This window comes from Streptomyces camponoticapitis (assembly GCF_014646115.1).
Classification (GTDB): domain Bacteria; phylum Actinomycetota; class Actinomycetes; order Streptomycetales; family Streptomycetaceae; genus Streptomyces; species Streptomyces camponoticapitis.
Window position 1 is genome coordinate 1 of sequence record NZ_BMMV01000026.1, and the last position, 56,623, is coordinate 56,623.

Here is a 56,623-nt window from a genome sequence, read left to right on the forward strand (position 1 = left end):
ATCAGTCAACTCATGACGTCTCACCACGACTTACCAACGACCAACAGACTTTGCGGACACGCCCTAGGCTCCCACCTCATGGACATGGGGGAGCACCTGCTGAACGTGGTCGATGTCGAGGCGACGTGCTGGGAAGGACAACCGCCGCCCGGCCAGGTGAACGAGATCATCGAGATCGGGCTCACTGTGGTGGACCTGCGTGCGGGTGAGCGCCTCGCCAAGCACCGGCTGCTGGTACGCCCGGCCCGGTCGAAGGTGAGCCCGTTCTGTACGGAGCTGACAGGGCTGACGCAGTCCGAGGTGGACGGGGGCGTGTCTTTCGCCGAGGCGTGCCGGGCGCTGACCGCCCAGCACCGAACGGCCCTGCTGCCCTGGGCGAGTTGGGGTGACTACGACCGTAACCAGTTCACCCGTCAGTGCCGGCGGACGGGCACGGAGTACCCCTTCGGCCACCGTCACACCAACGCGAAGGTCCCTTTCACCGCCTCCTACGGTCTGAGGCGACGCCCCGGAATGGCCCGGGCGCTGGCGGTGGCCGGTCTCCCGCTGGAGGGCCGCCACCACCGGGGCGACGACGACGCGTGGAACATCGCGGCGCTGGTGCTTGATCTGGCCGGCCGCGGGGACTGGCCCGTCGACCAGGACTCGCACCGGTCCTGAGCGGGGATCACTTCTCCCGCATCCATACGAGGACGGTCCGCGACTCTCGCAGTCGCCAGCCCGCCGGCGTCCGTACGGCGGTGCAGGCCAGCCGCAGGCCGCTCGACACATGGGGCGCCCGGCCGTCGCGGAAGAAGTACACGAGCGAGTTGGCCGTGGCGACCGCCTCGTCGCCGTCGACGTCCACCAGCAGGTCGGTGGTCACGTGCTGGGTGTGCTCGCCCTCGACCTCGGCCTGTCGCATGAAGGCGACGAGCGCGTCGATACCGCGGATCTCCCCGCTGCGCGGCGAATGCCCCGTCACATCGTGCGTGAAGACGGTGTCCGCCTCGTCCCACCGCTTCTCGTCGAGCAGACGTGCGAAGCGGCTGAACAGGTCGGCGATCTCGATACGGTCGGAGACCGCGGCACTCGTGAGCATGGCGTCTCTTTTCGTTGGCGTACCCAATATTGGCGTCGCCAACTATACAGAGATCGGTTGGCGGCGCCAACGATGTAGGGTGACCCCGTGGAAGAGACCCCCGCACACTTGACCGCGAAGCCGAGCTGGCTGCTCACCCAGGTGGCGGTGCACGCCCACCGGCTGGCGTCCGAGGGCTTCGGTGAGGTGGGCGCACGCGGCTACCACTACCGGATCCTGGCCGCGCTGGACGAGTTCGGGGTGGCCAGCCAGGCGGAGCTCGGCCGCCGCTGCAACATGGACCGCAGCGATGTCGTCGCGGCGATCAACGAACTGGCCGAGCGGGATCACGTCGAGCGGACACCCGACCCGGACGACCGAAGGCGCAACAGGGTGACCCTCACCGCGGCGGGCCGTCGGCAACTGCGACGCATGGACCGAGCGCTTGACCGGGTGCAGGACGACCTGCTGGAACCGCTGTCGGCCGAGGACAGGCAGGCCCTGACCCGCCTGCTCACCCGACTGTTCACGCACCACCAAGGGGACTGAGGCCCCCGCCCAAAGGCCCTTGTAGGCCTCCGGCCAGACCTGTCGTGACCCGGCCGGAGACAGGGGCGGGCCCTAGGTCGTGTCTTCAAAGTCCCGCCTGGCCCGCGACGCCTGGCACGGCACCTCGCCGCGTTGTCGGACTCGTCCGAGTACGCCCAGTACGAGGACGATCCTCCGCCTTGCGATGCACCGCACCAGCCGCCGCGGGCCCCGCCCTGCGGGCGGACGGCGCTACTTTGAAGACACGCCCTAGTAGAGCTTGGCGACGGCGGTGCGGGTGCTGGCGCGGAAGGGGTCCAGTTCCTCGGAGAGCGTCCAGCCGAGGTGGCCGATCTCCAGGACGGTGACGGTGCGGCCGTCGCGGCCCACGGAGATCAACTGGGCGTCGGCGCTGCCGATCTCGGGGTGCGAGGTGTCCACGTTGTAGACGTCCGCGCCTTCCTCGACATCGATCCTGCCGTGGTAGAAGGCCTCCCCGATGATGCCGTCCTCGGCGAGCCGGTCGAGGCATCCGGCGATCCGCTGGTCGATCTTGGCCACCAGCGCCTTCGCCTTCGCGGTGGTGGCGGCGACCGTGGTGGTCTGACGGCCGGTGGTGTCCAGCTCGGTACGGAACTCCCGGTAGGAGGAACCGCTCGCGGGGACGACTCCGGCCGTGCACACGGAGCCGTACTCCGGGAGCCCCTTCCGTACGGGCTCGGCCGTCCACGGGGTGCCGGCGGCGGGCAGTTGCCCCGCGCTGAGGAACTTGGGCGCCGGCGCGGCGGCGGCCGTGGCGGTGGCGAGCGAGGCGAGGGTCAGGCCCGTCACCGCCGCGGTGAGGACGGTGGTGCGGATCGCGTTCATGTTCATTGGTCGGGCTCCCCGTTGATCGTGACTGGCTGAACGTCTCACCAGCATTGGCGGGCCCGGCCCGGCGCAACAAGAGACTCGGCGACGTGCGGAACGCCTGGGACTGTTCCACCCCCGCTGACGTGCCGTTACGTTCCGGTGGAGGAACGCCCGACGGAACGGTGGGGGGACGTCCCACAAATCGGTTCGCCCACGCCCCCGCCCCGGTGGGACGATCCGCGGGAGCGGCACGCCGGGACGGCGGTCCGTCCCCGCGTGCCGATGGCGCCGTTCCATCGGGCCCGTTCCATCCGAGAGGTGGCTGTCATGCCCGTTGCCGCGCCCCAGCCGTCCGGCTCCCCGTCCGATCCGGCGGTCCGCACGGCGGCCGGCGTGGTGCGCGGCACACGGGAGGGGAGCCTGGCCGTCTTCAGGGGGATCCCGTTCGCCGAACCACCCGTTGGTTCGTTGCGGTTCGCCGCGCCGCGGGCGGTGCGCGCGTGGGACGGGGAACGCCAGGCGTCGGCGTTCGGACCGCCGCCACCGCAGGCCGGGTTCTTCGGGATGGACGAGCGGGCGCGGGAGGCGGCGGGGCACGACTGGCTGACGGCCAATGTCTGGTCGCCCGACCCGGGTCCGGGCGCGGGCCTCCCGGTGATGGTGTGGATCCAGGGCGGCGCGTATGTGATCGGCATGTCCGGGCTGCCCGAGTACGACGGCGGCCGTCTCGCGCGGGAGGGCGGCGTCGTCCTGGTGACGTTCAACTACCGCGTGGGAATTGAAGGCTTCGCCCAGATCGAGGGGGCACCGGCCAACCGGGGACTGCTCGACCAGGTCGCCGCGCTGGAGTGGGTACGCGACAACATCCGTTCCTTCGGCGGGGACCCGGACCGGGTCACGGTCTTCGGCGAATCGGCGGGCGGAGGGTCGGTCGCCGCGCTGATGGCGATGGGGCGTGCGCGGGGGCTCTTCCACCGGGCCGTCGCACAGAGCGCGCCGGGCACGTTCTTCTCCCCGGAACTCGCCGCCGACATCGCCACCGCCTGCGCCTCCGAGCTGGGACTGCGGCCGACGACGGCCGACCTGTCGTCCGTGGACCCGATCCGGCTGTCCGGCGCGGGCGACGCCCTCACGGCCGAACTCGCGCAGCGGGTCGAGCGTTGGGGGCTGCCCGCGCACCGGCAGATCCCGTTCGCGCCCGTTGTCGACGGCGATGTCCTTCCCGTCACCCCGTGGCAGGCACTGGCCGACGGCGCCTGCCGGGACGTGGAACTCATCGCGGGCCACACACGCGACAAACACCGGCTGTTCGGTCTGATCGACGGCACACTCGGCCGGGCGACCGAGGAGCAGGCATCGGCCGCCCTGCGTGTGTACGCCCCTGGCCCTGACGGCCCACAACGCTACCGCGAGGCTTTCCCGTCGGCCGACCCGAACGAACTGTACGAACTGGTCCACGCGGACTGGCTGTTCCGCATGCCCTCCCTCCACCTCGCCCACGCTCAGCTCGCGGGTGGTGGCCGCGCCCACGTCTACGAACTGACCTGGCCCGCACCGGGCATGGGCGGCACGCTCGGTGCCTGCCACGGCCTGGACGTGCCGCTCGTCTTCGGCAACCTGGACGCCGGCCAGGCCGCCGGGCTGATCGGCGGCGCCCCCTCGCCGGAGGCGGAGGCGCTGTCGACGCACATGCGCGGCGCGTGGACGGCGTTCGCGACCCATGGCGACCCCGGCTGGCCCGCGTACGACACCACGGAACGTCTGACCCAACTCTTCGACACACAACCGGCTGTCCGCCCGTACCCGGAGGAGCCCTCTCGTCTGCTCTGGGAGGACCACGTGTTCCCGGCGCTGCCACTGATCGGCCAGGAGGTCTCGTTCGGGCACACGTAGAGCCGCTGTGTGTATCCGCTGCCGATGTGGACGGGCCTACCCCGACGGAGGCGTACGAGGACCTGCCGGCGGACATGGTGCGGGCGCCCGGCGCGGACGGCAGGTCCCACAGGCATGCCCGTCGATCGCCCCCGCCAGATCGATCGCCGCTGCCCGCACCGCGGGATCCTCGTCTCCGCTCAGCACGTCCACCAGGCTCCTTCCGCGCAGCACGGCGAGGTGAGCCGCGTGTTGCACTTCGATCTGCGGAGCGTTGCCGTGCTCAAGGACCGCTTGGAGCAGTTCGATCACCTCCGCCCGACAGGTGACGGAATCGGTCACCGCCAGGTCCCACAGGAACGGAACCGCCGCGACAGTCGCGTCGAAGACAGCGAGTTCACCGAGCCACAGACCGAGGTCACTCAGGGCGTCGCCACTCGTCCTGGCGTCACCCCACGCCACACGAGACAGCCGACCGGGGACTTCTTCCGCGGAACCGTACGCATGCTCCAACTCATGCCACGGAACGCGATGCACACCCTTGAGTATCGTCCCCAACGTGCCCCTCCTGTGTTCCCTGTCACTCACCCCACAGTCCCGAAGGGGCCCATGGGTAGAGTCCACACCCAACACCCAACCCGAGGAGCCCTCATGCGCACAACGGAGAACAACACAATCAAGACCCAGTACGCGGAGCAGGTCGCCGCGGATCTTGAGCGGAACACCGTGGAGCAGGAGCGTATCCGTGCCGAAGTCGCCGCTCTGCAAGCGCAGTTGAGCGGTCTGGAGCAGGACCACGAACTGCTCGAAGGTGTACGCGCGGCGCTCGGCGACACCGGCGCGGTCCAGGCGCCGACGCGTCGTAGCAGCAAGAAGGCGCCCACACCCTCGAAGAGTTCGTCGGCCAAGAAGACCGCCGGGAAGGAGACCGCCGGGAAGAAGACCGCCCCGCTCACCGAGCTGATCCACGCGTACCTGAGGGAGCAGTCGGAGCCGCGTACGGCCGGTGAGATCGCGAAGGCGCTCACCGCCGGGCGCCCGACCCGCAACATCAATGACAACCTCGTGCGCACCACGACGGAACGTCTGGTGGCGCGCAGCCGTGTGGAGCGGTCCAAGCAGGGCGCCACCGTCCACTACACGGCGTCCCCGCAGGACGGCTCCGCGAGCACCCCGGCCCCGGCCGACAAGGAACCCGCGTCGACCGAAGCCTGACCGGCCCCGGCCCCGGCACCTCGCCCAGGCGCCCTGACCTGCGCGTACCTCCCCCTCGTGCTGTACTGGCGAGATGAAGCCCAAGCACAAGCGGGCGTTCTCCACGCGCGCCGAGCGGTCCGGCAAGGCGGCTTCCCATGGCGCCGACGCCGAGCGGGCCGAACATGTACGCACCAGGGTGCGGCTCATGATCGAGATCACCGCGCGGGCCGGGTCGTACCGGAAAGGCCTGGTCAAGGCCGCCGAACGGCTCAGCCCCGAGGAAGCGATGATCCTCGCCGATCTGGAGGCGCACGGCCTCCAGGTGCCGCAGTTCCGGGACGTGCTGCGCGGCGGACACGTGCTGGTGGACGATCCGCAGCTGTACGAGAAGTGGCGGCACTCCAAGGGCAGCCACCCGCGGCTTTCCAGCCACCACCGCGACATCGACAAGAAGCTCTACCCCGACATCGGGATGCACGGCCAGGTCGTACGGGAGAAGCTGCACGGCCGCACGGCCCAGGGCACCTGGGTGCAGCTGGAGAAGACCCCGGCCGCCTTCGGAGGGCCCAAACTGCCGCGTCCGAGCGACCTGCGGCACCTGATGGACTACGTGGTGTACAAGCTCACCGACAGTAACGTCGGCCCCTGGGGGCTGTCGCGGATGACCGAGCGGCGCCCGCTCTATCTGGCGCCCGTCCTGGCGGTGCCCACGTCCCTGTCACCGCCGATCGCGCGGTCCCTCACCCAGGCGCTGCGCCGGATCGAGGCGAACGACGACGTCACGGCCGCGTCCCAGGAACTCGCCGCCCGGTTCCCGCCCCCCGACCGGCCGGATCTGGCCGGGGAACTGGGCCAGGCGCTGTCCGCCAGGGCGGGCCGGGGCCTGTTCGGCAACTCCGACGTCTGGGTGACGCAGACCCCGTCCCGTACCGCAGCCGCCGTGCTCCGGGAGAGCCGGGCGGCGCCCGCCGCGGACGGGTGGGCGACAGGAGGTTCGTCATGAGCGACGATCAGAACACCGCTTCTCCGGAGCCCGCGCCGGGGCCGGGCGAGGCGTCCGTCCCCCCGGGCCTGGTCACGGCCGTGGTGGATCTGGTGGACACCGGCCCGGTCCTGCTCGGCGCGTACACCATCGCCGAACTCACCGCCGTGGACGCGATCGTGGACTTCCTGGAGGCGCGGCCGTCGGACGACGAACTCACCGAGGCCGTAAGGTCGTTGGCCGCGCGCCAACTGCTCCTGGCCGGCTCCTCGGGCGAGGAGGTCCAGGTACGGGGAGACCTCGGCATCGCCGTCGCGTTCCAGCAGCGGGCCAGGAAGGTGCTCGACGCCCGTACGACCGGAACGGAGCCGGGCGAGCCGTGGCGGATCCTGCTGCTTCCCCAGCCCGAGAAGATCTGCCTGATGGTCAGCATCGACGCGCTGGGTGTCCACCAGATCGGCCTCTACAAGCTCGACGAGGCGCTCCGTACGCTCACCGAGTGGCTTCCCCGGGGCCCGTCGGCGGACACCGACCGATCGACGGACGCCGATGCCGTGCTCACCGGAGCGGAGCGTTCGGCGCTGGTCACGGTCACCGAGTACACGGCGGTGGGATCGGCCGAGACGGCGGGCACCAGCACGGACCTGATCCTGGCCCGGAACGACGGGCGGCTGCACGTCCTTTCCCGGGACCCGCAGCAGCGGGAGAGGCTGGTACCGGCCCCGGAGGACGGCAGGGACGGTGTCCGGGGCAGGCTGGCGGACCTCTTGGCGGCGTAACAGCGAAGCGCTCCTGGCCGCACCCTCGTCCGAGAAACACCGCCGCCTCGGCCGGACGGGTCAGAGCCGGCCGTTCTCGCGGGTCGGGGACGGCCCGGACGTGGGCTTCAGCGGCCGGTGGAGCCGTCGGCCTGCTCACGGAGGATGTCGGCGTGGCCCGCGTGCCGTCCGGTCTCCTCGATCATGTGCACCAGGACCCACCGCATCGTCGGTGTGGACGCCGGACGCGCGGGGTGGGGGACGGGAAGGCTCAGGTCGGGGCAGGCCGCGATCACCAGGTTCGCCTGTTCGACGGCGTCGCGGTAGCCGTCGAGCAGCTGCTCCGCGGTCTCATCGGGGGCGGGTCGCATGCTCGCGGCCCAGTCGGCCGTGTCCTCGCCCAGGAAATAGAACCGTTCGACGGCCGTGAGGTGCTTGACCAGTCCCAGGATGCTGGTGCCCGAAGGGACTCCGGGCGCACGGACCTGAGGCTCCGGCAACCCCGTCGCCTTGTCCGCGACCGCGCTCCGCAGATAGTCGAGAAAGCCGAGCAGAGTGGTCTTCTCGTCGGCGTCCGCGCGCGGGGGCTTGGTGTCGCTCATCCTGATCCCTCCTCGGCGGCATGGATCTACGATGCCCACGCCCCCTCATTCTCGGCGAATTTCCTTGCCGGAGCGGCCATCTCGATCGTGGCGGCTCCGGTGCCGCTCACCCGGTCAGGAGGGTTGGCGCAGCCCTGCGACGAGAAGCGCGACCAGGCGGCGCGCGTCGTAACCGGGATCGCTGTCGGCGCCGATGCAGAGATTGCCGATACCGCGCATGAGTTGGAGCGCTTCAAGACCGGAGCGGATCTCGCCGGAGGCGACGGCTGCGTCCAGCAGCTCGGTGCACACCGGCAGAAGCCGGTCGAGGAAGTAGGCGTGCAGGGTTTCGAAGCTGGCGTTGTCGGTCTGGAGCGCCGCCGCGAGACCGTGCTTGGTGACCAGGAAGTCGACAAAGAGATCGACCCACTGTTCAAGGGCGGCGTGTGGCGTCCGACTGCTCGCCAGCAGGACTGGCCCGGCCTCGGCGCAGGCGTCGACCTGATGCCGGTACACGGCGATGACGAGGTCCGCCCGGGTGGGGAAGTGGCGGTAGATCGTGCCCATTCCGACGCCGGCTCTGGCGGCGATGTCCCGGACCGGCGCCTCCACACCCGAGGTGACGAAGACGGCGGCGGCCGCTTCCAGCAGGGCCTGGTGGTTGCGCCGGGCGTCCTTGCGCTTGGACCCCACCGCGCTTCCCGCTCCCTGACCGCTGCTGCTCACGGCCGGCGCTCCTTCCACGTGACAGACCGGAACCATGGTCCGTAGCGATTCCGGAGTGAGGTTCCGTTTCGTCCATGATGGCAGACCGGATCAACGGCGACCAAGCCGTCCGGTGCGGGCGCGCTCGCGGGAGCGTGATCAGCCGGAGACTTCGCGGGTGAGGGGGATGGCTCGGGAGAGGTAGAACGTACTGATGACGATCACGGCCACGCCCGCGAGTTGGGGGAGGAACCACCAGCCCGTCCTGATGTGTTCGGAGAAGAGCGCGACGCCGAGGACAAGGCTCACCGTGGCGTCGCCAATGGTCAGTGCGGGCTGTGAGGCCGCGATGGGTCCGGCCTGGAGGGCGTTCTCCAGGAGGAACACCGCCGCGATGCCGCATGCGGCGAATCCGTAGGTCTGCCAGGTGGTGAGGAACGCGACGAAGCCGTCTTCCGACAGGGTGTTGGCCGCGGACTTGATCAGCGCGGCGGTCAGCGCGTTGCCGATGGCGGCCGCCGCTCCGAGGAGGGCGGCTCTGCGCGCGCCGGACGGAAGGCGCGTCGCGAGGAGCGCGGCGAGTCCCATCGCGCCCAGGCACAGAACGATGGCGATGATCCATGAGGCCATCGGGGCATGGGTCGTGCCCGGGCTGGGGTCCGCGGCGGCCACGGCCAGGGCGAGGCCGCCGACCAGGCAGGCGATCGCGTACCAGCCCGTCGCGGGCAGGGAGCGGTGCAGGACGGGCAGGGCGATGAGCAGCGCGAATGGCAGCTCAAGGATGAATACGGGCTGGGCGAGGGACAGCGGTCCTTCGATGAGCGCGAGGGCCTGGAAGAGCGCCGCGCAGGCGACCGCGCAGATACCGAGCAGCCATACGGGCTGGCGGACCATGTCCAGCAGAAGACGGAGCCGGAACGCGTCGCCGCGTGGCACCACGAGGGCGGCTTTCCGCTGCAGCACCGTGCCCGTGGCATTGCTCGCGGCTCCCAACAGCGCGAAGAGAATACAGAGAATCGTCAGATCGGGGCTCCCGGAGTAGGGCGGGCGGTCTTCGAGGACGGCGGCGCGTCGAGTAGCCCTCAGCATCACGGACGCACAGCGCCGGCGCCCGCTCCACCGACACGGACCCGTCCCTCGTTCACCCGAATGACGGGCAAGGAGTCGTTCACCCCTTGCCCGACCGGCAGGCGGTGGTCCCGGCCGGCCCTGGTGGCGGTCACGTGTCGGAGCCGGTCTTGTCGGACGGTGTCGGTCAGGGTTGCTGTGGGCGCCGCAGCCTCTCGGGAACTGCATGGGAGAGACACCGTTGATGCGAAGGACCTTGAGCGAGATCCGGGAGGTGCTGGTTCCCGACCTGTCCGGCCGGCATGGCCCGTTGCCACCCCTGCTGCTCGTACTGACGGTGGTCACGGGTCTGGTGGACGCGTTCAGCTATCTCGCTCTGGGCCGGGTCTTCGTGGCGAACATGACCGGCAACATCGTCTTTCTCGGGTTCGCTCTGGCCGGTGCCTCCGGTTTCTCGGTGGTGGCGTCGGTCCTCGCGTTGGCGGCGTTCGCCGCCGGCGCGGTGGCCGGGGGGCGGCTGGCCCACCGGGCGCCGTGGCACCGGGGCAGGCTGCTGCTGTCGGTCACGGTGGTGCAGACCGTGCTGCTGCTGGCGGCGTGGGTGGTCAGCCGCGTGGCGGATCCGCCGCTCGACGGCGGGGTCCGATGGGCGCTGATCGTGCTGCTCGCGGTGGCGTTGGGTGCGCAGAACGCAGTGGTGCGGTCCCTGGCCGTGCCTGATCTGACCACGACGGTTCTGACGATGACGGTCACCGGTATCGCGGCGGACGGCCGTCTGGGGGGCGGCGGCGGGGCCAGGCCGGGTGTGCGGGTCCTGACGGTGGTGGCCATGTTCCTGGGCGCCCTGGCCGGTGCGGCACTCATCGTCCACGGGAACACGGACGTTCCTCTGCTGTGCGCGGCATGTGTGGTGGCCGCTGTCGCGCTCGCCCTGGTGCCGCTACGGCGGGCGCGCGGGTCGTGGACCGGCTGAGGTGCCCGGTGTTCAGAGGGTTCGGTTCTCCGCGCTGACCATCCAGGCGTGCTTCTCGAGGTCGTCGATGATGCTGTGCAGGAGGTCGGCCGTCGAGGGGTCCTCACGGTCGACCCGGTCGTGGTGGGTACGCACGGTGTCGGCCGCGGCCCGCAGACGCACGGTGAAGAGGTCGACCACCGTGCTGACACTCTGCTCACCGGTCGGGTACTGGGGCAGGGTGGTCGTCGCCGCCACGGTGTCGGAGCGCCCGTCGGGGACCGTCCCGAGCGCCCTCATGCGTTCGGCGATGGTGTCGGCCGCCTCCCTGGCGTCGTCGACGATCTGGTCGAGCTGGAGGTGCAGGTCCCGGAAGTTGTGGCCGACCACGTTCCAGTGGGCCTGCTTGCCCTGAATGTTCAGCTCGATCAGATCGACCACGATCTGCTGCAGCGCCTGGGCGAACTGGGGGGACGCCTGGAACCCGGTGATGTCCTTCTCGGCTCGTCGGGAGGACCCGGGGGCGGCGGAAGCGGTCATGTCGGCTCTCCTTGGGGGGACTGGCGGCAGGCGAGTGGTGGCGGCTCCTACCGACATTACGAACAACCGCCCCCCGCGCCACTCGACCGCAGCCCGGAACAGCCGCGAATCCGCCCCATCGGCGTGGCTGGAACGATGTCGCCCGGAAGGCTCACACGTTCGGCCGCGTCCGTCCGGACCGTGCGGACCTCGGCGGGCGGCGGGACGGTCCCGGCCGAGAGGCGCGGAACTGTTGTCCAGAAGTGAACGTCGGTATGTAATGGCTGGCTTGGGCGATCGGGTGGGGGAGACGCTGTGCTTGCGGAGGAATACGGGTACTGGACCTCGGAGGGATCCGCCAAGGAGACTCCGGCGACGGTGCGCTGGATGCGCGACCAGGCCGTCAGGGATCTGCGGACCATGAAGAACCGGGGTCTGGGGCTGACTGCCCTCGGCGCGGTGTTGTGCGGGGCAGGGGGCTATCTCGTGCAGTCCAGCTCCTGGGGCGCGGCGCTCTTGGGCCTGGGGCCGCTTCCCCTGCTGACCGGGCTGCTGCTTCTGCTCTTTCGGACGCGCGTGTCGGGCCGGCTCCCAGCGCAACTCGCCGAGATGCGGTGGCAGGCCTGGCCGTGCCGGCTCGACGGCCCGGAGCCGCTGCTGAACCGGCCGGTTTCGGCGACCGTGACCTTGCTCAGCCCGCGGCGGGAGTCCGTCAGGAGCTACCAGGGCTCTGTGCCCGCCGCTACCTGGCGCCGTATGACGGACGGGTACGGAGTGCTCTGGGTGTGCGGTGACCTCCGTGCCGGTCTCTGGGTCGCCGACCCGGGCGGTACCCCTGTGTGGTTCATGCAGCCTGCCACTGAGGCAACCCCGGCGCCCGCTTCTCCCGCGACGCCGGGACTGGCGGCGGCGGCCGCGGACGCCGCCGTGCGGCAGGCCTCCTCCGCCGTCACACGCGGCTGGCTGGGCAGCATGGGCCTGTGACCGTGTGAGACCAACCGTCCCCGGGGCCCCCGGGGACGGAACAGCTGGTCAGCGTGCGGCCCCCACCCCGCTGGCGAAGGGGACCGGGACACCGCCCTGATCGTCCGCTCCCGCCTCGGGATGGCGCCACAGCCCGGCGGCGGCCAGCAACGGCAGCACACCCTCCCCGAACCAGTACGCCTCCTCGACATGCGGATGCCCGGAGAGGATGAACTCGTCGATACCGAGCCGGTGGTATTCGGTGATGCGTTCCGCGACCTCGGTGTGGCTGCCGACCAGTGCCGTCCCGGCGCCACCGCGGACCAGCCCGATGCCGGCCCAGAGGTTGGGGGAGATCTCCAGCCCGTAGTCGCTGCCGCCGTGCAGCGCGAGCATCCGCCGCTGGCCCTCCGACTCGCTGCGGGCGAGCCCGGCCTGCACGCTCCGTACGGCCTCGGGCGAGAACCCGGCCAGCAGCCTGCGGGTCTCGGCCCAGGCGGCGTCCGCGGTGTCCCGCGCGATGACGTGCAGCCGGATGCCGAAGCGCACCGTACGTCCCTGGGCCTCGGCCAGCCGCCTGATCCACGCGATCTTCTCGGCGACCTGCGCGGGCGGTTCGCCCCAGGTCAGATAGACGTCGCTGTGTCGGGCCGCGACCTCTCCCGCCGCGGGCGAGGAGCCGCCGAAGTACACCTCGGGCACGGGATCGGGCACCCGCGTCAGCCTGGCGTCCTCGACCCGCAGGTGCTCGCCCTCGAAGTCCACGGACCTGCCCTGCCACAACTCCCGCACGATGTGCAGGAATTCGCCGGTACGGGCGTAGCGGGCGTCCTTGTCGAGGAAGTCCCCGTACGCCCGCTGCTCGTGGCTCTCGCCGCCGGTCACCACGTTGAGCAGCAGCCTGCCGCCGGTGTGGCGCTGGTACGTGGCGGCCATCTGGGCGGCCAGGGTCGGTACGACGAAGCCGGGGCGGAAGGCCACCAGGAACTTCAGCCGTTCGGTCTCGCGGGCGAGCATGGCGGTGGTCAGCCAGGCGTCCTCGCACCAGGCCCCGGTGGGAGTCAGGGCGCCGGTGAAGCCCAACTGCTCCGCCGCGCGGGCGATTTGGGTCAGATAGCCGAGGGTGGCCGGCCGCCGGCCCCCGGCGGCGCCGACGGGGACGCCGTGCCCGCCGCCGACGACATCGCGGCTGTCCCCGTAGGTGGGGAGGAACCAGTGGAAGGTGAGGCTCATCGGTGTGGGTCTCCGATCGATCGGGCGGGTGGCGTGCGCGGGGCACGCGGGGTATGCGGAGTCGCGGGCGTTGCCGAGGTGGCCCCGGCCCCGTTCAGAGGAGGCCGTGGCGCGGCGGCCGGGTGCCGTTCAGGACGTAGCGCCCGACGTGCTGGACCTTCCAGCGGGCCGGGTCGTGCAGGGTGTGGGTGCGGGCGTCACGCCAGTGCCGGTTCAGATTGAGGGCGTCCAGCGCGGACCGGGTGCCGGACACCTCGAAGACGGCGCTGCCCGTGTCGACCGCGACGCCCGCGGCGAACGCCCGTACGGCGGCAACCGCCACCGACGCCTCGGCCGCGCTGTCGTCGGTGAGGTCGGCGGACGCCGCGTCGACCGACCGTCCGGCGGCCGACAACAGGGCCTCGGCCGCCCGTAGTTGGATCGCCAGTTCGCCGAACCGCTGGATGAGCAGAGGGTCTTGGTCGGCCCGCTCGAAGCCGCTCTCGAACCAGGGCCGGCTCTTCGTCCGTACGAACTCGACCGCCTCGGCGAGCGCGCCGCCCGCGATGCCGACGTCGATCGCCGCGTGCAGCAACTGGGCGACGGCGCCGTGCAGTTGGGGGCCCTCGAAGGTGAGGTGGTGCGGCACCACCCGGTCGGCGGGAACCGCCACCGCGTCGAGCCGGACCGTACCGCTGGCGGTGGTGCGCTGCCCCATGCCGTCCCAGTCGTCCACGACCGTCACCCCGGCGGCGTCGCGCGGAACGAACGCGACATGCAGGTCCTCGTTCGCGGCGCGGGCCAGCACCGGGATCCAGTGGGCGAACAGGGCCCCGGTGGCGTAGTGCTTGACACCGTCCAGCCGGTACGAGCCGTCGGGAAGCGGTTCGAGGCGGGTGCGGATGTCCTGGATGTGCCGGGTGCCCGCCTCCGACTGCGCGTTGCCGAACCGGCGTCCCGCGAGCAGTTCGCCGAAGAAGAACTTCCGCTGCTCCTCGGTGCCCTGCCTGCGGAGCACGTTGACGTACGCGAAGTGGCTCTGCGGGATCTGCGCGAGGCTGGGATCGGCGGTCGCCAGCAGCCGGAAGATCTCGGCGAGCGTCTCGGCGCGTACGTCGGCGCCGCCGTACGCGGCCGGGACGGTGACGGCCAGCAGCCCGGTGGCCGTGAGCCGGTCGAGTTCGGCGTGCGGCAGCGTACGGGAGGCGTCCCGCCCGGCGGCACCGGCCCGGAACTCCTCGGCGAGAGCGGCGGCGGTGCGCAGTGCTTCCGCGTCGTCGGCGATCACATGGGTGGTGACGGTCACAGTGGGTCTCCAGAGAAGAGAGGGCGGGGTGGCAGGGGCGGACAGCGGGAGACGGGGCTCAGCTCACGGCGCGCAGGAGCACATCGCCCCCGAGGGCGGTGGAGAACTGCGCGAGTACCTGGTCGAGTGCCCCAGCCGTGCTCTCCTCGATCTCTGTCGACCCGTCCGCGGCGGCCACTATGTGCCGGTCCAGGACGAACCATCCCGGCACGATGTGCGTCGCCCCCATTGCCGAGAGGACCGGGCGGAGCGCGTAGTCGATGGCCAGGACGTGCGCGACGGAGCCGCCGGTGGCGAGCGGCAGTACGACCTTGTCGGCCAGCGCGTACTGCGGCAGCAGGTCGAGCAGAGACTTCAGCAGTCCGGAGTACGCGGCCTTGTAGACCGGGGTGCCGATGACGACGCCGTCCGCGCGCGCGAACAGCTCGGTGGCGCGCTTGATGTCGGGGTGGGCGAAGTCGGCGCCCAGCAGGGCCTCGGCGGGGAGGGTACGGACGTCGAGCGGGACGACCTGGTGGCCTTGGGCGATCAGCGCCGCGTCGAGATGCCGCAGCAGACGGGCGGTGCGTGAGGTCGGGGACGGACTCCCCGAGACGGACAGAACGGTGGCCATGAGAGCTCGCTTCCGTGTTCGGGTGAATGGGTGAACGGACGGGGTCAGGACTGGAGGATCGCGGATCCGGGGCGACCCAACTCCCCCTCGGGGAAGAGGAGTTCGGCCTCCAGCTCCCGTACGAGGGGCAGGACCCGCTTGCCGAAGTACTCGACCTCCTCCAGGGGGTGCGGGAAGCCGGGCGGGAACAGACCGGCATGAGGTCTCCCGGTGGGCGTGGAGGGAGGGGGGACATGAATGTCCCTTCTCACGCGTGGTGAACGGGCACGGCGAATCACGGCGTTGGGGAGGGGAGGCCGGCGCCCGCCGTCCGACGGTCCGGGGAGAGGGGGCGGTACGCGCTACCTATCGCCGCGTACGACGCGGTCTACCGGCGGCGCGGCCGACGAATCCGGAAATGTCGAACTGACGTGCCGCGCGGGGAGGTTGCCCCTCAGGCCGCGCGACAACAGAAGGCACTGGAGACACGGGCGAGGTCGATATGACGTCGCCGCGTCAGGATCCGTTGCGCCGGGACCGGCGCCGACTGGGAATGGCCCACGTCATCGAGAGTACGCATGCAGGGCCGCCGGGTCGAGACGGCATTCACGAGGGACTGGTAGGGTTTCCCTTTCATTCAGCAGGCATGAGGCCATCGTGCGGATCGAACAGCTCACCTATCTGGAGGCGGTCACCCGCCTGGGATCGCTGCGCCGCGCGGCCGAGGAACTGCACATCTCCCAGCCCGCGTTGAGCGAGACCGTCCGCAATCTGGAGCGCGAGCTGGGTGTGGTCCTGCTGGACCGCAAGCGGTCCGGAGCCAAGATCAGCGAGGACGGAAGGGCGCTGCTGCCGCACATCATCGGCGTCCTGGACGCGGTCGACCGGCTGCGCCGGGCCGCGGACCACCAGCACCACACCACCCGGATGGTCAGGCTCGGTACGGTCAACGCGGCCACCGTGCCGCTGCTGGTGCCGGCCGTACGGGAATTCCGCGAGGCGCAGCCCGGCACCCAGGTCGAGGTGGTCGGCGCCCAGCAGGACGACATCCACCGCGCGCTCCTGGAGGGCAGTCTGGATCTCGGCCTGGTGAACTACCTCGCCGGCGACGACCGCCCGCCGGACCTGGAGACGACCGAACTGCTGCGCTGCCGCGCGGTGGTGTGCCTGCACCCCGACAGCCCGCTGGCCGCGATGCGTACGGTCCGGGTCGCCGACCTCCTCACCGAACCGCTGATCGTGATGCGCTCGGGCTATGTGATGCACCGATACGTCCACCGCCTGCTCCGTGGCCGGCCGCCCTCCTTCTCGTACTCCACCGACGGAGCGGAGATGGGGAAACTGATGGTCGCCGAGGGCCTGGGCTCCACGGTGCTGCCCGCCTTCAGCGTGCTCGGGGACCCGTTGGAGCGGCAGGGCGCCATCACATGCCGTCCGCTGGCGGACGACGACACGGAGGTGCTGATGGTGATCCAGCGCCGCCCGTCGTCCTCGATGCCCCGAGCGGTCCGCACGCTCCACGACATCTTCGTCACGCACGCGGCGTCCCACCCGGACGCCGTGCGGGGCCCGGCGACAGGGACGATGCCGGGGCCGGGGCCGCGGGCCTGAGGCGCGGGCGGAGGACTTCCCGCAGGTGCTGTCAGCCGGCGCTTGGGCGGCGGCCGAGGGCCGGTGCGAGGACGGTGGCGATATCTGTGAGGATCTGGACGTAGTCGTCGTGGTCGAAGGTGAACGGCAGCGCGAACGCGACCTCGTCGATCTCCTGGAACGCGGCGTGTTCGTGGAGCCGTTCGGCGATCTCCGCGGACGTGCCGACGAGGTCGGGCGCGAACATCAGACGGGCCGGACCCTGGGGTGTGGCGGTGCGGGGCAGACGCGTACGGGCGTACTCCTCGTACTTGGCGCGCTGAGCCGCCGTCGCGTTGTCCGTCGGGATCACGACCAGGCCCTGCGAGACCCGTGCGCGGTCGCCGTCGGGGTGGTGTGCGCGGAAGGCGCGGACATGGGAGAGCTGGATCGCGGCGAAGTCCGGGGCCGTGCTGTCCGACTCGTCGTTCTCCGCCTTGACCACGCTGCTGGTGAGGAAGTTCATCCCGTTCTCACCGGCCCACCGCGCGGATCGCAGGCTCGCGCCTCCGTACCACATACGGCTTCCCAGACCGGCCGCCTGGGGCTGTACGCGGTCCGAGAAGACCTCGAAGCCCTCAACTCCCGCCGAGGGCGTGGCGGGTTCACCGCGTACGTGGTCCAGCAGCCGCCGTACCCGCGTGTAACCGAAGTCCTCGCTGTCGGCGGTGTCGGGGTAGAGCGCCCCTTTGACCTGGTCGTAGTGCATCGGGGGGCCGACGCTGACTCCGGGGTTGAGCCGCCCTCCGGACAGGATGTCGACGGTCGCCAGGTCCTCGGCCAGCCGGAGCGGATTCTCCCAGCCGAGGGGGATCACCGCGGTGCCCAGCTCGATACGGTCGGTGCGCTGCGAGGCGGCGGCCAGAACGGCGACGGGGGAGGAGATGCCGTACTGGAGATGCCGGTGGCGCACCCACGCGCTGTCGAACCCCAGCCGTTCCCCCAGCTCGATGATCTCCAGGGTCGACTCGTGACCGCGGCGTGGGTCCGCCGGGTCGAACAGGCCGATGGTCAGGAAGCCCAGCTTCCGCAGCGGCTCCGAAGGCAGTGGCACGGGACGGCTCCTCCGTCGTCTGTGGCGTACCCCGCCGGTCGAAACCCGGCCGACGGGAAGGGGCCTTCGCGGCTCAACCGGACGGCGTGACCGGGCACCGCGCACCGAACCACTGCTCGGCGCCGTACTCCTCGAACCGCTCCACCTCAGTGAACCCCGGCTTCGCCGCCAGGCGCATCGAGCGGTCGTTGGCGGTCTGGGTGCAGAGCACCACCGGCTCGCCGGGAAGCGCGTCGGTGAACCAGCCGAGGGCCGCCGCGCACACCTCGGCGGCGTACCCGCGTCCCCACGCGTCCGGCAGGAACATATAGCCCAGTTCGGCATCCCCACCCAGGTGGGCGCGCACCTCTGGCGACGCGAAGAGCTCGATGAAGGCCGGGCGGTCCCGGGCCTCGGACCCGCGGAGCGTGAGCCGCTCGGTCCTTATCGGGGCGGACGGCCAGGCGACAGGTCCGAGCTCGGTCATGGCGGGCAACCTATCGCACGCCGGTGACAGTGATCCGAGCCGGCCTCGATGCCCCCGGCCCACCGCGTCAGTCCTCGACAGCCAGGGTGATCGGATTGCTCAGCGCCGCCATATGGCCTTCGGGATGGCGTACCTCGATTCGGACGAACACCGAATCCGCTGCCCGGAAGTGCCACTCCACGACACCCGATCCCGAGTCGGGAAGCCGCGCGCGGTGCACTTCTCCTCGCTCGGTGTGGAAGCTGACCATGCCGGACGGAACGCCGCTCATCTCCACCCTCGCCACGGCCGGCTGGTCGCCGGCCCGCAACCGTTCACCGATCCCGGCGCTCCGAGCACCCGCGGAGGCGGTGAACGACAACTCGACCGCGGCCGAATCGGTTGTCCAGCTCCGGCCCGCGCGGATCCCGGCGAGGATCTCGGCCGGCCTGAGATCCTCGGCCGGCACGACGGTGTGCGGGATGCCGATCTGATTCTTGAGGTGGGTGTCACTGTTACCGATCGCCGGCCGCCACCGCCCCTTTTGGACGTCCGCCGCCAGGCTCCGCCCCCATTCGGCCAGGGCCGCTTCGTTGTCCGCCTGCCACGGCACGTCCGAACTCCACGGCCCGTTCCACACCTCCACCGCGTCGAACCCTCGGTGCGGGTACATGAAGGTGCCCGTCGGGTACGGCGCGTGCGGATGGGCGACGACACAGAGCCCACCGGCGCGGCGTACCTCGTCCAGGTGCCGATCGATCATGTTGTCCCGCACGCCGTAGCGCCAGTCGACCACCTGCCCCGAGGGGATTCCCAAGGCGAGCCAGTGCCCGGTTCGGGTGGTGACCTCCTGCCCCAGGATCACCAGCAGATCCTCGTCGCCGTACCTACTCCAGGCGCCATGCGTCTCGGACGTGTTGTGCTCGGTGGCCGCGAGGAAGTCCAGCCCGGCCGCACGGGCATCTGCCACAAGCCGCTCCGGCGTCAGCTCGCCGCCACTCGACACCACCGAGTGCACATGGCAGTCGCCTCGGTACCAGCCGCGGCCCCGACCAGCCCTCGGCGGCGGTGAAGATTCCAGCTCCGACATCCATTCCCCCCGCCGACTCATTGAGTATCACCCGATCGGAGTAGCGCGCCGGACAGGAGACCTCGGAGCCTGGGATCCGTACAGCTATCGCGGCCTCGTGAGCAGCTCGGAGTCAGGGGCGGCCGGGCGGCGCGGTGGCAGTGGTTCACCCGAGCTTGTCGAGAGACCCTGGAGATGAAGGGCCGCGTCGGGGTCGCGCATGTGACCGCGGTCCATGAAAGCACCGGAAGGAAGGTGACGTGATGAGCTGGACCACACCTTCGCAGGCGGAAGGCGCTCGTGAGGAGGAAGACCTCACGGAGCCCTACCGGACCACTCCCTCTCAGGCGGAGGGGGAGAGGGACGAGGACGACGAGCAGGATTCGTCGCCCGGCGGGACGCCGTACCCACAGCGGGCGTAGGGCGTCCGGGGGCAGTCTCGCCCCCCTCCGCCTCGACCCCGCGTCGTGACAGCGCCGCCTCTACGAGCGGCCCTGTCCGCGGTAGACGTCGAGAGGCGCGTCGAGTTCCACGGCGAGGACCGTCGCGTGCTCGTCGAGATCCACCGTTCCCGGCGGATCGATCCACAGCACGCCGGGGACCTCGTGGAGCCCTCCGATGACCTGGTGACCGAGTTCCGCACCGGTGCCCAGCACCCTCACCCTGCGTACCGGGGTGCGCAGTCCGCGCACCCCGATGGGGCCGCGCGGGATGTCGAAGACCGTCAGATACAGGGTGCGGCGGTCGGCGGAGACGGTGCTCGGACCGTAGTGGTGACCGGCGGGCAGTCCCGCGACGGTGCCGTACACCGCGTCGGCGTGCTTGGCGATCCAGCCGCCGAGCCCTTCGAGGCGTTCGACCTGCTCGACCGGGATGGTGCCGTCCTCCTTCGGCCCCACCGAGAGCAGCAGATTGCCGCCGGCGCCGATGGTCTCGGTGAAGTAGCGGATCAGCTGGCCGGTCGACTTGTAGTTGTGATCGTGGTGCTTGTAGCCCCAGGAGTCGTTGAAGGTCAGGCACAACTCCCAGGGGCCTTCCGGGGCCACCACCGGCACGCCCTGCTCGGGGGTGGCGTAGTCGCCCTCACTGAGCATGCGGGCGTTGAGTACGCAGTCCGGGACCTCCGCGCGGATGAGCCGGGCCAGTTCCGGGATCCGCCACTGGTCCTCGGAGCGTTCCCATTCGCCGTCGAACCAGAGAAGGTCGGGCCGGAACCGGGTGACGAGCTCCCTCACCTGGCCGTCTCGGTAGTCCAGATAGCGTGCCCAGGCCCGCGGGTCCTCCTGACCCCGGGGGACTTCGGCGTACGGGTTGTCCTCCTCGTCGGGCGACCGGTCCGGGTGACGGGTGGAGGCGTAGTCGGGGTGGTTCCAGTCGCTGTGGGAGTAGTAGAGGCCGACCTTCAGGCCCTGCTCGCGCAGCGCGTCCGCGTACGGGGTGACCAGATCGCGTCCGGCGGGGGTGTGCCGGACGACGTCCAGGTCACCGAGGGCGGTGTCCCACAGAGCGACACCGTCGTGATGACGGCTGGTCAGCACCGCGTAGCGGGCGCCCGCCCGCGCGAAGAGCCGGGCCCACTCCCGGGGGTGGTACGCGGCGGCCGTGAAGCGGTCGAGTTGCGACATGTACTCGTCGTGCGGGACGTCGCCGTCGAAGAACGCCCAGGACTCCGGCACGCTGTCGACGGCGTAGATGCCCCAGTGGATGAAGATCCCCAGTTTGGCGTCGGGAAACCACGGCTGCATGGCCATGGATCAGCTCCTCTTCAGCCGCAGCGTGACCACCTGGAAGGGACGCAGGTCCACGGTGACGCCGCCGTCCTCGGAGACCTCGACCGGCGAGGCGCCGGCGAGCGGGCGTTCCAGCAGATCGACGACTTCCGCGCCGGTGTGGGTGAAGCCGGTGCGCAGCGTGGTGCGGGTACGTCCGCCGAGTGACTCGTAGAGGCGGACGACCACATCGCCGGAACGGTCGTCCGCCAGCTTGATCGCCTCGACGGCGGCGGCCGGCCCGTCGGTGGTGACCAGGGGATCGGGGGCGGTCGCGGTGTCGGCGACGCGCAGGGGCAGATTGAGCGCGTAGCCCTCCGCGATCGCGTCCTCGACGCTCGCGCCGGGCAGCAGCGCGTAGGTGAAACGGTGCGTGCCCTGGTCGGCCTCGGGGTCCGGGATCCGCGGCGCGCGGACCAGACTCAGTCGGACCGTGGTGGTCGTGCCGCCGTCCTCACGAGTGGTGCGCCCGACGTCGTGCCCGTAGGTGGAATCGTTGATGACCGCGACGCCGTAACCGGGCTCGGCGACGTGCACCCAGCGGTGGCCGGGCACCTCGAAGCGGGCTGCTTCCCAGCTGGTGTTGGTGTGGGTGGGGCGGTGTACGTGACCGAACTGGATCTCGGCGGACGACCGTTCGGCGTGGATGTCGATGGGGAAGACCGCCTTGAGGATCTTCTCCGACTCGTGCCAGTCGATCTCGGTCTCGATGTCGACGCGACGGCTGCCGGCCCGCACGGTGACCCGCTGGACGATGCGTGAACCCTTGCCGAAGCGGCGTTCGACCCGAAGGGCGCCCACCAGCGGGCCCCTCTCGATGACGGTGACCGATTCGGCGTCGAGGAGATCGGTGAAGCGCTGCTTGTAGTGCTTGTCGATGTCCCAGGCGTCCCAGTTGTTGGGCAGATCGCTGTGGAGACGGAGCACATTGCCGGCGGCGCCGGGGGCGAGGACCTCGCGGTCGGCGACCAGGTCGCGCACCGAGGAGAGGGTGCCGTCCGCCGCGAACTCGACGCGGACCAGGCCGTTGTCGAGTACCCGGCCCTCCGCGGTGACGGGTCGCGGGGGCGTCGCACCGGCGAGCGGGGCGCCGCCCGAGGCGGGGACCTCGGCGTAGACGGCGATCGTGCCGTCGGTGAGCCGCTGGCCCTTCGCCGTGTCGGCGGGAACGGTCACGACCTCGGCGCGGCGGCGCGGGGACGCGTTGAAGGCGTGGGGTGTTCCCGTGCCGAGCGCGCTGAGCGCGGTCGAGATGATCTCCGTCAGCTCGCCGGCGACCCGGGCGTACTCGGCCTCGGCCTCGCGGTGCACCCAGGCGATGGAGCTGCCCGGCAGGATGTCGTGGAACTGGTGCAGCAGCACCGTCTTCCAGAGTCGGTCCAAGTGCTCGTAGGGGTACTCGAAACCGGTGTGCAGCGCCGCGGCGGTGGCCCACAGCTCCGCCTCGCGCAGCAGGTGCTCGCTGCGGCGGTTGCCCTGCTTGGTGCGCGCCTGGGAGGTGTAGGTGGCGCGGTGCAGCTCCAGGTACAGCTCGCCCGACCACACCGGCGCGTCCGGGTACTCGGCCCGGGCGGCGGCGAAGAAGTCGTCCGGGTGCTCGACGACGACCTTCGCGGAGCCTTCCAGATTCGCCAGTCGGCGCGCGCGCTCCATCATCTCCCGGGTGGGGCCGCCGCCGCCGTCGCCGTGGCCGAACGGCGCCAGCGAACGTGTACCGCGCCCCTTGTCCTGGTAGTTGCGCACCGCGTGGGCCATCTCCTGTCCGGAGAATTCGGCGTTGTAGGTGTCCACCGGGGGGAAGTGGGTGAAGATCCGGGTGCCGTCGATGCCCTCCCACCAGAAGGTGTGGTGAGGCAGCTTGTTGGTCTGGTTCCAGGAGAGCTTCTGGGTCAGGAACCACTCGTTGCCGGCGAGTTTGGCCAGCTGCGGGTAGGCCGCCGTGTAACCGAAGGAGTCGGGCAGCCACACACCCTTGGTCTCGATCCCGAACTCGTCCATGAAGAACCGCTTGCCGTGTACGAGCTGGCGGGCCAGGGCCTCGCCGCCGGGCAGGTTGCCGTCGGCCTCCACCCACATGCCGCCGACCGGTGCCCACTGGGCGTTCCGCACGGTCTCGTGGATGCGGTCCCAGACCTTGGGGTAGTTGTCCCGCACCCACGCGTACTGCTGCGCCTGCGAGCAGGCGAAGACGAACTCCTCGTACTCCCCGGCCAGCGCGGTCACGTTGGAGAAGGTACGGGCGGTCTTGCGCTTGGTCTCGCGAATGGGCCAGAGCCAGGCGCTGTCGATATGGGCGTGACCGACGGCCGACAGGGTGTGGGCGCTGGCGTGCGCGGGGCGCTCCAGGACTCCCTTCAGCGCCTGCCGTACGGCGGTGGCGGTGCCGGGTACGTCATCCAGGTCGAGCTCGTCGAGGGCCCGGTCCAGGGCGTACATGATCTCGTAGCGACGCGGGTCCTGCTCGCCGAGCTCCAGCATCAGTTCGCGCAGCACCTGGAGGTCGAGGGAGAGGTGCCAGACGTTCTCGTCCAGCACGGCCAGGTCGGCGCGGGCGAAGGTGTAGAGCGGCTTCCGTCCGGCGGTGGCCTTGTCGCCCAGCGGCGTGGGCTCGCGGAAGTCGTTCGCGAGGATGTCCGGGTTGGAGGCGGCCTCGATGAGGAAGTCGACCCGCTCGCCGCCCGTGGCCGGATGGGCCACCGGTACGTACTGGTTCTGCGGGTTGACTGCCTTGACCGGGCTGCCGTCCGGGGTGTGGACGAGCGCTTCGGCCTGGTTGCCGGGCCAGTCGCCGACGAAGCCGAGGTCGAAGACGGCCTCGACGCGGCGCCCCGACCAGTCGGCGGGAACCTCACCGCGGACGGCGAACCAGGTGGTGCCCCACGGTGGCCCCCACGGGGTGCCCATCGCGAACGGCCGGTAGGTGGCCGTACGGGCCTCGGCGAACGGCACCGGCTCGTCCGGCACCTCCCACGCCTCGACCTCCAGGGGCACCGAAGCGGTGTAGACGGCCGGCTGTATGCGCTGGTGGAGGACGCGCTCGACGCGCTCCTCGATGCGACGGCGTTCGTCGTGCATGAAGCTTTCCTACTTACGGTTGAGGTAGGCGAGACCGGGATGCTCGCGGGTGTAGCCGTCGACGAGGCGCCCGGCGACGGACACGGAGTCGACGAGGGGGTGCAGGGCGAAAGCCTTGACGGCGGTGGCGCGTGAGCCGCTCTCGGCGGCGGCCAGGACCTCGCGTTCGACTGCCTTGACACCGCACACCAGCCCGGTGGCGTGGTCCGGCAGCGGGGCGACGGCGACGGGGTGAGCACCGGTGGCGTCGACGAGGCAGGGCACTTCGATGACGGCGTCACTGTCCAGGGCAGACAGGGCGGTGCGGTTGCGGACGTTGAGGATGAGCGTGGTGCGCTCGTTCCTGGCGATGGCCCGCATCAGGGAGAGGGCGACCTTCTCGTAGCCGCCGGACTCCTGGTCGCAGGTGTCCCGCTCGCCGGCGCCGGCCGCCTCGCGGTTCTCCGCCATGTACGTGGTCTCGCGCTCGGCGCGGGTACGGTCCCAGGTTTCCAGGGCCGGAGTGCCCGGCCGCTTCATCTCCTCGTAGAAGCGGGCCTGCTGGTCGTGGAGGAACGCGCCGCGAGTCTGCTTCGCCTGCTGGTAGGCGCGAACCGTTTCCCGATTGAAGTAGTAGTAGTGCAGATACTCGTTCGGGATCGCGCCGAGGGAGCGCAACCAGTCGGGGCCGAAGAGCCGGCCCTCCTCGAACGAGCCGAGCAGGGCGGAGTCGGCGAGCAGCCGGGGGAGTTCGTCGCGGCCGGAGACCCGCAGCCCCCGTACCCAGCCGAGGTGGTTGAGGCCGACGTAGTCGATCCACGCCTCGTCCGGGTCGGCGCCCAGCACACGGGCGACGCGGCGGCCGAGGCCGACCGGCGAGTCGCAGATGCCGATGACCCGGTCGCCGAGGTGGCGGGACATGGCCTCCGTGACCAGGCCGGCCGGGTTGGTGAAATTGATCACCCAGGCGTCGGGGGCGAGCCGTGCGACGCGTCGCGCGATATCGGTGGCCACCGGGACCGTGCGCAGCCCGTACGCGATACCGCCGGCGCCCACCGTCTCCTGACCGAGAACGCCCTCGGCGAGGGCCACCCGCTCGTCTGCCGCGCGGCCTTCGAGTCCGCCGACCCGGATGGCGGAGAAGACGAAGTCGGCGCCGGTGAGCGCTTCGTCGAGGTCGGTGGTGACGCTGACGGTCGGTGCGCCCCCGTCCTTGGGCGACGCGCCGCCGCCCGGGGCGGCCGCGGCCTGCTCGGCCAGGACCCGGGCGACGGCGGTGAGTCGGCCGGCGTCCAGGTCGTGGAGCGTGACGTGGGTGACACGCCCCTCCGCGTGGTCGCCGAGCAGCGCCCCGTACACCAGGGGCACCCGAAAGCCTCCGCCGCCGAGAATCGTGAGCCTCATACCCGAACCACCTCCACACCGGCCTCGTCGAGCGCGGCGCAGGTGGCCGGGTCCGAAGAGGCGTTGGTCACTACCACGTCGAGTTCCTCCGGGCCGCAGACCCTGGCTGTGCCGGTGCCCGGGAACTTGCCCGCGTCCGCGAGGAGCACCACCTTGTCGCCGGCCACGATCATCGCTCGCTTCACCGGTACCTCGACCACGGTGGTGTCCATGACCTGGCCTCCGGGGCGCACTCCACTGGTGCCCAGAAAGACCCAGTCCGTGTGCAGTTGCCGGAGATTGTCCTCGGTGAGGAATCCCACCAGTGAGCGGTACTCGCGTCTGACCATGCCCCCGAGGAGCACCAGCTCTATCCCGTGGTCGTCGGCCAGTTCCTCGTAGACCACGAGATTGCTGGTGATCACCGTCAGTCTGCGGCCGTGCAGCTGCCGGGCGAGGCGGAACGCGGTCGTGCCGATGTCCAGCAGCACCGATTGGCCGTCTTCGATCATGGCGGCCGCGCGGGCGGCTATCTCGTCCTTCTCGGACACCCGCATCTCGGCCACTTCGGCGAAGGGTTGGTCGCCCTCCTCGATGACGGCGCCGCCGTGGACGCGGGTGAGGAGGCCCTCCTCCTCCAGTCTGACCAGATCGCGCCGCACGGTGGCGGCGCTGACCTTCAGCTGCTCGGAGAGGTCGCCGACGGCCGCCGGGCCGCCGGATCGCAGGGCACGCAGGATCAGTTGGTGTCGTCTCTCAGCCAGCACGTAGTGAACAGTACTAGGCAATCTCAATCATCTCTACGCTCATGTTCGCTCAACTATTGCCAACTCGGCGCACAAAGCGCACGATCCTGTGCACGACCTTGCAGGGAAATGAACGAGAGGATCTGCTCGTGAGGGAGCCGCCCCCACATTCGGAACCGGTCACCGACGCCCGGCCCGACGTCCTGCTCACCGGGTTGCTCTTCTACGACCTGGTCCTCACCGGCCTGGGCAAGCCGCCCACCCCCGGCGAAGAGCTCTGGACCAGGGGTATGGGCTGCGGGCCCGGTGGCATCGCCAACCTCGCGGTGGCCGCCGCCCGCTTCGGGCTGTCCACGTCACTGGCGACCGTGTTCGGCGACGACTTCTACGGGGACTACTGCCGCGAGATCCTGGCCGGACAGGAGGGCGTCGACCTCACCCTGTCGCGTACGGCCCCCGGCTGGAACACCCCGGTGACCGTCTCACTCGCGCAGGGCCACGACCGGGCCCTGATCACCCACGGTCAGGAACCTCCCTGTTCGCAGGACGCGCTGATGGCCGGGGCACCGGATGCCAGGGCCGCGGTCGTGCACATCGGCGCCGAGCCGCAGGAGTGGATCGCGAAAGCCGCGGCCGCCGGTACGAGGATCTTCGCCGATGTCGGATGGGACGCGACCCGGCGATGGTCCATCGACGTACTGGGCCAACTGTCCCTGTGCCACGCGTTCATGCCCAACGAGGGCGAGGCCATGAGCTACACCCGCACCGACACACCCGCCGCCGCGCTGGACCGGCTGGCCGCCCTCGTGCCGGTCGTCGTGATCACCCGCGGCCGGGACGGCGCCCTCGCGGTGGACGGGACCACCGGCGAGCACGCCCAGGTCGACGCGCTGGACGTGGAGGTGCTGGACGCCACCGGCGCGGGTGACGTCTTCGGTGCGAGCTTTGTCACGGCCACCCTGGCGGACTGGCCGCTGGCGGACCGGCTTCGCTTCGCCGCGCTCGCGGCGGGCCTGTCCGTGGGACGGCACGGCGGGGCGCCGGCCGCGCCCGGCTGGTACGGCATCGACCAGTGGTGGCGCACGGTCGGAGCCAAGGATTCCGAACTCCGCCGCACCTACGGGTTCCTGGCCGACCGGATCCCCGCCGATCCCGGTCCCCCGGTGATTCACGCGGCTGTCACCCCCCATAACCTCGTCAAATAATTGAAACCCATAAAAAACACCCGGAAGGCGGTGGGGGCAGTGCACCTCTCGCGAAGAGGGCTGCTTCGAGCGGGGCTGGCCACGTCGGCCGCCGCCGCGCTGGGCGGCGCCACGGCGAGCTGCTCGGTACCCAGCGGCTCCACCGGCCGCACCATGACGCTCTGGTACTGGACCGGCGGGCTCAGCGACAAGACCGTGGCCGAGGCCCGGTCCCGCTACACGGACGTGGATCTGAAGCCGGTCCAGATCGGTGGCTACTTCCGCTCCAAACTCCTGACGACGATGGCGGGTCGCGCCCATGTGCCGGACATCACCGGCCTCAAGGGCGAGGACATGGCGTCCTACATGCCCAACGCCGACCAGTTCGTCGACCTGCGCACGCTCGGCGCGGACCGGCTCAAGGACCAGTACCTGCCGTGGAAGTGGGACCAGGGGACGGCGCCCGACGGGCGGATGATCGGCTTCCCGATAGACACCGGCCCGGTCGTCCAGTACTACCGCGCCGACGTCTTCGACCGGGCCGGTCTGCCGTCCGACCCCACCGAGGTCGGAGAGCGGCTGAACACCTGGGAGCACTTCTTCGACGCCGGTGAGCGGTTGAGGAAACGGCTCCCGGGCACCTACCTGCTCAGCGATCTGCTCTCGATCTTCCAGACCGTCGTCAACCAGAGCACCAAGAGGTTCGTCGACGAGGACCGGAACTTCATCGGAGACCAGAAGCATGTGACCGACGCCTGGGACCTGGCGATCGAGGCGCGTCGCCGCGGCATCGTCTCCAACCTCGTCAGCGGCACGCCGGACTTCAACTCCGCGACAGAGTCGGGCAAGGTGCCGAGCCAGCTGAACGCCTCGTGGGCCGCCGGCGACCTGAAGCTGGCCGTGCCGAAGAACAAGGGCAAGTGGCGGGTCGCGCTGCTGCCGGGCGGCGGCGCCAACAACGGCGGCTCGTTCCTGGCGATCACCAAGGCCTGCCGGGAGCCCGAGCAGGCGTTCGAGATCATCACCTGGCTGCTGAACCCGGACAACCAGACCCGCGGCTTCGTCGACGCCTCCCTCTTCCCCTCCACTCCGGCCTCCTTCGAGCGGAAGGCCATGCGCGACCCGGACCCGTTCTTCGGAGGACAGGTCACCATCGACGTCTTCGGCCCGGCGGCCGAGAAGATCCCGATCGCCTACAACAGCCCCTACGACATAGCCCTGCAGCAGCCCATCGTCGACGAGCTGACCAAGGTGAACAGTCTGGGCAAGGACCCGGACCAGGCATGGAAGGACGCCATGAGGAAGTGCCGGCGTATCGCCGACCACCTGGGGGTGAGCTGAGATGGCTACGGCACCCCCGATCGCGCCGCCGGCGCCCGTCCCCACCCGTAAGGCCAAGCCCGGCGGGTCCGGCCCCGTGCGCCGCCACTGGCGGCTCTATCTCGCGATATCCCCCTTCTACCTGCTGTTCCTCTGCTTCGGCCTGATCCCCGTCGGCTTCTCGCTCTACCTGTCCCTTCACCGCTGGGACGGCCTGGGGAAGATGGAGTGGGCGGGCCTGTCGCAGTACCGGTACCTGCTGGGGGACTCCCAGTTCTGGCACGCGATCGGCAACACGCTGATCATCTGGGCGATGGCGACCCTGCCGATGCTCTTCATCGCCATGGTCTGCGCCGTGATGCTCAACTCGGCGGTGCGCTTCAAGAACTTCTACCGCTTTGCCTACTTCCTGCCGAACGTCACCTCGGTCGTCGCCGTCGCCATCATCTTCGGGTCGGTCTTCAGCACCAACTTCGGTCTGGCCAACGCCGTACTGGAAGGGCTGGGCCTGGACCAGGTTGCCTGGCTGAACACTCCCTGGGGCATCAAGGTCGCCATCGCCTCACTCATGACCTGGCAGTGGACCGGCTACAACGCGATCATCTACCTCGCCGGCCTGCAGACCATCCCCACCGAGCTGTACGAGGCGGCCCGTGTCGACGGCGCGGGCCCCGTGCAGACCTTCTTCCGGATCACGGTGCCGCTGATGCGGCCGGTCATCCTGTTCACGCTCGTGGTGTCGACCATCACCGGTCTGCAGTCCTTCTCCGAGCCGCAGGTGCTGCTCCAGACCGCGTCCAACAGCTCCACCTTCGCCGGCGGTCCGGACAACGCCGGCCAGACGATGGTCCTCTACTTCTTCCAGCAGACCTTCGACAACAACGACTTCGGCTACGGCGCCGCGATCTCCTGGGGCATCTTCCTGATCGTCGCAGTCTTCGCGATCATCAACTGGCGCCTGGTCCAGCGCAAGGGAAAGTAGGGGAGCCCGCTCATGACCGTGAGAAGAACCAGGACCATGAAGGGCGTACGGTCCGGAGGCGTCGGCCTCCACGCGGGGCTGGTGCTCGGCGTCCTGCTCTCGCTCTTCCCGTTCTACTGGACCGTCGTGATGTCGACGCACACCTCGACGGAGATCTTCCAGTTCCCGCCGAAGCTGCTGCCCGGCTCGCACTTCGACGAGAACATCGGCAAACTCTTCGACAGCGTCGACTTCTTCGGCTCGATGCTCAACTCCGCGATCGTCGCGGGCTCCGTGACATTCCTGGTGCTGTTCTTCGACTCGCTGGCGGCTTTCGTCTTCGCGAAGTTCAAGTTCCCCGGCCGCAAGCTGCTCTTCCTGGTGATGATGGGCATCTTCATGGTGCCCGCCCAGCTCCAGGCCATCCCGCAGTTCGTGATCATGGCCAGGATCGGCTGGATCGGCTCGCTCACCGCGCTGATCGTGCCGGCCGCGGCGAACGCCTTCGGCATCTTCTGGATGCGCCAGTACATGTCGGGCGCGATCCACGACGAACTGCTGGACGCCTCCAAACTCGACGGTTGCGGCTTCCTGCGCCAGTACTGGCACGTGGCGCTGCCGGTCGTCCGGCCGGGCCTGGCGTTCCTCGGCATCTTCACCTTCATGGCCCAGTGGAACGACTACGCGTGGCCGCTGATCGCGCTGACCAACCCCGATCACGTCACGCTCCAGGTCGCGCTGTCGCAGCTCAACGGTGTGCACGGCACCACCGACTACGGGATGGTGATGACGGGTGCGCTGCTCGCACTGATCCCGCTGCTGGTCGTCTTCGCGATCGGCGCCCGCCAGATGATCGCGGACCTCGCCAGGGGAGCGATCCGTTGACCGGGACACGGCCGTGGGAATCGCCCGAGATCACCGGGTGGCGGCGGCTCCGGCGGAACGCGGTGGACCGCAGGGAGGGCAGCGTCCCGCTCGACGGCGACTGGCGATTCCAGCTTCTGCCCGCACCCGACGCGCCACTGGGCGAGGAGTGGTCGTCGCTGGTGGTGCCCGGCCCGTGGACGATGCAGGGCACATCGGATCTGCCGCACTACACCAACGCCCAGATGCCCTGGCCGGAGATTCCGCCGCTGTCCCCCGCCGCGAATCCGACCGGGGTGCACGAGCGGGACTTCGACGTACCGGCCGACTGGGCGGGCCGCCGGATCGTGCTTCAGGTCGGCGCCGCCGAGAGTGTGCTGATCGCGGAGGTCAACGGCCGGCGGATCGGCATCGGCAAGGACTCCCATCTGGCCAGTGAGTTCGACGTGACCGACACGGTCCGGGCGGGAGGGCGGAACACGCTGCGGCTGACCGTGGTGAAGTGGTCCGACGCCTCGCACATCGAGGACCAGGACCAGTGGTGGCACGGCGGGATCACCCGCTCCGTACTCCTGTACGCGACAGACCCCCTCCACCTCGCCGACGTCCACATCACCGCCGGCCACGACGGCTCGCTGCGGGTGGACTGCCAGGTACGCGGGCCGCTGCCACGGGGCTGGTACATCACCGGTGATCTGGACGGAACGGCGCTGGCCCAGGACACGGAGTTCGACCGCGTCAACCGCGAGGACGACCGGGTCTCGGAATTCCTGGGCGAGGCAAGGCTGTCCGCGCGTGTTCCGGACGTACGCCCCTGGTCCGCGGAGACACCTTTCCTGTACGGGCTGACGGTACGGCTGCACCGCGCCGACGGCAGTGTCGCCGACACCTCCCGGCATCGGATCGGGTTCCGTACGGTGCGGATACGCGGCCGGGATCTGCTGGTCAACGGCGAGCGGGTCTTCATCCGTGGGGTCAACCGGCACGACTTCGACCCGCTGACCGGCCGGACCGTCACCGAGGCCCAGATGCGGGCGGATCTGGAGACGATGAAGCGGTTCGGTTTCAACGCCGTACGCGCCGCGCACTACCCGAACGATCCCGCGCTGCTCGACCTCGCGGACGAACTCGGCCTGTACCTGGTGGACGAGGCGAACATCGAAAGTCACGACCACGCCCACGAGATCGCCGACGATCCCCGCTATCTGCCGGCCTTCCTCGACCGTGTCTCCGGCATGGTGCTGCGGGACAAGAACCACCCGTCCGTCATCATCTGGTCGCTGGGCAACGAGAGCGACTACGGTGCCAACCACGACGCCGCCTACGGCTGGGTCCGCCGGCACGATCCGACCCGGCCCATCCAGTACGAGGGTGCGGCCAAGACCGACTGGTTCTCCACCACGGTGGCCAGCGACATCGTCTGTCCGATGTACGCCTCCATGGAGGAGATCGTCGCGCACGCGACCTCCGGAAAGCAGACGAAGCCGCTGATCCTGTGCGAGTACTCGCACGCCATGGGCAACAGCAACGGCACGCTCTCCGACCACTGGGAGGCGATCGAGTCCACACCGGGTCTGCAGGGCGGTTTCGTGTGGGAGTTCTGGGACCACGGCATCCTGCAGAGGCTGTCCGACGGGCGCCCGGCCGGCCCCGGTACCACGGACGGCTTCACTGCCGGTGTCGCGGCGCCGGGCTACCGCTGGGCGTACGGGGGCGACTTCGGCGACACCCCGAACGACGGCGTCTACTGCGCGGACGGACTGGTCTTCCCCGACCGCACCCCGAAACCGGCGATGTACGAGCACCGCGAGATCGCCGCGCCCCTGCGCCTGACGTACGACGCGGGGCTGTTGCGGGTGGACAACCGGCAGCACTTCCGCGACCTGTCGTGGCTGGCGGGGGAGTGGGAGCTCAGCGCGGAGGCGGCCGGTACGCGGACCGCACCGGCCGAACTGCCGCACGTGCCGCCGGGCGGGCACGCGGACATCCCGTTCCCACGGGAACTGCTGGACGGCCTGCCCACGGACCACGGTGCGGTCTGGCTCACGCTCCGGTTGTCGACGGCCGTCGACGAGCCGTGGGCCCCGGCCGGCACCGAGGTGTGCACCCCGCAGGTCCTGGTACCCGAGGGACGACCGGCGCGCGGGACCGGAGCCACCCCCGTGAGGCGAATTCCCACCTCCGGTCCGGGTACCAGTGCCGGGGTGGTCCTCGACGCGGAGGGACGCCTGGTGTCCCCGCTGCTGACGGCCCCGCCCGTACTGAGCCTGTGGCGGGCACCGACCGACAACGACCTGCTGGGCGGCGTGGCCGAACACTGGCATCGACTGGGACTCGACGATCTCGTACGCGAACACGTCTCGACGGACCGTCACGAGGACCGGGTCACGGTGCGCTGCGTGTACCGGACAGCGGGCGGCGTGGTCGAGCACCAGCAGGCCGTCAGCAGGCTCCCCGACGGGGGCCTTCTCATCGAGGAGACAGCTGTCCTGCCCGAGGGGGTGACCGATGTCGCGAGGGTCGGCACGGTCTTCGAGACGGTGGGCGGCCCGGAGCGAATGGAGTGGTTCGGCCAGGGGCCTTGGGAGACCTATCCGGACCGGCGGGCCGGCGGCCCCGTCGGGCATCACCGCGCCCGGATCACGGAGTTGTTCACCCCCTACCTGCGACCACAGGAGAGCGGCGGACGGTCGGGGGTGCACGCACTCTCACTGCTGTCCGATACCGGCGGGGGGTTGTCGGTGCGGCTCGACGCTCCCCGACAGGTGTCGGTGACCCACCACCGGGCGGCCGATCTCGCCGCGGCGGCGCATCACGACGAACTCGTGCCACGACGGGGCTGTGTGGTCCACATCGACGCCATGCACCGCGGCCTCGGCACGGCCTCCTGCGGTCCGGACACGCTGCCGCGTTATCGATCGGGCCCGGGCACCTACCACTGGTCGTGGCTCTTGCGCGCGGTGTGACGAGCGCCGGGATTTCCGGGCGGTGGCTTCCGGTCCGGTGCGGAAGTCTTCACATCCACGAGGCCAACTACGCGGTCGAGTTGGACGTCTCCTCTGGGAGTATCGGCTACCAGAGGAGACAAGAGTGACGACGAACCCGGGAACGGCCAAGCGGAGAGCACGCCCCAGGGAGGTGGAGACCGCATTCCTGCTGTTGCTCGCGGCGATTTCCGTGGACGCCCTCGTATGGGTGCTGGACACGTTCGTCCTCTCTCCGTCCGGGCTCGACGAAATGCGTGACGAGATGGGTGAGAGCCAAGCGATCCAGCAAGCCGCCATGTCCGGCGGATTCTTGGTTCTCACCAGCTCCCTGTTCCTTTTCCTCGTTTTCCAGATGCGTCAGGGCCGGAAGTGGGCGCGGAACGCCGTCGCCGCTGTCGCCGCTCTTGTCATGTTCTTCCTTTTCAACAGCATGAGCATGAGTGAATTCGACAAGAAGACCTCAACTGACGTCATCTACGACCTTTTCATCAGCGTCAGTCCGGTCTTCCTGGTGGCCGGTGCCGTCCTGTTGATGTTCCTGCCGACGGCGAACAGATACTTCTCCCCCAGGGAACGCACCGAGTAGCGGAACGACGAATGACGAGTGGGGGGCGGCAGGAGCCGCCCCCCACCGACACGCGTTGGCAGGGTCCGGGCCCGGGCACGTGGGCGGCCCTCGACGCGCGCCGGACACGTCCCGCACAAGTCCCGGTGACGACTTCCGCCCGAAGCATTGACGAAACATTGCCACCGCTCTAGCTTTCTCCGCGTCGTACTTCGTACGTCATATATGAGACGCGATGCGAGATGTGAGAGCCCTTCACCCATGACCTTTGCGCCCACCCCCATCCCGTCCCGCACCCAGTACGTGCTGGAGGCGATCAAGCACGCGATCCTCACCGCCCGGCTGCTGCCAGGACAGGCTCTCGTCGAGGCCGAACTCGCCGCCCAGTTCGGTGTGTCGAAGACACCGGTGCGCGAGGCGCTGAAGACCCTGGCCGGTACCGGGCTCGTCGTCATGAGCCAGTACAAGGGCGCTGTCGTGCGGATGGTCGACGCGACGATGGCGCGCGAGGTGTACGACGTGCGCCTGCTGCTCGAACCGGAGGCGCTGCGCCGGTCCATCGCCCGCGAGGCGTCGCTCGAAGCGGCGCGCGAGGCCCTGGAGCGGGCCGACTCGGCGGCGGACAAGGCCGACAGATCGCTCGCCAACCGGGACTTCCACCGGGCGCTCTATCTGTCCTGCGGCAACCCGCTGCTCGGCCGGATGCTGGACGAGATCCGCGACCAGGCCGCCCTCGTGTCGACCGTCGCCTGGGCTGCCATCCCGACCTGGGAGCGGGAAGCGGCCGAGCACCGGGAGATTCTGCGGCTCGCGCTCGACGGGGACGCGACGGCCGCCGCCGCGGCCCTGCACGACCACATCGCGTCGTTCGTCCGGCGTGCGTTCCCCGACGACGGCGACGGGGGTGACGCGTCGTGAACCACCAGCACACCGACGAAAGGTCTGGCCGCATGGACTTCTCACCGCTGACAGCGGTCCTCGCGGATGTCGTGGCGATCCCGGTGACCCCCTTCGCCGAGGACGGCACCGTCGACACCGGCACGTACCGCGCCCTGCTGCGCAGGTTGCTGGACGGCGGCGTACGGGTCCTGACCCCGAACGGCAACACCGGCGAGTTCTACGCCCTCACCCCCGACGAGCGGCGGCTCGTCACGGAGCTGACCATGGCCGAGGCCGCCGGCCGGGCCGCCGTCCTGGTCGGTGTCGGGCACGACGTGCCGACCGCGATCGCCGCCGCCGAACACGCCAGGGACGCCGGCGCCGAAATGGTGATGGTGCACCAGCCCGTACACCCGTACGTCTCGCAGGACGGCTGGATCGACTACCACCGGGCCATCGCCGAGGCCGTCCCCGGACTCGGCGTCGTGCCCTACATCCGCAACCCGGCCCTCGGCGGTGGCCGGCTCGCCGCCCTCGCGGACGTCTGTCCCAACGTCATCGGCGTCAAGTACGCCGTCCCGGACGCCGCCCGGTTCGGGGCCTTCGCCCGCGACGCGGGCCTGGAGCGGTTCGTCTGGATCGCCGGGCTCGCCGAGCTGTACGCGCCCTCGTACTTCGCGAGCGGTGCCACCGGGTTCACCTCGGGCCTGGTCAATGTCGCCCCCGGCGTCTCGATCGCCATGCTCGAAGCCCTGCGGGCCGGCGACTACCCGGCGGCGATGAAGGTCTGGGACCAGATCCGCCGCTTCGAGGAGCTGCGCGCGGAGGGCCAGTCCGCCGACAACGTGACGGTCGTCAAGGAGGCCCTGGCCGCGCTCGGACTCTGCCGGCGTGACGTCCGTCCGCCGAGCAGCGCCCTGCCCGAGTCGCGCCGCGCCGAGGTCGCGGAACAGATAGCGGGGTGGTCCCTGTGACCGCCCCCGGAGGACCGGGTGAACACGCCACCCCCGACAGCCGCCTGACCTCCGAGGACCTGCGCAGCCACCGGTGGTACGGGACGGACGGCCTGCGCTCCTTCAGCCACCGCGCCCGCACCCGCCAGCTCGGCTACCTCCCCGAGGAACACCTCGGCAAGCCGGTCATCGCGATCCTCAACACCTGGTCCGACATCAACCCGTGCCATGTCCATCTGCGCGACCGCGCCCAGGCGGTCAAGCGCGGTGTCTGGCAGGCGGGCGGATTCCCCCTGGAATTCCCGGTGTCGACGCTCTCCGAGACGTTCCAGAAGCCGACCCCCATGCTCTACCGCAACATGCTGGCGATGGAGACCGAGGAACTGCTCCGCTCCTACCCCGTCGACGGCGCCGTCCTGATGGGCGGCTGCGACAAGTCCACTCCCGCCCTGCTGATGGGCGCCGCCTCCTTCGATCTGCCCGCCGTCTTCGTGCCGGCCGGACCGATGCTGCCCGGACACTGGCGCGACGAAGTCCTCGGATCCGGCACGGACATGTGGAAGTACTGGGACGACAAGCGCGCCGGACTGATCGGCGACTGCGAGATGGCGGAGCTGGAGAACGGGCTCGCCCGCTCACCCGGCCACTGCATGACCATGGGCACCGCCTCGACCCTGACGGCCGCTGCCGAGGCCCTCGGTGTCACCGTGCCCGGGGCCTCGTCCATCCCGGCCGTCGACTCCGGCCACGACCGCATGGCGGCCGAGTCCGGGCGGCTGATCGTGGACCTGGTGTGGCGGCGGCTGACCCTGTCGAAGATCCTCACGGCCGAGGCGTACGAGGACGCCGTCGCCACCGTCCTGGCGCTCGGCGGTTCCACCAACGCCGTCATCCATCTGATCGCGATGGCGGGGCGCTCGGGGATCACGCTGACTCTCGACGACTTCGACCGTGTCGCCCGCACCGTGCCCGTACTCGCCAACCTCCGTCCCGGCGGGCAGTACTTGATGGAGGACTTCCACTTCGCCGGAGGACTGCCCGGTTTCCTGACCCGGCTCACCGACGTGCTCCACCTGGACCGGCCCACCGTCGCGCACACCACCCTGCGCGAACAGCTCGCCGGAGCGGTCGTGCACAACACCGACGTCATACGGGAGCGCGCCAAGCCCCTCGCGCAGGAGGGCGGCGTCGCCGTACTGCGCGGCAACATCTGTCCCGACGGCGCCGTCATCAAGCACATCGCCGCCGAACCGCACCTGCTGCACCACACCGGCCCGGCCGTCGTCTTCGACGACTACCGCGAGATGCAGCGCACCATCAACGACCCGGCACTGGCTCTCACCGCGGACCATGTGCTGGTCCTGCGCAACGCCGGCCCCAAAGGCGGCCCCGGCATGCCCGAGTACGGCATGCTCCCCATCCCCGACTACCTGCTGAAGCAGGGCGTACGGGACATGGTCCGGCTCTCCGACGCCCGTATGAGCGGCACCAGTTACGGCGCGTGCGTCCTGCACATCGCCCCCGAGTCGTACGTCGGCGGCCCCCTCGCCCTCGTCCGCGACGGGGACCTGATCACCCTCGACGTCGATGCGCGCAGCCTCCATCTCCACGTCAGCGACGAGGAGTTGACGCGCCGCCGGACCAAGTGGACTCCACCGCCCGCCCGTTACCGGCGCGGTTACGGCGCCCTCTACGAGGACCAGATCACCCAGGCCGACACCGGGTGCGACTTCGCCTTCCTGGCCAGGCCCGGAGCGGCACCCGACCCGTACGTGGGCTGAACAGCGCCGCCCGGCGCACGGAGAACAGAGATCGGAGACGCGTCATGGCCCAAACCGCAGCCGTGGCCAAAGAGCCCAAGGTGCCCAGACGCCGCTCGGCGAACCCCCGCACACTGCCGTACCTGCTGATCGCACCGGCGGTGCTGCTGATGCTGGGATTCATCGCCTACCCGGTGGCCAGCGTCTTCTACTACAGCCTTCAGAACTACAACGTCACCAAGCCGTGGCGGAACGGCTTCGCCGGACTCGACAACTTCACCCGGATCTTCACCGAGGACGACCAGTTCTGGACGACACTCGGCTTCAGCGCCCAGTGGGTCGTCACGCAGGTCTCCCTGCAACTCCTGCTCGGACTCGCCCTCGCGCTGATCGTCAACCAGTCCTTCATCGGCCGCGGCGTCTCCCGCGCCATGGTGTTCTCCCCGTGGGCCGTCTCCGGCGTGCTGACCAGCACCATCTGGATCCTGCTCTACAACTCCTCCACCGGCTTCAGCCGTTACCTCGCGGACGCCGGGATCGGCGACTACGGCACCTCGGTGCTCTCCGACACCGGCACGGTCTTCTGGGCCGCGACCGTCGCCGAACTCTGGCGCGGTGTCCCCTTCTTCGCCATCCTCATCCTCGCCGACCTCCAGTCGGTGTCGAAGGAGCTGTACGAGGCGGCGGCCGTCGACGGCGCCGGGCGAATACGCCAGTTCTTCTCCATCACCCTGCCGCACCTACGGGACGCGATCATCCTGTCCACCCTGCTGCGCGCGGTCTGGGAGTTCAACAACGTCGACCTGCTTTACACCCTCACCGGCGGCGGACCGGCCGGCGTGACCACGACCCTGCCCCTCTATGTCGCCAACACCGGTATCGAGGGCCACGACTTCGGCTACGCCTCCGCGCTCACCACCGTCGCCTTCGTGATCCTCCTCTTCTGCTCGATCGTCTATCTGCGCCTGAGCAAGTTCGGAGGCGACCACAAGTGACTGCCGCACTCGCCACGCACCGCGGCGACGGCCTGCCAGGGGCCCTCGCGCACGACGCGCCGCCGCCCGCCCCCGTCCGCCGCGGCCGTGAGCGGTCCTTCGACGAGCCACCACGCTGGCAGATCTATCTGCCCCTCGGGATCTACCTGGTCTTCACGCTCGTCCCGTTCTACTGGATGTTCCTCTTCGCCGTACGCCCTGCCGGGTCCACCTCACTCGTCCCGTGGCCGATGACCGGCGAGCACTTCTCGAAGGTCTGGAACGAGCGCAGTTTCGCCCTGTTCTTCCAGAACAGCATGATCGTCGGCGTGTGCACGCTGCTCGCCACCACCCTGGTCGCCCTGGCCGGCGGTTACGCCCTGGCCCGCTTCGACTTCAAGATCAAGAACCTCTTCATGCTGGCGCTGCTCTGCTCGCAGTTCATCCCAGGCGCGCTGATGCTCGTCCCGCTCTTCGAGATCTTCAAGAACCTCCAGATGATCAACTCCCTGGGCAGCGTCATCATCGCGGAGACCGTCTTCCAACTGCCCCTGTCCATCATCTTGATCAGCGGCTTCATCAAGAACGTGCCCGTCACCCTCGAAGAGGCCGCCTGGGTCGACGGCTGCTCACGCTTCCACGCGTTCCGCGCGGTGGTCCTGCCGCTGCTGCGCCCCGGACTGATAGCCGTCGGCTCCTTCGCCTTCGTGCACAGCTGGAACCACTTCCTGTTCGCCCTGATGTTCCTCAGCGAACAGGACAAGCAGACGATCCCGGTCGGCCTCAACACCCTCATCGGCGCCGACAGCGTCGACCTCGGCGCCCTGGCTGCGGGTGGTGTCATCGCCGCGGTACCCGTGGTGATCGTTTTCGCCTTCATCCAGAAGTGGCTCATCACCGGCTTCAGCGCGGGCGCGGTGAAGGGATGACGGCCGAGCGGCGGAACTCCGCCCCCCTCCCGCTGGTGCTCGCCGGCGCGCGTGGCCACGGCCACCAGCACCTCGCCAACATCCGCCGTCTCCAGCACCTGGGCCTCGTCCGGCTCGTCGGAATCTGCGAGCTGCACCCGCTCAGTGCCGAGGAGCTGTCCGGCCTGCCCGGTGAACCTCCAGCGCAGTCCCCCGACCTCGGGTCGCTCCTCGACACGACCGGAGCCCGGGCGGCGGTCATCTGCACCCCGATCCAGACCCACACCGAGCTGGCCCTGACCGCCGCCGCGCGCGGAGTCCACCTCCTGCTGGAGAAACCGCCCGCCGCGACGTTCGCCGACTACCTGCGGATGGCCGACGGTGTGCGGGAGGCGGGCACTGCCTGCCAGATCGGCTTCCAGTCCCTCGGGTCGCACGCCGTGCCCGCCGTACGGGAACTCGTGCGCTCCGGCGCCGTCGGAGCCGTACGCGGCATCGGCGCGGCCGGGGCCTGGGTACGCGACGACGCGTACTACCGGCGTGCGCCCTGGGCCGGCCGACGCAGGCTCGGCGGGATCGACGTCGTGGACGGCGTACTCACCAACCCCCTCGCGCACGCCGTCGCCACCGCGCTGGAACTCGCCGGCGCCGGAGCCGCCGAAGACGTGGCGAGCGTCGAGACCGAGCTGTTCCGCGCCCACGACATCGAGGCCGACGACACCTCGTCCGTACGGATCACCACCACCGGCGGGCTGCCCGTCACCGCCGCCGTCACCCTGTGCGCCGAACGGGCGGGGGAGCCGTACGTCATCGTGCACGGCGACCGCGGCCGGATCACCTTCTGGTACAAGCAGGACCGCGTGCTCGTGCAGCGCGCCGGGCACGGCCCGGAAGAGACCGTCCACGGACGGACCGACCTGCTGGAGAACCTGGTCGAACACCTCGCGGGCGGCGCCGAGTTGCTGGTACCGCCGCACCGCACCGGCGCCTTCATGCGGGTGGTGGAAGCCGTGCGGACCGCCCCCGAGCCCACCGCCCTGCCCGCCGACGCCTGGTACACCGAACCGGCCGCGGCCGGTACCGGCGTACGGCGCGTCGTGCGCGGCATCGACGGCATGGTGGCCGCCGGGGCCGACACCCTCACCCTCTACTCCGAACTCGGCGCCCCCTGGGCACGGCCCAGAGAGGTGAGCACACCATGACCACCGCACTGCTGAGCTGCGCGGGACGCACCGTCGCCCACTACGGCCCGGGGGACGGGCTCGCGGGGCGCCCGTATCTGCACCCGGTCACCACGCTCGCGGGCGTTCCGGTCACCGAGGAACGGCCCGCCGACCACCTCCATCACTTCGGGGTCTCCGTCGCCGTCCCCGATGTGGCCGGACACAACTTCTGGGGAGGACGCACCTACGTACGCGACCGGGGACCCACCGCACTCGACAACCACGGTGTGCAGCTCCACCTGAACTGGAAGTACCGCTACGACAACGGCTTCGCCGAGGAGCTGAGCTGGCAGGCGGGCGGCGCCGAACTGCTGCGCGAACACCGCGCGGTCGCCGTCAGCCCGCTCTCCGGCTCCGCCTGGGCGCTGGACTTCACCTTCTCGCTCACCAACCACGGGCCCGGCGAAATCTCCGTCGGCAGCCCCGCCACCAACGGCCGCGCCGGCGCGGGGTACGGGGGCTTCTTCTGGCGCGCTCCCAAGGAGCCCGTGGTGCCCGCCGTCTTCACCGGCACTCTGGAGGGTGAGGAGGCGGTGCACGGAAGCACCGCCGACTGGCTGGCGCTCACCGGTGACGGCTGGACGCTGGTCTTCGTGGGAGCCACCGAGGAGACCCGGCACGATCCGTGGTTCGTGCGGACCGCCGAGTATCCCGGAGTCGGGTCCTCCCTGGCCGCCGCCGAACGGCTCCCGGTTCCCCCCGGCGACAGCGCCGTACGCCGCGTGGTCACCGTTGTCGCCGACGGGCGGCTCGACCGGGACACGGCAGCCGCGTACGCCCATGAGGCGGTGCCGGTATGAACGGACACGCGGGTCACGAGAACCCGGCCACCGCCACCACCGGTGCGGGAGCCAGACCCTGGACCGCCGACCTCGGCGACGGCACCTACCGCAACCCGGTGCTGAACGCGGACTGGTCGGACCCGGACGTCGTGCGGGTCGGCGACGACTACTACCTCACCGCCTCCAGCTTCGGCCGGGTCCCCGGACTGCCCCTGCTGCACTCCGGGGACCTCGTCAACTGGACCCTCATCGGCCATGCCCTCGAACGCCCCGAGCCGGCCGCCGACTTCGCCGTGCCGCGCCACGACCGAGGGGTGTGGGCGCCCTCGATCAGACACCATGCCGGGCGGTTCTGGATCTTCTGGGGCGACCCCGACCACGGCGTCCAGCAGATCAACGCACCGAGTATCAGGGGCCCGTGGAGCGCCCCGCACCTGCTGAAGGCCGGCAAGGGCCTGATCGACGCCTGCCCGCTGTGGGACGAGGAGACCGGCGAGGCGTATCTGGTGCACGCCTGGGCCAAATCCCGCTCCGGCGTGAAGAACCGGCTCACCGGCCACCGGATGAGCCCCGACGGCCGCGAACTGCTCGACGACGGCAGGACACTGGTCGACGCCGACCTGATCCCCGGCTGGTTCACCCTCGAAGGCCCCAAGCTCTACCGGCACGACGGCTACTTCTGGATCCTCGCACCCGCCGGGGGAGTGGCCACCGGCTGGCAGGGCGCCTTCCGGTCGCGGAACTTCTCCGGCCCGTACGAGGAGCGTGTCGTTCTCGCGCAGGGCAGCACCGACGTCAACGGGCCGCACCAGGGGGGCTGGGTCAGGACCCCCGAGGGCGAGGACTGGTTCCTGCACTTCCAGGACCGGGGGCCGTACGGCAGGGTGGTCCACCTTCAGCCCATGCGCTGGGACGACCGCACCGGCTGGCCCGTCCTCGGTGACGAGGGCGAGCCCGTTCGCGTACACACCAAACCGACGGCCCCCGCCGGACCCGTCGAAGCGCCCGCCACCGACGACGACTTCCCCGGCGGGCGGTACGGAAAGCAGTGGCAGTGGACGGCCGTCCCCCGCCCCGGCTGGACGGTCGAGCACGCCGCGGACGGACTGCGGCTGACCTGTGTGCGCACCCCCTACGCGCACGATCTGCGGGCCCTGCCCAACGTCCTGGTCCAGCGGCTGCCTGCCGAGACGTTCACCGTCGAGGTGGGCATGGCCCTGAACAGCACCGAGCCGGGCGCCAAGGCCGGACTCGCCGTCCTCGGCGACGCGTTCAGCTGGCTCGGCCTCGAACGCGGCGGCGACGGAGCCGTACGACTCGTCCACCGTTACGCCGAGAGCGTCGCGGAACACGAACGGGACGCCGCACACGCGCGCCCCGCACCGGAAGGGCGGGCCCGGCTGCGGATCGAGGTCACTCCCGGCGCCCGCTGCCACTTCGCCGCCGACTCCGGGGACGGCACCGGATTCCGCCCCTCGGGCCAGGTCTTCGCGGCCACTCCCTGGCGCTGGGTCGGCGCCCTGCTCGGCCTCTTCGCCACCGCGCCGGAGGGCCGCGGCTCCGCGGGCACCGCCGACTTCACCGCCTTCCGCGCCACCGGGGCCGGATACCGGTCGCCCACCACCCAGGCCCCCACGCAGGACGCACGGAGCACCACACACCCGCACCAGCCACCGAACCGAGAGATGAGCCGATCATGAAGAACTCGAAGACGTACCGGGGGCGGACCGTGGCAACGGTGTCCGTCGCCGCCGTGCTCGCCCTGACGGCCACCGCATGCGGTGACGACGGCAGCGGCGGCTCCGGTACCGAGGGCAGCGGCAAGGGCGAGATCACCTTCTGGGACAACAACGGCGGTCCGCGCACCGCCGTCTGGACCGAGATCATCAAGGACTTCGAGGCGAAGAACCCCGACATCAAGGTCAAGTACGTCCCGATCCCGATCGCCGACGTCCAGTCCAAGTACGACACCGCGATCGCGGGCGGCGGTCTGCCCGACGTCGGCGGCGTCGGCACCGCGTACCTCTCCAACATGGTCTCGCAGGAGGCCCTGGAGCCGGTCGGCGACCGGATCAAGGACTCGGCGCTGAACGGCAAGCTCGTCGAGGCCATGGTCGAGAGCGTCAAGGACGCGGGTGGCCGGGGCGAGGAGATCTACTCCGTGCCGACCTCCGCCAACAACGGCGCGCTCTGGTACCGCACCGACCTCTTCGAGGCGGCGGGCCTGGACACGCCCGACACCTGGGCGAAGTTCTACGAGGCCGCCGACAAGCTGACCGACGCCGACAACAACAAGTTCGGCTTCACCATCCGGGGCGGCGCCGGCTCCATAGCGCCTGCCATCGACGCGGCGTACGGCCAGTCCGGCATCACGGACTTCTGGGACGGCGACAGGACGACCCTCAACGACCCGAAGAACGTGGCGGCGCTGGAGAAGTACACCGCCCTCTTCAAGAAGACGACGCCCGCCGCGGACGTCAACAACGACTTCACCAAGATGGTCGCCCAGTGGGACACCGGCACCATCGGCATGCTGAGCCACAACCTCGGCTCGTACCAGGACCATCTGAAGGCCCTGGGCAAGGACAAGTTCGCCGGTATCCCGAACCCGATCGGTGACGGCGGCACCCGGGTGCAGGTGTCCAACCCGGTCGACGGCCTGGGCCTGTTCAAGTCGAGCGAGAACAAGACGGCGGCCTGGAAGTTCATCGAATTCGCCGCCTCCCACGCGTCCAACAGCAAGTGGAACGAGTCGGCCGGCGCCATCCCCGCCAACACCGAGGCGGCGCGGGACCCCTGGATCAGCGCGACCGAGCCGACCGCGCTCGCCGCGAAGTCCCTCACCGACGGTTCCACCAAGATCGTGGAGCTGCCCTACTACCTGCCCGACTGGAACAACATCAGCAAGGCCGACAACGAGCCGGAGTTCCAGAAACTGCTGCTCGGCAAGGTCACGGCCAAGGCGTTCCTCGACAAACTCGCCGGCGAGCTGAACGCGGCGCAGGCGGAGTGGAAGGAGCGGGGCAACGGCTGACCCCGGCCGCCGGGCGCCGCAGCGGACCGGCCCCCCGGCCGGTCCCACCACTCGCGGACGTGATGCCGTACGACATCCGCTCCCGCTCGCAGTCGCCGGCGCACGCCGCGTATCGCCGGCGACTGCGACAGCCCCTGCTGAGGCCGCGCCCCGCCACCAGGGGATCGAACGGTCCGTTACTCCCCGCGGGCGACGACGGTGGCCGCTCGGTCCCACAGGCTGTCGGAAGTCACCGCTCTCCTCGGTCCGAGAAGAGCGCCGCCGCCACCGTGATCCGCATTGCCTCCAGCGTGTCGATCTGTTCCCGCGCCCGGTCCAGCAGGCTCCGCAACTGGGATTCGTCCAGTTGGCCCCCCTTCGTGGCCACCACGAGCAGCGTGCGCCAGATGAGGGTCTTCCCCTCGACTCCCAGCCGCAGGGTCTCCAGTTCGACGAACGTGCTCAGCCCGGAGCGCCGGTACAGGACACCGTTCGGTTTGAGGCGCCCGAGCCTCTCGGCCGCCCAGCCGCCGTAGATCTTGTAGCGGCGGGCGGGTACGCCCAGCGAGTCCATGATCTGGAGCAGGGTCTCCCGGTCCTGGGCGATCTCCTCGGCGATGCGCGCCAGGTCCGCGCCGCGTGCCGAGTGGCGGTGCTGGTGGGCCATGCGCCGTGCGATCCCGATGCCGAAGGTGGCACCGGCCAGGTGATCATTCAGATAGATCCCGAGTTTGTCGCTGTACATGCGGGTCCCTTCCCGGCGGTCCTTGGCGGTCTCCTTCGATGGTCGGCCACCCGCTCATGCCCTGCACCGCGAGGAAACGCGGACGACCACGGCCGGGTGCCGGGCCCCGCGTCCTGCGTCGGGGCCCGACACGCCGTTACGCGAGACCGTGACCGTGTACCGCGCGGCAGATGGCGGATCGGGTACGGGACCTGCTCCGCCCCGCCGAGATCGCCGGGCGAACCCGTGACAGCTTCAACCCAGTCACCCGCGGCCCAGAACGAGCCTTCCGCAACGGTCGCCGATCATCATCGACGGGGCGTTCGTGTTGCCCGAGGTGATGCTCGGCATTATCGCGGCGCTGGCCAGGCGCAGACCACTGACTCCGCGCACACGCAGCTGGGGATCGACGACGGCGAGAGCGTCGGTGCCCATGCGGCAGGTGCCCACCGTGTGGAAGTCGGACTGGGAGAAGGCACGCAGCGCGGCGATCCTCTCCCTTCTGGTCCTGACGGGTGTGTCGGGCACGACGTTCTCGTCCTTCACCCACTTGCGGAGTCGCTTGGCGTTGATCAGCTCCAGGGAGAGTTCGAAGCCCTCCAGGGAGTTCTCCAGGTCCTCTCGCGTCCGCAGGAAGTTCGGCTGGATGATGGGCGCGGTGTGCGGGTCGGCCGAGCGCAACTTGACATAGCCACGGCTGGTCGGGTGCAGGTTCATCACCCCGATCGACATCGACTCGTCCGGAGCGGGCGGATAACCGACGCGCGAGTAGTAGGTCTGGAACTCGAACCGGGGCGCGCCGGGCACCCGGCCCCTGCCGGTGAAGACGTTGACGTCCATGGCGGTGATGTGGGACTCCGGCTCGGGAGCCATGAGCGCTCGCGATACGACGGAGATCAGGTGATCGTGCAGGTTCGCACCGACACCGGGCAGGTCGATCACGACGTCGATGCCGTGCGGTTCCAGGTCGCCGGCGGCGCCGATGCCGGACAGCTGAAGCAGGCGAGCGGTGTTCACCGCGCCCGTGCTGACGATGACCTCCCGCTCCGCCCTGACTGTGAATTCGCGATCGCCCGACTCGACGACGACGCGGTCGATCGCGTTCCGGCGGTCGAACGTCAGCCGCGTGACATTGGCGTCTGTGACGACCGTCAGCCGGGGATCGGTGAGATACGGCGCGAGGAACGCGGTGAAAGCGTCCTGGCGGACGCGGTTGAGCACATTGAGCTGTGTGTATCCGGCGCCGAACTGACTGGCGCCGTTGTAGTCGGGGTTGTACCGGTACCCGAGGTCGACGGCGGCCTCCAGACCGGCGCGTGACAGGGCGTTGCGCCGTGTCAGCTGGTCCGACGGGCGGATCGGGCCCGTCAACGCGTCCAGCGAGGGGCGCACGCTCGCGTAGTCCCAGCCCTCGGCGCCCTGCGCGGCCCAGTGGTCGTAGTCGCCGGGATTGCCACGGACCCACACCATCCCGTTGATGGAACTGCTGCCACCCGCGATCTTCCCGCACACGAATGACTGGGGCCTGTTCATCAGGGCAGGCTGCGGCTCCGACTGGAAGTGCCAGTTGAGCGGGGAACCGGGGGCGGTCAGCGCGCCCGACTTCGTGAAATCACGCACCTCCGGCAGGTCGTTCGAGCCGCCCGCCTCGATCAGCAGCACGCTCGCGCGCGAATCCGCCAGTAATCGGGCGGCCAGCGTACAACCGGCCGAGCCGGCTCCCACGATGACGTAGTCGTAGCGGCGGCCGTGCGCGGAGGAGGCTGTCTGCCCCGCTGCCAGCAGCCCGGCCGAGGCCGCGGACACGCCGAACATCTTGAGCAGTCTCCGCCGACTGAGCGTGCCTGCCTGTACCTGACGAACAATCTCCCGCGGATCGTGTGATGTTGATCTGGTTATGCCGGACATGCCTACCCTTCATGCGAGTTGGCCCTCATTGAGGGCATGTGTGGGAGCAGGGCAGAACGCGTACGTGGCGATACTCGTCTCAGCGGCTGTCTGGTTCAGCTGGATCGCCCTGTCTGACCCGGCCCTCGATCCTCGTGACGGCCCGTCGGTTTGTCCAGTGGGGCTGGGGCACTCCTCTTCGGGCGGGAATTCACCCCAGCCGCAGCCCGTACTACCCGGCCGCAGGCGCGACGCCTGTGGTCACCCCCGCGCCGAGGTCCGGACAGGGCGGAAGATCACGGGGCGCCAGGTTGCCCGGATCCCGGTCCGGCGTGAGGTGCCCGCCCGCCTCCCCGTCCTCGAACTGCGTCCGGTACAGCTCCGCGTAGCGCCCCTCCGCACTCAGAAGTTCTTCGTGCGTGCCCCGTTCCGCGATGCGGCCGTCCTCGACCACGAGAATCAGATCAGCGGCCCGTACGGTGGAGAGACGGTGCGCGATCACGACGGCGGTACGGCCTTCCAGAGCTTCGGCGAGCGCCGCCTGCACCGCGGCCTCAGAGGTGTTGTCGAGATGCGCGGTCGCTTCGTCGAGGATCACGACACGGTGACGGGCCAGGAGCAGCCGGGCGATCGTCATGCGCTGGCGTTCGCCGCCGGAGAGGCGGTAGCCGCGCTCGCCGACGACGGTGGCGAGCCCGTCGGGCAGCGACTGGACGAGCCTGTCGAGGCGGGCACGGCGCAGTACGTCCCACAGCTCGTCGTCCGTGGCCTCGGGCCGGGCGAGCAGCAGGTTCGCGCGAATGGACTCGTGGAAGAGATGACCGTCCTGGGTGACCATGCCCAGCGTGGTACGGAGGGACTGGGCCGACAGGTCTCGTACGTCGACACCGCCGATACGTACGGCGCCCGCGTCGGTGTCGTAGAGCCGCGCGAGCAGTTGCGCGATGGTCGACTTGCCCGCCCCGGACGTCCCCACGAGGGCGACCGTCCGGCCGGGCTCAGCGCGGAACGAGATGCCATGGAGGACCTCGGCGCCGCCGCGGGTGTCGAGCGAGGCGACCTCCTCCAGCGAGGCCAGGGAGACCTTGTCGGCTGAGGGATAACCGAAGCGTACGGCGTCGAACTCGACGGAAACCGGCCCGTCGGGAACCCGCTGCGCATCGGGTCGCTCCGCGATGAGGGGCTTGAGGGCGAGGACCTCGAAGACCCGCTCGAAGCTGACGAGGGCGCTCATCACCTCGACGCGCGCGCCGGCGAGCGCGGTCAGCGGCGCGTAGAGGCGTACGAGAAGCAGGGAGAGCGCGACCACCGCGCCGGGGTCGAGGCTGCCGCGCAGGGCGTAGGAGCCGCCGAGCCCGTAGACGAGCGCCAGGGCCAGGGCGGAGACGAGCGTCAGGGCCGTGATGAACGTGGACTGCGCCATGGCCGTACGGATCCCGATGTCCCGTACCCGGCGGGCCCGCGCCGCGAATTCGGCGGACTCGTCGGCAGGCCGCCCGAACAGCTTGATCAGCGTCGCGCCAGGTGCCGAGAATCGCTCAGTCATCCGATTGCCCATCGCCGCGTTCAGGTCGGCAGCCTCCCGCTGGAGCCTCGCCATGCGCGAGCCCATCCGGCGCGCGGGCACCACGAACACGGGCAGCAGGACGAGCGCGAGGAGCGTGATGCGCCAGGAGAGAGTCAGCATCACCGCGAGGGTCAGTACCAGCGTCACCACATTGCTGACGACACCGGAGAGTGTGTTGCTGAAGGCGCGCTGTGCGCCGATCACATCGTTGTTGAGCCGGCTGACCAGGGCTCCGGTGCGCGTACGGGTGAAGAAGGCGACGGGCATGCGCTGGACGTGGTCGAAGACGGCGATCCGCAGGTCCAGGATCAGCCCCTCGCCGAGAGTGGCGGAGAGCCGGCGGCCGAGGAGGCCGAGGCCGGCCTCCGCGAGGGCGATGAACGCGATGAGCAGAGCGAGCTGGACCACGCGCCGCTCGTCACCGCCGGACACGATCGCGTCGACAACGCGGCCCGCGAGGACGGGAGTCGCCACCGCGAGCAGGGCGGTGGCGACCCCGAGCAGGACGAACTGGATGATGCGGCGGCGGTGCGGCCGGGCGAAGCCGGCGATTCTCCGGAGGGTGGCGCGGGCGAAGGGCCTGCGCTCAGGGCGGGCGTTCATGACGTTGTGCAACTGCGTCCAGGCTGTGGACTCCATACTCATGGGAGGACCGTAGAACCTCAAGCAACCTTCAGGTCAAGCCGCGTTGCCGTGTCGGGGGGCTCGGAGTACGGACGGGACAGGAGCGGCTGTGGCGAGCTCTCCCAACCTGTCAGCCGCGGCGCGGGTCACGCGTCGTGCGGTAGCTGTACACCAACAGGGCGACAAGGAGCAGACTCGACAGCATCAACCCCGCACCCGTGGGCCAGCCACCGAAGGGCAGTTCAGGCATCAGGCCCCAGAGCAGACCGGCGGCCAGCAGAGCCGCCGCGGTGAGGGCGGCTCCCGTGATCCGGATCGCCGAGGCGACGCTCTCCCTTGCTGCGCGCATGGCGCGCTCCCGTACCGGGTCGACGTAGCGAGCCAGGGCGGGGAACTGCTGGGAAAGGACCAGCAGCCCGGCGAGTACGAGAAGCAGGCCCGGACCGGGCAGGACGAGCAGTGCGATACCAATGAGTAGCAGCGCGACTCCTGCTACGAGCGCGAGCGCTCGACGTAGAACACTTTGTCTGGGCACCTCACTCACCTTTCTGGTCTCCCGGACGAGACGGGGACCGCTCGGAGTCATTCCCGCGCATATGTCTGAGCTGTTCGTAAGGTGTCTGGCCTGCGGGTGTGCCCTGGGGCGATCGTAATCGTAGTAGTCCCCCTACTCCTTTGCCGTCCGGCCGTAATGCACCGCCATTCGGGCTGTCATCGGCGAAAGACATACCGACGGTCCACAATTTCGCACCGGCGTGCTCATCGATCACCTAAGTTCCGTCGCCAGGAAAAACTGGGGTTCCCGCCGGAATATGGACAGGAGATGTGCTGGGCGGAAAAAGGAGCACTTCATGTCGGACACCACCACCGTCGCGGTCCTCGGAGCGGGCGCACTCGGCTCCGCGATGGCGGCGCGGCTCTCCGAGACCGGACATGAGGTGCGGCTGTGGAACCGTACGGAGGCAAGGGCCCGCGCGGCGGCGGAGGGCGCCCCCGGCGTCACGGCGGTGCGCGCCGCGGGGGACGCGGTCTCCGGTGCGTCCGTCGTTCTCACCGTGCTCCGTGACGGCGACGCGGTGTCGGCGGTCATGTCGGACGCCATCACCCGACTGGACGACGGCGCCGTCTGGGTGCAGGCGAGCACGGTCGGCCCGCGGAGCGCGGGTGCCCTCGCCGCGATGGCCCGCGAACATGGTGCCGACTACCTCGACGCACCGGTATCGGGCAGCACCGCTCCCGCCCGGCAGGGCCGTCTCGTCTGGCTCGTCGCCGGCGGGCGGGACGCCCTGGCCCGGGCGCGTCCGGTGCTCGACGGTCTCGGCTCGTCCGTACTGCACGTGGGGACGGGGACCGAGGGAAGCGCCGTCAAACTCGCGGTCAACGCCTGGATGGCGGCCTCGACGGTCGCGATGAGCGACGTCCTCGCGCTGTGCGACGCGCTCGGGATCGACCACGCGACCTTCGTCCGGGTGCTGGAGGCGGGCCCGCTCGCCATGCCCTACGAGATGCAGAAGATCGCCGCCATGGACGAAGCGTCGTACGCACCCGGATTCGCTGTCCAACTCGCCGTCAAGGACCTCGACCTGGCCTCGACGGCCGCCGCCCCCAGCCCTCTGCTCCAAGCGGTCCGCGACCGCCTCGTCGCGGCCGTCGCGGCCGGGCACGACCGGGACGACCTCGCGGCCGTCGACTACCTGAGGACAGCGGGGGCCTGACCGGCAGAGCCGGCCAAGCCCCCCGGCGAAGGAAACCGTCAGGCGCGGGCGGTGAGGCCGGTGAGGCCGGTGAGCCAACCGAAGCGCGAATGCACGCCTGCCCCCCGGTTTGCTGCTTGGCTCAGCCGCGTTCGGGCTCCACCGGGAGCCACAGTTCGGCGTCGGCCTCGGTCTTGTCCGGCGACAGGCGGGTGCGCAGGATCTCCGGACCGACGCGGCTGCGGTACGGGTTCGACGGGAACCACTCGGTGAAGACGTCCCGCCACAGCTCCTGGATGGCCCGCGGCGCCGGCCCGGAAGTGGTGAAGACCGCCCAGGAGCCGGCCGGGACGGCCAACGTGGTCGTGCCCTCGGGAGCGGCCACGGAGGTGATCACGCCGTGGTGGTAGTCCAGTTCGGTGCCTTCGGCGCGGCCGGGGTCCAGGTCGTCGCAGACCGCGACGATGCCGTGCGGCTCCTGGTCCGACAGCTTCTCCAGGCGCTCCAGGGCCCCCGGGTCGATCCCGCGGACGAAGTCGATGATCGCCTGGTTCGGCCCCGCATGCACCAGCGGCACCCGGGCCTTGAACCCGACGACGGTGAAGTCCGCCTTGTCCACAACGCGGTATCGCATACTGCTACTCCCTTCAACGGTGAGGCGGAAGGCCATCCGGGACTGGGAGCTGAGCGCGGCGCCGGTACGCCGGGCCTCGCCCGGTCCGATGCCGTGCATGGCACGGAACGCCCGCGCGAACGCCTCACCGGAGCCGTAGCCGTAGCGCACCGCGATCTCCAGCAGCGTCTCGCGCCCCGCGAGTACTTCGGCCCCCGCGAGGGTCAGCCGACGGCGCCTGATGTACTCCGACAGGGGTATGCCCGCGAGCGCGGAGAACATCCGGCGCAGGTGGTACTCCGAAGTCGCCGCGGTACGTGCCAGCTCTTCCACCTCGACCTCCTGGTCGAGATGGCGCTCGATGTGCTCCATGGCCAGGTTCAGCCGCTCCAGCATGCCCGGCCTCCTTCCTCTTGACGCCCACCACGCTAGGCAGCACCCGCCATGCCGGACCCGACATCCTGTGCCCGATCAAGTCGGGTGCACGAGGCGCGGGGAAGGCCGGGAGGCGGGTGGTCGGCCCGACGGGCTGTGCGGGCCGCCGAAGCCGGGGGGTCAGTTCTGGTTCACCGGCCAGACCGCCGCCGGATCGCAGTGGCTCGGGCACGCCAGCAGGTAGATCTCGTTGCCGAGAAACAGCCCGTCGCTCTCGTCGTCGAATTCCATGCCTTCCGGCACCTGGCAGACGTAGACGAGATCGGCGCCGCACGCGCAGGTGTAGTGCTCAGGTTCCTGCGCCCAGGACGGGGTGCCGCCGACCTTGAACGTCTGCGCTCCGATCCCGTACGGGCCGGGCGTGTCCACGAAAGAGCGCAGCGTCAGTGGCAGGCCGGACAGGGACGGTTCGCTCTCTGCCGCCGGCAGTGCCGCGTGGCGCTGGAGCAGCACGCGCCAGAACGGACGCGGGTAGGGCGGCTGCGGAGCGTCCCAGAACCGGGGCACGAGCCTGCCGTCAGCCGTCTTGGGATCGGATGCGTCGTTGTGCGTACGGCAGTGGAAGACCAGGAGGTGGTCTCCGCCGAAGTGCTCCACGTCCAGGGGGATGTCGAGTTGGAAGAACAGGGCCATTCGCTCGCCGCAGAAACACAGGGGCCATTCCTGGGCCTCGTCCAGGAACGGCCAGCCGCCCACCGAGTTCCGCGCCGGCTTGTCCAGCGGACCGGTCCCGACCTCGATCGCGTGGGCGGGCAGCACCGCCGGTGTCTTCGTCGCATCGCGTTCGACCATCCGCACACCCTAAGGGCCGTCTCAGGAAGGATGCTCCCAGCAGTTCGGCACCGCGCAGACGGTCAGCGATGCCGGCATTCGCGAGATGCTGAGTCCGCGGCCCGCTCTACTCGGCGTCCTGTGCCTCGATCAGGTCGAGGTCGCGGACGCAGAAGCGGTGGTGCTCGAAGGTCTCGTTGAGCACCGTGCCGAGGCACTGCCGCACCAGGCGGCCCCGGGCGTACGGCGGCCAGACATCGTCGTCGGGCACCGGCGCTCGCGCTGCGAGCCGCTCATCGGTGAGCTCGTCGAGCCAGGCCTCGAGTTCGGCGGCCTGGGCGTCACGCACGCTCACGATCTCGTCGAGGGCCGGATCGAGCGAGAGGTCAAGCCCGTGCGCTCCACGGTAGGGCTCGACGGTCGGACCGATGCCCATCGGCGTGAACAGCTCAGTCGATCCCAGGCAGCAGCGGCGGAACCACGAGTCGTGGACGAAGACCAGATGGCGCATCGTCTGCACCGCCGACCACTCGTCGTTCACGCTGCGGCCCTCGATGCCGGGCGTACGCCGGATTCGCTCGATCGTGGCGGTCCAGGCGGTGTGGAGCCGGCGCGATGCCTCGCGCAGATCGGCAGGGTCATCGGAGCGGATCAGCACCCGCACCGGATGACGCCGGTCGAGCTCTGCCTCGACGTACTCGGTGACCTCGACACCGTTCACCACGAGGTTGGTGACGAGCCCGTCGATCACGGCATCCTGCATGACGACGCCGATCAGGCGTGTCCCGCTCAGATCGCACTCTCGGAACTCCGCACCGTGCAGGTTCTCGTCAACGTACCGCGTCATGCTCCGCATACTAGGTCCGAGCACCGACAACCCGGCATCCCGGCGCCGACGACGTTCGATGTGGAGCAGCCAACTGAGGTGTTGGGCATGTTCGCGCGGCACGTCAAGCATGGCTCTACAGGGACTCCACGCACACCTTCAGGCACAACCCACGGCCATCACGGGATCACGGGATCCCGCGCGACGGTGCTCTCGGGTCGTCGGCGTGGGGCCGCCCGAGCCCCGCGGAGTGGACGCGGGCGGCCCCCGGTGTCACCGGGTGCGGTAGGCGTCGATGATTGTCTGGTCCGACGTGTTGCCGTCGCGGTCGCGGACCGTCGATCGCAGTGAGACCGACCCGCCGGCGGCCGGGTTCACCACGGTGATCTCGCCGTGCCGGACCACTGTGGGCCGCCAGGACTTTCCGCCGTCGTAGGACACGGACACCGTGAGCGAGGCGGGGCTGCGGCCGGCGGCCGACCTCTGCACGGTGACCGGCACTTGGTACCGGACGCCGGCCGGCGCCGAGGACGCGAGGTCGAGCCGGGGCTTGTAGCGCACCACGCCGACCGGGACGGACACGGGCGAGGAGGTGCGGGCCGAGGTGAACTCGGCCCGCCAGGTCACCGTCGAGGAGACGGAGGCGACCCCGGCCGAGGCACGGCCGACGGTGGTCTCCAGGCGGTATCGGGCCTTGCCCGGGGGCAGTTCGAATCGCACCTCGTCGAGTGGGCCGTCAGCCGTGGCGTAGAGCTTGCCGTCGCGGTGGAGCGTGGTGGTGGCGGAGGCGGTGTCGTACAGACTGCCTCCGGCGTGCCCCGCGCCGTCGGTGAACGGAGCGATGCTCCCGGCGAGCGTGTCGCCGTCCCGGACCAGCCCGCCGCCGTTGCCGAGCGACGGCCCGAACACCCCGGTGTTGAAGGTCTCCGTGCGGCTCGCCCCGGCGGCGTAGCGACGCGCGGGCAACTGGTACTCGGCGAGTTCGCGGCCGTTGGTGGGATCGAGCTGCTGGGTGTGCCCGCCCCAGACGTAGCCGCCCTGGACGTACACCGTCCGGGTGCTCGGCAGATCGCTGTAGGCGCCCACGGCGGCGGTGCCGGTGCCTGGCAGCAGGGTCCAGTTCGCCCCCAGCGCCCCAGCTACCGACGCACCTTGACGGATCGTCAGCTTCGCCAGGTCGCGCTTCTTCACGTGCTGGACGTGACCGGTGTAGAAGCTGTCGCGCAGGGTGTGGGCCACGTGGTACTCGTTCGAGCCGCTCTGCCAGTGCGAGAGGAAGTACGACGTCACCTCGCCGCGCGCCGGCGGGTCGCCGATCAGAGCCGTGCGGGTGTCGCCCAGGCCCGAGACGAGCCCGATGCTGGAGAAGGTCTCACTGCCGCCGGAGCGCACCGCGGTCGATATGAACGTGGAGACACCGGTGGCCTCCGGATCCGGCAGGGTCACTTCGACCGGCCGCGCGTCGCGCGCGTCGAAGGAGACCGTCATGTCGCGGTCGACGGTCAGCTTCGGGGCCACGAGGTTGTCGATGCCTCCGGTCTCGGCGAAGTAACGCCCCGTCAGGGTGTAGTCACCGGCGGGCAGTTCCACGGTGGCCGTACCGTCCTCGCCCCTGAGCAGCACGAAGGAGTCGTTGCCGATACCGCTGAACCAGGCGGCCCAGCCGAAGTAGTCCGGGGGCAGACCGTCGCGTCCGGTCGCCTTCACCGTGACCTCGTAGGTGTTCGCGGCCCGGTCCAGACCGCCCACGCTGCGGACCGTGGCGCCGCCGCCGGTGGCGACGACCGTCACCGCGAACGCGCCGGTCGTCTCACCGCCGACCCGGGGGTCCGCGGTCACCTCGACACCGGCGGTGCCGCCCGCGGGTACGGTGACCTGGTCGCTGCCGAGCGTGAACAGGCCCTCGGGGGCGGGGGCGGCGTTCGGACCGGCGGCGGTGGCTGTCAGATCGAGGGTGACAGGCTGGTCGCCGAGGTTGCGGTAGGTGACGGTACGGGTGCGGGTCTCGTCGTCGGTGTGCGGCCACTCGAACTCACCGAAGTTCAGCGGACCGGGCTCGGCGACGACCGTCTGCTTGGTGGCCCGGGTCAGGTCGATGCGCCCGGTGCCCTGCTCGTACGCGCCTTGGTCGCCGGGCAGCGCGGAGCCGGTCAGCAGTGCCTTGACGCGCGAACCGCTCCAGTCCGGGTGCCGCTGCATGAGCAGTGCCGCCGCCCCCGCCACGTGCGGGGTGGCCATCGAGGTGCCCTCAAGAGTGACGTAACCGGGCGCCGGGTGCGGGTCGTTCGGGCGGGTGCCCTCAGCGGCGGCAGCGGTGATCGCGACGCCGGGCGCGGTGACGTCGGGCTTGACGCCGCCGTCCGCGCGCGGTCCGCGCGAGGAGAAGGATGCGAGGGCGTCCTCCTTGTCGACCGCGCCCACGGTCAGCGCGGCCTCGGCCACGCCCGGGGTCGACAAGGTGCCCGAGCCGGAGCCGGAGTTGCCTGCGGCGATGACGAACAGCGCCTGGTCGGACAGTGCCTCGACGGCCTCTTCCAGCGGGTCGCTGCCCGGTTCGTCGGCGGAGCCGAGGGACATGTTGACGACGTCGGCGCCCTGCGCGACGGCCCACTCCATACCGGCCAGGATGCCCGAAGTCAGGCCGGAGCCCGCGGCGTTGAGGACCTTGCCGTTGATCAGCCGGGCCCCCGGTGCGACGCCCTTGTACCGGCCGCCGGAGCCCGCCCCGGTGCCGGCGGCGGTCGAGGCCACGTGCGTGCCGTGCCCGTTGGCGTCCTGGAGTTCGGTGTCGGTGGAGAAGTTCCGCTCGGCGA

Annotated in this window: 53 protein-coding genes (1 of these 53 cut by a window edge); 26 read left to right on the forward strand and 27 right to left on the reverse strand. The window is 70.2% G+C overall.

The genetic code is table 11. The features are described from left to right. Nucleotides 1-78 precede the first annotated feature (78 nt). Nucleotides 79-660, forward strand: coding sequence for a 3'-5' exonuclease (locus IEY79_RS30310; RefSeq protein ID WP_189110843.1), 582 nt, complete (start codon nt 79-81; stop codon nt 658-660). 7 nt (nt 661-667) lie between these two features. On the opposite strand, the gene IEY79_RS30315 is transcribed toward IEY79_RS30310, so the two are convergent. Beyond that, nucleotides 668-1,081, reverse strand: a complete 414-nt coding sequence (locus IEY79_RS30315) for a nuclear transport factor 2 family protein (RefSeq protein ID WP_189110844.1) — start codon at nt 1,079-1,081, stop codon at nt 668-670. Between the two features lie 87 nt (nt 1,082-1,168). On the opposite strand from IEY79_RS30315, the gene IEY79_RS30320 reads away from it, so the two are divergent. Further along, a complete protein-coding gene (locus tag IEY79_RS30320; RefSeq protein WP_189110845.1) occupies nt 1,169-1,609 on the forward strand; it encodes a MarR family winged helix-turn-helix transcriptional regulator in 441 nt (146 codons plus the stop codon). Between the two features lie 249 nt (nt 1,610-1,858). On the opposite strand, the gene IEY79_RS30325 is transcribed toward IEY79_RS30320, so the two are convergent. Further along, nucleotides 1,859-2,455: a hypothetical protein gene (locus IEY79_RS30325; RefSeq protein ID WP_189110933.1), complete on the reverse strand. Its 597-nt coding sequence runs from the start codon at nt 2,453-2,455 to the stop codon at nt 1,859-1,861. A gap of 312 nt (nt 2,456-2,767) precedes the next feature. Between IEY79_RS30325 and IEY79_RS30330 the strand changes: the two genes are divergently transcribed. Next, the gene (locus IEY79_RS30330; RefSeq protein WP_189110846.1) at nt 2,768-4,333 is read left to right on the forward strand and encodes a carboxylesterase/lipase family protein; all 1,566 of its coding nucleotides are present in this window, start codon (nt 2,768-2,770) and stop codon (nt 4,331-4,333) included. Nucleotides 4,334-4,369: 36 nt separating this feature from the next. On the opposite strand, the gene IEY79_RS30335 is transcribed toward IEY79_RS30330, so the two are convergent. Continuing rightward, the gene (locus IEY79_RS30335; protein WP_308426701.1) at nt 4,370-4,774 is read right to left on the reverse strand and encodes a hypothetical protein; all 405 of its coding nucleotides are present in this window, start codon (nt 4,772-4,774) and stop codon (nt 4,370-4,372) included. A gap of 189 nt (nt 4,775-4,963) precedes the next feature. Between IEY79_RS30335 and IEY79_RS30340 the strand changes: the two genes are divergently transcribed. The 3 genes from IEY79_RS30340 (at nt 4,964) to IEY79_RS30350 (ending at nt 7,270) form a co-directional block, all read left to right on the forward strand. Then, nucleotides 4,964-5,527 carry a hypothetical protein gene (locus tag IEY79_RS30340; RefSeq protein ID WP_189110848.1) on the forward strand — a complete coding sequence of 188 codons (564 nt, stop codon included), beginning with the start codon at nt 4,964-4,966 and terminating at the stop codon, nt 5,525-5,527. 73 nt (nt 5,528-5,600) lie between these two features. Further along, nucleotides 5,601-6,512 carry a hypothetical protein gene (locus tag IEY79_RS30345; RefSeq protein ID WP_189110849.1) on the forward strand — a complete coding sequence of 304 codons (912 nt, stop codon included), beginning with the start codon at nt 5,601-5,603 and terminating at the stop codon, nt 6,510-6,512. Further along, nucleotides 6,509-7,270: a hypothetical protein gene (locus IEY79_RS30350; protein ID WP_189110850.1), complete on the forward strand. Its 762-nt coding sequence runs from the start codon at nt 6,509-6,511 to the stop codon at nt 7,268-7,270. The genes IEY79_RS30345 and IEY79_RS30350 overlap by 4 nt, the downstream gene beginning before the upstream one ends. 107 nt (nt 7,271-7,377) lie before the next feature. Here the strand turns inward: IEY79_RS30350 and IEY79_RS30355 are convergent, their stop codons facing one another. The 3 genes from IEY79_RS30355 to IEY79_RS30365 all read right to left on the reverse strand — a co-directional run bounded on the left by IEY79_RS30355 (nt 7,378) and on the right by IEY79_RS30365 (nt 9,558). Next, on the reverse strand, nt 7,378-7,851 hold the full coding sequence (locus IEY79_RS30355; protein ID WP_189110851.1) for a DinB family protein: 474 nt from the start codon (nt 7,849-7,851) through the stop codon (nt 7,378-7,380). Nucleotides 7,852-7,965: 114 nt separating this feature from the next. Further along, on the reverse strand, nt 7,966-8,556 hold the full coding sequence (locus IEY79_RS30360) for a TetR/AcrR family transcriptional regulator (protein WP_229701244.1): 591 nt from the start codon (nt 8,554-8,556) through the stop codon (nt 7,966-7,968). A 138-nt stretch (nt 8,557-8,694) separates the two neighbouring features. Then, entirely contained in the window at nt 8,695-9,558 is an 864-nt protein-coding gene (locus IEY79_RS30365; protein ID WP_189110934.1) for a DMT family transporter, read from the reverse strand. A gap of 289 nt (nt 9,559-9,847) precedes the next feature. On the opposite strand from IEY79_RS30365, the gene IEY79_RS30370 reads away from it, so the two are divergent. Further along, nucleotides 9,848-10,576 carry a YoaK family protein gene (locus tag IEY79_RS30370; protein ID WP_189110853.1) on the forward strand — a complete coding sequence of 243 codons (729 nt, stop codon included), beginning with the start codon at nt 9,848-9,850 and terminating at the stop codon, nt 10,574-10,576. Nucleotides 10,577-10,588: 12 nt separating this feature from the next. On the opposite strand, the gene IEY79_RS30375 is transcribed toward IEY79_RS30370, so the two are convergent. Then, nucleotides 10,589-11,095, reverse strand: a complete 507-nt coding sequence (locus IEY79_RS30375; RefSeq protein ID WP_189110854.1) for a Dps family protein — start codon at nt 11,093-11,095, stop codon at nt 10,589-10,591. A gap of 294 nt (nt 11,096-11,389) precedes the next feature. Between IEY79_RS30375 and IEY79_RS30380 the strand changes: the two genes are divergently transcribed. Continuing rightward, complete coding sequence (locus IEY79_RS30380) at nt 11,390-12,058, forward strand: hypothetical protein (RefSeq protein WP_189110855.1); 669 nt, start codon at nt 11,390-11,392, stop codon at nt 12,056-12,058. A 48-nt stretch (nt 12,059-12,106) separates the two neighbouring features. Here IEY79_RS30380 and IEY79_RS30385 read toward each other — a convergent pair whose 3' ends face one another. The 5 genes from IEY79_RS30385 to IEY79_RS38475 form a co-directional block, all read right to left on the reverse strand. Continuing rightward, complete coding sequence (locus IEY79_RS30385) at nt 12,107-13,270, reverse strand: LLM class flavin-dependent oxidoreductase (protein WP_189110856.1); 1,164 nt, start codon at nt 13,268-13,270, stop codon at nt 12,107-12,109. Nucleotides 13,271-13,364: 94 nt separating this feature from the next. Further along, nucleotides 13,365-14,555, reverse strand: coding sequence for an SfnB family sulfur acquisition oxidoreductase (locus IEY79_RS30390; RefSeq protein ID WP_229701245.1), 1,191 nt, complete (start codon nt 14,553-14,555; stop codon nt 13,365-13,367). Nucleotides 14,556-14,613: 58 nt separating this feature from the next. Continuing rightward, nucleotides 14,614-15,168 (reverse strand): NADPH-dependent FMN reductase, encoded by a 555-nt coding sequence (ssuE, locus tag IEY79_RS30395; protein WP_189110857.1) that lies wholly within the window; start codon nt 15,166-15,168, stop codon nt 14,614-14,616. A 44-nt stretch (nt 15,169-15,212) separates the two neighbouring features. Beyond that, entirely contained in the window at nt 15,213-15,419 is a 207-nt protein-coding gene (locus tag IEY79_RS30400; protein WP_189110950.1) for a hypothetical protein, read from the reverse strand. A 182-nt stretch (nt 15,420-15,601) separates the two neighbouring features. Then, nucleotides 15,602-15,784 carry a putative leader peptide gene (locus tag IEY79_RS38475; protein WP_373292659.1) on the reverse strand — a complete coding sequence of 61 codons (183 nt, stop codon included), beginning with the start codon at nt 15,782-15,784 and terminating at the stop codon, nt 15,602-15,604. A 20-nt stretch (nt 15,785-15,804) separates the two neighbouring features. Between IEY79_RS38475 and IEY79_RS30405 the strand changes: the two genes are divergently transcribed. Continuing rightward, nucleotides 15,805-16,758 carry a LysR family transcriptional regulator gene (locus IEY79_RS30405; protein ID WP_189110858.1) on the forward strand — a complete coding sequence of 318 codons (954 nt, stop codon included), beginning with the start codon at nt 15,805-15,807 and terminating at the stop codon, nt 16,756-16,758. 31 nt (nt 16,759-16,789) lie between these two features. Here IEY79_RS30405 and IEY79_RS30410 read toward each other — a convergent pair whose 3' ends face one another. The 3 genes from IEY79_RS30410 to IEY79_RS30420 all read right to left on the reverse strand — a co-directional run bounded on the left by IEY79_RS30410 (nt 16,790) and on the right by IEY79_RS30420 (nt 19,386). Then, on the reverse strand, nt 16,790-17,830 hold the full coding sequence (locus IEY79_RS30410) for an LLM class flavin-dependent oxidoreductase (RefSeq protein WP_189110859.1): 1,041 nt from the start codon (nt 17,828-17,830) through the stop codon (nt 16,790-16,792). 73 nt (nt 17,831-17,903) lie between these two features. Then, nucleotides 17,904-18,296, reverse strand: coding sequence for a GNAT family N-acetyltransferase (locus tag IEY79_RS30415; protein WP_189110860.1), 393 nt, complete (start codon nt 18,294-18,296; stop codon nt 17,904-17,906). A 67-nt stretch (nt 18,297-18,363) separates the two neighbouring features. Beyond that, entirely contained in the window at nt 18,364-19,386 is a 1,023-nt protein-coding gene (locus IEY79_RS30420) for a CehA/McbA family metallohydrolase (protein WP_308426702.1), read from the reverse strand. 221 nt (nt 19,387-19,607) lie between these two features. Here IEY79_RS30420 and IEY79_RS30425 point away from each other — a divergent pair, with 221 nt between their 5' ends. Beyond that, the gene (locus IEY79_RS30425; RefSeq protein WP_189110862.1) at nt 19,608-19,766 is read left to right on the forward strand and encodes a hypothetical protein; all 159 of its coding nucleotides are present in this window, start codon (nt 19,608-19,610) and stop codon (nt 19,764-19,766) included. 60 nt (nt 19,767-19,826) lie between these two features. On the opposite strand, the gene IEY79_RS30430 is transcribed toward IEY79_RS30425, so the two are convergent. Genes IEY79_RS30430 through IEY79_RS30445 form a run of 4 tightly spaced genes read right to left on the reverse strand, consistent with a single transcriptional unit; the run spans nt 19,827 to nt 26,317 of the window. After that, the gene (locus IEY79_RS30430; protein WP_189110863.1) at nt 19,827-21,095 is read right to left on the reverse strand and encodes an alpha-L-fucosidase; all 1,269 of its coding nucleotides are present in this window, start codon (nt 21,093-21,095) and stop codon (nt 19,827-19,829) included. Between the two features lie 3 nt (nt 21,096-21,098). Continuing rightward, nucleotides 21,099-24,188: an alpha-mannosidase gene (locus IEY79_RS30435; protein ID WP_189110864.1), complete on the reverse strand. Its 3,090-nt coding sequence runs from the start codon at nt 24,186-24,188 to the stop codon at nt 21,099-21,101. A gap of 9 nt (nt 24,189-24,197) precedes the next feature. Next, a complete protein-coding gene (locus tag IEY79_RS30440) occupies nt 24,198-25,571 on the reverse strand; it encodes a 6-phospho-beta-glucosidase (protein ID WP_189110865.1) in 1,374 nt (457 codons plus the stop codon). Then, nucleotides 25,568-26,317 (reverse strand): DeoR/GlpR family DNA-binding transcription regulator, encoded by a 750-nt coding sequence (locus tag IEY79_RS30445; RefSeq protein WP_189110866.1) that lies wholly within the window; start codon nt 26,315-26,317, stop codon nt 25,568-25,570. The genes IEY79_RS30440 and IEY79_RS30445 overlap by 4 nt, the downstream gene beginning before the upstream one ends. Nucleotides 26,318-26,445: 128 nt before the next feature. Between IEY79_RS30445 and IEY79_RS30450 the strand changes: the two genes are divergently transcribed. From IEY79_RS30450 to IEY79_RS30520, 15 genes are all read left to right on the forward strand, one after another. Then, on the forward strand, nt 26,446-27,501 hold the full coding sequence (locus tag IEY79_RS30450) for a PfkB family carbohydrate kinase (protein ID WP_229701246.1): 1,056 nt from the start codon (nt 26,446-26,448) through the stop codon (nt 27,499-27,501). 39 nt (nt 27,502-27,540) lie between these two features. Then, nucleotides 27,541-28,821, forward strand: a complete 1,281-nt coding sequence (locus tag IEY79_RS30455; protein ID WP_189110936.1) for an extracellular solute-binding protein — start codon at nt 27,541-27,543, stop codon at nt 28,819-28,821. Nucleotide 28,822: 1 nt separating this feature from the next. Continuing rightward, nucleotides 28,823-29,782, forward strand: coding sequence for a carbohydrate ABC transporter permease (locus IEY79_RS30460; RefSeq protein ID WP_189110868.1), 960 nt, complete (start codon nt 28,823-28,825; stop codon nt 29,780-29,782). Nucleotides 29,783-29,794: 12 nt separating this feature from the next. Then, a complete protein-coding gene (locus tag IEY79_RS30465; protein WP_189110869.1) occupies nt 29,795-30,646 on the forward strand; it encodes a carbohydrate ABC transporter permease in 852 nt (283 codons plus the stop codon). Further along, nucleotides 30,643-33,591, forward strand: coding sequence for a glycoside hydrolase family 2 TIM barrel-domain containing protein (locus IEY79_RS30470; protein WP_189110870.1), 2,949 nt, complete (start codon nt 30,643-30,645; stop codon nt 33,589-33,591). Before IEY79_RS30465 ends, IEY79_RS30470 begins: the two co-directional genes overlap by 4 nt. A gap of 124 nt (nt 33,592-33,715) precedes the next feature. Beyond that, nucleotides 33,716-34,198, forward strand: a complete 483-nt coding sequence (locus tag IEY79_RS30475) for a hypothetical protein (protein ID WP_189110871.1) — start codon at nt 33,716-33,718, stop codon at nt 34,196-34,198. A 240-nt stretch (nt 34,199-34,438) separates the two neighbouring features. Then, nucleotides 34,439-35,095: a GntR family transcriptional regulator gene (locus IEY79_RS30480; protein ID WP_189110872.1), complete on the forward strand. Its 657-nt coding sequence runs from the start codon at nt 34,439-34,441 to the stop codon at nt 35,093-35,095. Nucleotides 35,096-35,127: 32 nt separating this feature from the next. Further along, nucleotides 35,128-36,030 (forward strand): dihydrodipicolinate synthase family protein, encoded by a 903-nt coding sequence (locus IEY79_RS30485; RefSeq protein ID WP_189110873.1) that lies wholly within the window; start codon nt 35,128-35,130, stop codon nt 36,028-36,030. Next, on the forward strand, nt 36,027-37,790 hold the full coding sequence (araD, locus tag IEY79_RS30490) for an L-arabinonate dehydratase (RefSeq protein WP_373292660.1): 1,764 nt from the start codon (nt 36,027-36,029) through the stop codon (nt 37,788-37,790). Before IEY79_RS30485 ends, araD begins: the two co-directional genes overlap by 4 nt. Before the next feature lie 44 nt (nt 37,791-37,834). Continuing rightward, the gene (locus tag IEY79_RS30495; protein WP_189110874.1) at nt 37,835-38,764 is read left to right on the forward strand and encodes a carbohydrate ABC transporter permease; all 930 of its coding nucleotides are present in this window, start codon (nt 37,835-37,837) and stop codon (nt 38,762-38,764) included. Then, complete coding sequence (locus IEY79_RS30500; protein ID WP_373292661.1) at nt 38,761-39,672, forward strand: carbohydrate ABC transporter permease; 912 nt, start codon at nt 38,761-38,763, stop codon at nt 39,670-39,672. The genes IEY79_RS30495 and IEY79_RS30500 overlap by 4 nt, the downstream gene beginning before the upstream one ends. Next, nucleotides 39,669-40,853 (forward strand): Gfo/Idh/MocA family protein, encoded by a 1,185-nt coding sequence (locus tag IEY79_RS30505; protein ID WP_189110875.1) that lies wholly within the window; start codon nt 39,669-39,671, stop codon nt 40,851-40,853. Before IEY79_RS30500 ends, IEY79_RS30505 begins: the two co-directional genes overlap by 4 nt. After that, entirely contained in the window at nt 40,850-41,674 is an 825-nt protein-coding gene (locus IEY79_RS30510; RefSeq protein WP_189110876.1) for a DUF6807 domain-containing protein, read from the forward strand. The genes IEY79_RS30505 and IEY79_RS30510 overlap by 4 nt, the downstream gene beginning before the upstream one ends. Next, nucleotides 41,671-43,356 (forward strand): glycoside hydrolase family 43 protein, encoded by a 1,686-nt coding sequence (locus IEY79_RS30515; RefSeq protein WP_189110877.1) that lies wholly within the window; start codon nt 41,671-41,673, stop codon nt 43,354-43,356. The genes IEY79_RS30510 and IEY79_RS30515 overlap by 4 nt, the downstream gene beginning before the upstream one ends. After that, entirely contained in the window at nt 43,353-44,690 is a 1,338-nt protein-coding gene (locus tag IEY79_RS30520; protein ID WP_189110878.1) for an ABC transporter substrate-binding protein, read from the forward strand. The genes IEY79_RS30515 and IEY79_RS30520 overlap by 4 nt, the downstream gene beginning before the upstream one ends. A 229-nt stretch (nt 44,691-44,919) precedes the next feature. Here IEY79_RS30520 and IEY79_RS30525 read toward each other — a convergent pair whose 3' ends face one another. The 4 genes from IEY79_RS30525 to IEY79_RS30540 form a co-directional block, all read right to left on the reverse strand. Further along, on the reverse strand, nt 44,920-45,414 hold the full coding sequence (locus tag IEY79_RS30525) for a hypothetical protein (RefSeq protein WP_189110879.1): 495 nt from the start codon (nt 45,412-45,414) through the stop codon (nt 44,920-44,922). Nucleotides 45,415-45,657: 243 nt separating this feature from the next. Further along, entirely contained in the window at nt 45,658-47,208 is a 1,551-nt protein-coding gene (locus IEY79_RS30530) for a GMC family oxidoreductase (protein ID WP_189110880.1), read from the reverse strand. Between the two features lie 304 nt (nt 47,209-47,512). After that, complete coding sequence (locus IEY79_RS30535) at nt 47,513-49,486, reverse strand: ABC transporter ATP-binding protein (RefSeq protein WP_189110939.1); 1,974 nt, start codon at nt 49,484-49,486, stop codon at nt 47,513-47,515. Between the two features lie 115 nt (nt 49,487-49,601). Further along, entirely contained in the window at nt 49,602-50,006 is a 405-nt protein-coding gene (locus tag IEY79_RS30540) for a PGPGW domain-containing protein (protein ID WP_229701247.1), read from the reverse strand. 316 nt (nt 50,007-50,322) lie between these two features. Here IEY79_RS30540 and IEY79_RS30545 point away from each other — a divergent pair, with 316 nt between their 5' ends. After that, the gene (locus IEY79_RS30545) at nt 50,323-51,186 is read left to right on the forward strand and encodes an NAD(P)-dependent oxidoreductase (RefSeq protein ID WP_189110882.1); all 864 of its coding nucleotides are present in this window, start codon (nt 50,323-50,325) and stop codon (nt 51,184-51,186) included. A 121-nt stretch (nt 51,187-51,307) separates the two neighbouring features. Here the strand turns inward: IEY79_RS30545 and IEY79_RS30550 are convergent, their stop codons facing one another. From IEY79_RS30550 to IEY79_RS30565, 4 genes are all read right to left on the reverse strand, one after another. Further along, complete coding sequence (locus IEY79_RS30550) at nt 51,308-52,174, reverse strand: AraC family transcriptional regulator (protein ID WP_189110883.1); 867 nt, start codon at nt 52,172-52,174, stop codon at nt 51,308-51,310. Nucleotides 52,175-52,333: 159 nt separating this feature from the next. Then, nucleotides 52,334-53,005, reverse strand: a complete 672-nt coding sequence (locus IEY79_RS30555) for a hypothetical protein (RefSeq protein ID WP_229701248.1) — start codon at nt 53,003-53,005, stop codon at nt 52,334-52,336. A 106-nt stretch (nt 53,006-53,111) separates the two neighbouring features. Then, nucleotides 53,112-53,942, reverse strand: coding sequence for a DinB family protein (locus IEY79_RS30560; RefSeq protein ID WP_229701249.1), 831 nt, complete (start codon nt 53,940-53,942; stop codon nt 53,112-53,114). A 141-nt stretch (nt 53,943-54,083) separates the two neighbouring features. Beyond that, nucleotides 54,084-56,623: the 3' portion of a S8 family serine peptidase gene (locus tag IEY79_RS30565; protein ID WP_189110884.1), read on the reverse strand. 775 nt of this gene lie beyond the right edge of the window; 2,540 of the gene's 3,315 nt are visible here — the last part of the coding sequence; the start codon falls outside the window, past its right edge; its stop codon occupies nt 54,084-54,086.

Excerpts from the sequence above, each read along its gene's own strand:
- IEY79_RS30310 (WP_189110843.1), top strand. The coding sequence starts at position 79 with ATGGACATGGGGGAGCACCTGCTGAACGTGGTCGATGTCGAGGCGACG.
- IEY79_RS30315 (WP_189110844.1), bottom strand. The coding sequence starts at position 1,081 with ATGCTCACGAGTGCCGCGGTCTCCGACCGTATCGAGATCGCCGACCTG.
- IEY79_RS30325 (WP_189110933.1), bottom strand. The coding sequence starts at position 2,455 with ATGAACGCGATCCGCACCACCGTCCTCACCGCGGCGGTGACGGGCCTG.
- IEY79_RS30330 (WP_189110846.1), top strand. The coding sequence starts at position 2,768 with ATGCCCGTTGCCGCGCCCCAGCCGTCCGGCTCCCCGTCCGATCCGGCG.
- IEY79_RS30340 (WP_189110848.1), top strand. The coding sequence starts at position 4,964 with ATGCGCACAACGGAGAACAACACAATCAAGACCCAGTACGCGGAGCAG.
- IEY79_RS30345 (WP_189110849.1), top strand. The coding sequence starts at position 5,601 with ATGAAGCCCAAGCACAAGCGGGCGTTCTCCACGCGCGCCGAGCGGTCC.
- IEY79_RS30350 (WP_189110850.1), top strand. The coding sequence starts at position 6,509 with ATGAGCGACGATCAGAACACCGCTTCTCCGGAGCCCGCGCCGGGGCCG.
- IEY79_RS30355 (WP_189110851.1), bottom strand. The coding sequence starts at position 7,851 with ATGAGCGACACCAAGCCCCCGCGCGCGGACGCCGACGAGAAGACCACT.
- IEY79_RS30370 (WP_189110853.1), top strand. The coding sequence starts at position 9,848 with ATGCGAAGGACCTTGAGCGAGATCCGGGAGGTGCTGGTTCCCGACCTG.
- IEY79_RS30375 (WP_189110854.1), bottom strand. The coding sequence starts at position 11,095 with ATGACCGCTTCCGCCGCCCCCGGGTCCTCCCGACGAGCCGAGAAGGAC.
- IEY79_RS30385 (WP_189110856.1), bottom strand. The coding sequence starts at position 13,270 with ATGAGCCTCACCTTCCACTGGTTCCTCCCCACCTACGGGGACAGCCGC.
- ssuE (WP_189110857.1), bottom strand. The coding sequence starts at position 15,168 with ATGGCCACCGTTCTGTCCGTCTCGGGGAGTCCGTCCCCGACCTCACGC.
- IEY79_RS38475 (WP_373292659.1), bottom strand. The coding sequence starts at position 15,784 with ATGAAAGGGAAACCCTACCAGTCCCTCGTGAATGCCGTCTCGACCCGG.
- IEY79_RS30415 (WP_189110860.1), bottom strand. The coding sequence starts at position 18,296 with ATGACCGAGCTCGGACCTGTCGCCTGGCCGTCCGCCCCGATAAGGACC.
- IEY79_RS30420 (WP_308426702.1), bottom strand. The coding sequence starts at position 19,386 with ATGAGTCGGCGGGGGGAATGGATGTCGGAGCTGGAATCTTCACCGCCG.
- IEY79_RS30425 (WP_189110862.1), top strand. The coding sequence starts at position 19,608 with ATGAGCTGGACCACACCTTCGCAGGCGGAAGGCGCTCGTGAGGAGGAA.
- IEY79_RS30430 (WP_189110863.1), bottom strand. The coding sequence starts at position 21,095 with ATGGCCATGCAGCCGTGGTTTCCCGACGCCAAACTGGGGATCTTCATC.
- IEY79_RS30435 (WP_189110864.1), bottom strand. The coding sequence starts at position 24,188 with ATGCACGACGAACGCCGTCGCATCGAGGAGCGCGTCGAGCGCGTCCTC.
- IEY79_RS30440 (WP_189110865.1), bottom strand. The coding sequence starts at position 25,571 with ATGAGGCTCACGATTCTCGGCGGCGGAGGCTTTCGGGTGCCCCTGGTG.
- IEY79_RS30460 (WP_189110868.1), top strand. The coding sequence starts at position 28,823 with ATGGCTACGGCACCCCCGATCGCGCCGCCGGCGCCCGTCCCCACCCGT.
- IEY79_RS30465 (WP_189110869.1), top strand. The coding sequence starts at position 29,795 with ATGACCGTGAGAAGAACCAGGACCATGAAGGGCGTACGGTCCGGAGGC.
- IEY79_RS30480 (WP_189110872.1), top strand. The coding sequence starts at position 34,439 with ATGACCTTTGCGCCCACCCCCATCCCGTCCCGCACCCAGTACGTGCTG.
- IEY79_RS30485 (WP_189110873.1), top strand. The coding sequence starts at position 35,128 with ATGGACTTCTCACCGCTGACAGCGGTCCTCGCGGATGTCGTGGCGATC.
- IEY79_RS30495 (WP_189110874.1), top strand. The coding sequence starts at position 37,835 with ATGGCCCAAACCGCAGCCGTGGCCAAAGAGCCCAAGGTGCCCAGACGC.
- IEY79_RS30505 (WP_189110875.1), top strand. The coding sequence starts at position 39,669 with ATGACGGCCGAGCGGCGGAACTCCGCCCCCCTCCCGCTGGTGCTCGCC.
- IEY79_RS30510 (WP_189110876.1), top strand. The coding sequence starts at position 40,850 with ATGACCACCGCACTGCTGAGCTGCGCGGGACGCACCGTCGCCCACTAC.
- IEY79_RS30515 (WP_189110877.1), top strand. The coding sequence starts at position 41,671 with ATGAACGGACACGCGGGTCACGAGAACCCGGCCACCGCCACCACCGGT.
- IEY79_RS30520 (WP_189110878.1), top strand. The coding sequence starts at position 43,353 with ATGAAGAACTCGAAGACGTACCGGGGGCGGACCGTGGCAACGGTGTCC.
- IEY79_RS30525 (WP_189110879.1), bottom strand. The coding sequence starts at position 45,414 with ATGTACAGCGACAAACTCGGGATCTATCTGAATGATCACCTGGCCGGT.
- IEY79_RS30530 (WP_189110880.1), bottom strand. The coding sequence starts at position 47,208 with ATGTTCGGCGTGTCCGCGGCCTCGGCCGGGCTGCTGGCAGCGGGGCAG.
- IEY79_RS30535 (WP_189110939.1), bottom strand. The coding sequence starts at position 49,486 with ATGGAGTCCACAGCCTGGACGCAGTTGCACAACGTCATGAACGCCCGC.
- IEY79_RS30545 (WP_189110882.1), top strand. The coding sequence starts at position 50,323 with ATGTCGGACACCACCACCGTCGCGGTCCTCGGAGCGGGCGCACTCGGC.
- IEY79_RS30550 (WP_189110883.1), bottom strand. The coding sequence starts at position 52,174 with ATGCTGGAGCGGCTGAACCTGGCCATGGAGCACATCGAGCGCCATCTC.
- IEY79_RS30555 (WP_229701248.1), bottom strand. The coding sequence starts at position 53,005 with ATGGTCGAACGCGATGCGACGAAGACACCGGCGGTGCTGCCCGCCCAC.
- IEY79_RS30560 (WP_229701249.1), bottom strand. The coding sequence starts at position 53,942 with ATGCTTGACGTGCCGCGCGAACATGCCCAACACCTCAGTTGGCTGCTC.